General features: G+C 38.2%; 51 protein-coding genes and 5 pseudogenes (1 of these 56 cut by a window edge). 51 read left to right on the forward strand and 5 right to left on the reverse strand.

Annotated elements, in window-relative coordinates; genetic code table 11:
- The 31 genes from G9U52_RS39510 to G9U52_RS33665 all read left to right on the forward strand — a co-directional run.
- A protein-coding gene (locus tag G9U52_RS39510; protein ID WP_207953365.1) for an HNH endonuclease domain-containing protein crosses the window boundary here: on the forward strand, positions 1-26 show its end. Its footprint begins 307 nt before the window's first position; only the last 26 of its 333 coding nucleotides appear in the window; the start codon falls outside the window, past its left edge; it ends in the stop codon at positions 24-26.
- Entirely contained in the window at positions 23-181 is a 159-nt protein-coding gene (locus tag G9U52_RS39515) for a hypothetical protein (protein ID WP_207953366.1), read from the forward strand. The genes G9U52_RS39510 and G9U52_RS39515 overlap by 4 nt, the downstream gene beginning before the upstream one ends.
- Before the next feature lie 22 nt (positions 182-203).
- Entirely contained in the window at positions 204-524 is a 321-nt protein-coding gene (locus G9U52_RS33530; RefSeq protein ID WP_166156066.1) for a nucleoside triphosphate pyrophosphohydrolase, read from the forward strand.
- A 20-nt stretch (positions 525-544) separates the two neighbouring features.
- Positions 545-1,648, forward strand: coding sequence for an HNH endonuclease (locus G9U52_RS33535; RefSeq protein ID WP_166156069.1), 1,104 nt, complete (start codon positions 545-547; stop codon positions 1,646-1,648).
- Positions 1,649-1,729: 81 nt separating this feature from the next.
- Entirely contained in the window at positions 1,730-2,296 is a 567-nt protein-coding gene (locus G9U52_RS33540; RefSeq protein WP_207953367.1) for a hypothetical protein, read from the forward strand.
- Positions 2,297-2,428: 132 nt separating this feature from the next.
- Complete coding sequence (locus G9U52_RS33545) at positions 2,429-2,794, forward strand: toxin C-terminal domain-containing protein (RefSeq protein ID WP_207953368.1); 366 nt, start codon at positions 2,429-2,431, stop codon at positions 2,792-2,794.
- Positions 2,791-3,375 carry a hypothetical protein gene (locus G9U52_RS33550; protein WP_166156074.1) on the forward strand — a complete coding sequence of 195 codons (585 nt, stop codon included), beginning with the start codon at positions 2,791-2,793 and terminating at the stop codon, positions 3,373-3,375. Before G9U52_RS33545 ends, G9U52_RS33550 begins: the two co-directional genes overlap by 4 nt.
- 91 nt (positions 3,376-3,466) lie before the next feature.
- Positions 3,467-4,228, forward strand: a complete 762-nt coding sequence (locus tag G9U52_RS33555; RefSeq protein ID WP_166156077.1) for a DUF6710 family protein — start codon at positions 3,467-3,469, stop codon at positions 4,226-4,228.
- A gap of 63 nt (positions 4,229-4,291) precedes the next feature.
- On the forward strand, positions 4,292-4,585 hold the full coding sequence (locus tag G9U52_RS33560) for a hypothetical protein (protein WP_166156080.1): 294 nt from the start codon (positions 4,292-4,294) through the stop codon (positions 4,583-4,585).
- Positions 4,563-5,312 (forward strand): hypothetical protein, encoded by a 750-nt coding sequence (locus tag G9U52_RS33565; protein ID WP_166156083.1) that lies wholly within the window; start codon positions 4,563-4,565, stop codon positions 5,310-5,312. The genes G9U52_RS33560 and G9U52_RS33565 overlap by 23 nt, the downstream gene beginning before the upstream one ends.
- A 72-nt stretch (positions 5,313-5,384) precedes the next feature.
- Positions 5,385-6,053 (forward strand): DUF2971 domain-containing protein, encoded by a 669-nt coding sequence (locus G9U52_RS33570; protein ID WP_166156086.1) that lies wholly within the window; start codon positions 5,385-5,387, stop codon positions 6,051-6,053.
- Positions 6,054-6,655: 602 nt separating this feature from the next.
- Positions 6,656-10,183, forward strand: a complete 3,528-nt coding sequence (locus G9U52_RS33575; RefSeq protein ID WP_166156089.1) for a hypothetical protein — start codon at positions 6,656-6,658, stop codon at positions 10,181-10,183.
- A gap of 89 nt (positions 10,184-10,272) precedes the next feature.
- Positions 10,273-10,461, forward strand: a complete 189-nt coding sequence (locus G9U52_RS33580; protein WP_166156092.1) for a hypothetical protein — start codon at positions 10,273-10,275, stop codon at positions 10,459-10,461.
- 22 nt (positions 10,462-10,483) lie between these two features.
- On the forward strand, positions 10,484-12,622 hold the full coding sequence (locus G9U52_RS33585; RefSeq protein ID WP_166156095.1) for a hypothetical protein: 2,139 nt from the start codon (positions 10,484-10,486) through the stop codon (positions 12,620-12,622).
- A 665-nt stretch (positions 12,623-13,287) separates the two neighbouring features.
- Positions 13,288-14,556, forward strand: coding sequence for a site-specific DNA-methyltransferase (locus G9U52_RS33590; protein WP_166156098.1), 1,269 nt, complete (start codon positions 13,288-13,290; stop codon positions 14,554-14,556).
- 245 nt (positions 14,557-14,801) lie between these two features.
- Entirely contained in the window at positions 14,802-15,131 is a 330-nt protein-coding gene (locus G9U52_RS33595; RefSeq protein WP_166156101.1) for a P-loop NTPase fold protein, read from the forward strand.
- Positions 15,132-15,133: 2 nt separating this feature from the next.
- Entirely contained in the window at positions 15,134-16,420 is a 1,287-nt protein-coding gene (locus G9U52_RS33600) for a hypothetical protein (protein WP_166156104.1), read from the forward strand.
- A gap of 95 nt (positions 16,421-16,515) precedes the next feature.
- Entirely contained in the window at positions 16,516-17,250 is a 735-nt protein-coding gene (locus tag G9U52_RS33605) for a transposase (protein WP_166156107.1), read from the forward strand.
- A 100-nt stretch (positions 17,251-17,350) separates the two neighbouring features.
- A complete protein-coding gene (locus tag G9U52_RS33610; RefSeq protein ID WP_243767709.1) occupies positions 17,351-18,262 on the forward strand; it encodes a tyrosine-type recombinase/integrase in 912 nt (303 codons plus the stop codon).
- 327 nt (positions 18,263-18,589) lie between these two features.
- On the forward strand, positions 18,590-20,032 hold the full coding sequence (locus G9U52_RS33615) for an SIR2 family protein (protein ID WP_166156113.1): 1,443 nt from the start codon (positions 18,590-18,592) through the stop codon (positions 20,030-20,032).
- A gap of 138 nt (positions 20,033-20,170) precedes the next feature.
- Positions 20,171-21,721, forward strand: a complete 1,551-nt coding sequence (gene terL, locus G9U52_RS33620; protein ID WP_166156116.1) for a phage terminase large subunit — start codon at positions 20,171-20,173, stop codon at positions 21,719-21,721.
- A gap of 254 nt (positions 21,722-21,975) precedes the next feature.
- On the forward strand, positions 21,976-22,560 hold the full coding sequence (locus G9U52_RS33625) for a hypothetical protein (RefSeq protein WP_166156119.1): 585 nt from the start codon (positions 21,976-21,978) through the stop codon (positions 22,558-22,560).
- Positions 22,561-22,767: 207 nt separating this feature from the next.
- Positions 22,768-24,075 carry a phage portal protein gene (locus G9U52_RS33630; protein ID WP_166156122.1) on the forward strand — a complete coding sequence of 436 codons (1,308 nt, stop codon included), beginning with the start codon at positions 22,768-22,770 and terminating at the stop codon, positions 24,073-24,075.
- On the forward strand, positions 24,065-24,445 hold the full coding sequence (locus G9U52_RS33635) for a hypothetical protein (RefSeq protein ID WP_166156125.1): 381 nt from the start codon (positions 24,065-24,067) through the stop codon (positions 24,443-24,445). The genes G9U52_RS33630 and G9U52_RS33635 overlap by 11 nt, the downstream gene beginning before the upstream one ends.
- A 214-nt stretch (positions 24,446-24,659) precedes the next feature.
- Complete coding sequence (locus G9U52_RS33640) at positions 24,660-25,274, forward strand: DUF4355 domain-containing protein (protein ID WP_166156128.1); 615 nt, start codon at positions 24,660-24,662, stop codon at positions 25,272-25,274.
- 30 nt (positions 25,275-25,304) lie between these two features.
- The gene (locus G9U52_RS33645; RefSeq protein ID WP_166156131.1) at positions 25,305-26,135 is read left to right on the forward strand and encodes a phage major capsid protein; all 831 of its coding nucleotides are present in this window, start codon (positions 25,305-25,307) and stop codon (positions 26,133-26,135) included.
- Positions 26,136-26,213: 78 nt separating this feature from the next.
- Positions 26,214-26,393 (forward strand): hypothetical protein, encoded by a 180-nt coding sequence (locus G9U52_RS33650; protein ID WP_166155877.1) that lies wholly within the window; start codon positions 26,214-26,216, stop codon positions 26,391-26,393.
- A complete protein-coding gene (locus tag G9U52_RS33655) occupies positions 26,390-26,698 on the forward strand; it encodes a phage head-tail connector protein (protein ID WP_166156134.1) in 309 nt (102 codons plus the stop codon). Before G9U52_RS33650 ends, G9U52_RS33655 begins: the two co-directional genes overlap by 4 nt.
- 290 nt (positions 26,699-26,988) lie before the next feature.
- Positions 26,989-28,140, forward strand: coding sequence for an Ig-like domain-containing protein (locus G9U52_RS33660; RefSeq protein ID WP_166156137.1), 1,152 nt, complete (start codon positions 26,989-26,991; stop codon positions 28,138-28,140).
- Between the two features lie 69 nt (positions 28,141-28,209).
- The gene (locus G9U52_RS41120; RefSeq protein WP_279538789.1) at positions 28,210-28,338 is read left to right on the forward strand and encodes an SHOCT domain-containing protein; all 129 of its coding nucleotides are present in this window, start codon (positions 28,210-28,212) and stop codon (positions 28,336-28,338) included.
- An 82-nt stretch (positions 28,339-28,420) separates the two neighbouring features.
- Positions 28,421-30,037, forward strand: a complete 1,617-nt coding sequence (locus G9U52_RS33665) for a recombinase family protein (RefSeq protein ID WP_166156139.1) — start codon at positions 28,421-28,423, stop codon at positions 30,035-30,037.
- A 65-nt stretch (positions 30,038-30,102) separates the two neighbouring features.
- Here the strand turns inward: G9U52_RS33665 and G9U52_RS33670 are convergent, their stop codons facing one another.
- Complete coding sequence (locus tag G9U52_RS33670; RefSeq protein ID WP_166156142.1) at positions 30,103-30,402, reverse strand: hypothetical protein; 300 nt, start codon at positions 30,400-30,402, stop codon at positions 30,103-30,105.
- A 305-nt stretch (positions 30,403-30,707) separates the two neighbouring features.
- Between G9U52_RS33670 and G9U52_RS33675 the strand changes: the two genes are divergently transcribed.
- From G9U52_RS33675 to G9U52_RS33705, 6 genes and pseudogenes are all read left to right on the forward strand, one after another.
- The gene (locus tag G9U52_RS33675; protein ID WP_166156145.1) at positions 30,708-32,345 is read left to right on the forward strand and encodes a hypothetical protein; all 1,638 of its coding nucleotides are present in this window, start codon (positions 30,708-30,710) and stop codon (positions 32,343-32,345) included.
- 125 nt (positions 32,346-32,470) lie between these two features.
- Positions 32,471-32,770, forward strand: a complete 300-nt coding sequence (locus G9U52_RS33680) for a hypothetical protein (protein ID WP_166156148.1) — start codon at positions 32,471-32,473, stop codon at positions 32,768-32,770.
- Between the two features lie 1,689 nt (positions 32,771-34,459).
- A pseudogene (locus G9U52_RS33685) lies at positions 34,460-34,846 on the forward strand (DNA-binding transcriptional regulator); the annotation flags it as partial.
- A gap of 113 nt (positions 34,847-34,959) precedes the next feature.
- Positions 34,960-35,586 (forward strand): type 1 glutamine amidotransferase family protein, encoded by a 627-nt coding sequence (locus G9U52_RS33690; protein ID WP_166156151.1) that lies wholly within the window; start codon positions 34,960-34,962, stop codon positions 35,584-35,586.
- Between the two features lie 513 nt (positions 35,587-36,099).
- Positions 36,100-37,044 (forward strand): helix-turn-helix transcriptional regulator, encoded by a 945-nt coding sequence (locus G9U52_RS33700; protein WP_207953369.1) that lies wholly within the window; start codon positions 36,100-36,102, stop codon positions 37,042-37,044.
- Positions 37,045-37,146: 102 nt separating this feature from the next.
- Positions 37,147-37,665, forward strand: a complete 519-nt coding sequence (locus G9U52_RS33705) for a DinB family protein (protein ID WP_166156154.1) — start codon at positions 37,147-37,149, stop codon at positions 37,663-37,665.
- 428 nt (positions 37,666-38,093) lie between these two features.
- Here the strand turns inward: G9U52_RS33705 and G9U52_RS33710 are convergent, their stop codons facing one another.
- Positions 38,094-39,296: an IS110 family RNA-guided transposase gene (locus G9U52_RS33710; protein ID WP_166156157.1), complete on the reverse strand. Its 1,203-nt coding sequence runs from the start codon at positions 39,294-39,296 to the stop codon at positions 38,094-38,096.
- A 359-nt stretch (positions 39,297-39,655) separates the two neighbouring features.
- Between G9U52_RS33710 and G9U52_RS33715 the strand changes: the two genes are divergently transcribed.
- The 5 genes from G9U52_RS33715 to G9U52_RS33735 all read left to right on the forward strand — a co-directional run bounded on the left by G9U52_RS33715 (position 39,656) and on the right by G9U52_RS33735 (position 42,642).
- The gene (locus G9U52_RS33715; RefSeq protein WP_166156160.1) at positions 39,656-40,090 is read left to right on the forward strand and encodes a DUF6526 family protein; all 435 of its coding nucleotides are present in this window, start codon (positions 39,656-39,658) and stop codon (positions 40,088-40,090) included.
- Between the two features lie 300 nt (positions 40,091-40,390).
- The gene (locus tag G9U52_RS41945; protein ID WP_166156163.1) at positions 40,391-40,531 is read left to right on the forward strand and encodes a pentapeptide repeat-containing protein; all 141 of its coding nucleotides are present in this window, start codon (positions 40,391-40,393) and stop codon (positions 40,529-40,531) included.
- Positions 40,532-40,536: 5 nt separating this feature from the next.
- Positions 40,537-40,788, forward strand: a complete 252-nt coding sequence (locus tag G9U52_RS33725; RefSeq protein ID WP_166156166.1) for a pentapeptide repeat-containing protein — start codon at positions 40,537-40,539, stop codon at positions 40,786-40,788.
- 165 nt (positions 40,789-40,953) lie between these two features.
- Positions 40,954-41,862, forward strand: a complete 909-nt coding sequence (gene murB, locus G9U52_RS33730; RefSeq protein WP_166156169.1) for a UDP-N-acetylmuramate dehydrogenase — start codon at positions 40,954-40,956, stop codon at positions 41,860-41,862.
- A 141-nt stretch (positions 41,863-42,003) separates the two neighbouring features.
- On the forward strand, positions 42,004-42,642 hold the full coding sequence (locus tag G9U52_RS33735) for a hypothetical protein (protein ID WP_166156172.1): 639 nt from the start codon (positions 42,004-42,006) through the stop codon (positions 42,640-42,642).
- A 479-nt stretch (positions 42,643-43,121) separates the two neighbouring features.
- Here G9U52_RS33735 and G9U52_RS33745 read toward each other — a convergent pair.
- Positions 43,122-44,339 (reverse strand): annotated as a pseudogene (locus tag G9U52_RS33745) (IS110 family RNA-guided transposase).
- A gap of 442 nt (positions 44,340-44,781) precedes the next feature.
- Here G9U52_RS33745 and G9U52_RS33750 point away from each other — a divergent pair.
- The 6 genes from G9U52_RS33750 (at position 44,782) to G9U52_RS33775 (ending at position 48,737) form a co-directional block, all read left to right on the forward strand.
- Complete coding sequence (locus G9U52_RS33750; protein ID WP_166156175.1) at positions 44,782-45,243, forward strand: hypothetical protein; 462 nt, start codon at positions 44,782-44,784, stop codon at positions 45,241-45,243.
- Positions 45,244-45,445: 202 nt separating this feature from the next.
- On the forward strand, positions 45,446-45,655 hold the full coding sequence (locus G9U52_RS33755; RefSeq protein WP_166155880.1) for a hypothetical protein: 210 nt from the start codon (positions 45,446-45,448) through the stop codon (positions 45,653-45,655).
- Between the two features lie 10 nt (positions 45,656-45,665).
- On the forward strand, positions 45,666-45,848 hold the full coding sequence (locus G9U52_RS33760; protein ID WP_243767717.1) for a hypothetical protein: 183 nt from the start codon (positions 45,666-45,668) through the stop codon (positions 45,846-45,848).
- 168 nt (positions 45,849-46,016) lie between these two features.
- The gene (locus G9U52_RS33765) at positions 46,017-46,571 is read left to right on the forward strand and encodes a hypothetical protein (RefSeq protein WP_166156178.1); all 555 of its coding nucleotides are present in this window, start codon (positions 46,017-46,019) and stop codon (positions 46,569-46,571) included.
- Positions 46,572-46,892: 321 nt separating this feature from the next.
- Entirely contained in the window at positions 46,893-47,783 is an 891-nt protein-coding gene (locus tag G9U52_RS33770; RefSeq protein WP_166156181.1) for a phosphotransferase enzyme family protein, read from the forward strand.
- A 417-nt stretch (positions 47,784-48,200) separates the two neighbouring features.
- The gene (locus G9U52_RS33775; RefSeq protein ID WP_166156184.1) at positions 48,201-48,737 is read left to right on the forward strand and encodes a dihydrofolate reductase family protein; all 537 of its coding nucleotides are present in this window, start codon (positions 48,201-48,203) and stop codon (positions 48,735-48,737) included.
- 349 nt (positions 48,738-49,086) lie between these two features.
- Here the strand turns inward: G9U52_RS33775 and G9U52_RS33780 are convergent, their stop codons facing one another.
- A complete protein-coding gene (locus G9U52_RS33780) occupies positions 49,087-50,166 on the reverse strand; it encodes a lactonase family protein (RefSeq protein WP_166156187.1) in 1,080 nt (359 codons plus the stop codon).
- Between the two features lie 590 nt (positions 50,167-50,756).
- On the opposite strand from G9U52_RS33780, the pseudogene G9U52_RS42140 reads away from it, so the two are divergent.
- The 3 genes and pseudogenes from G9U52_RS42140 to msrA (G9U52_RS33795) form a co-directional block, all read left to right on the forward strand.
- Positions 50,757-50,980 (forward strand): annotated as a pseudogene (locus G9U52_RS42140) (peptide-methionine (R)-S-oxide reductase); the annotation flags it as partial.
- Between the two features lie 39 nt (positions 50,981-51,019).
- Positions 51,020-51,514, forward strand: coding sequence for a peptide-methionine (S)-S-oxide reductase MsrA (msrA, locus tag G9U52_RS33790; RefSeq protein ID WP_166156190.1), 495 nt, complete (start codon positions 51,020-51,022; stop codon positions 51,512-51,514).
- Positions 51,515-52,071: 557 nt separating this feature from the next.
- Positions 52,072-52,453: pseudogene (gene msrA, locus G9U52_RS33795) on the forward strand (peptide-methionine (S)-S-oxide reductase MsrA); the annotation flags it as partial.
- Here msrA (G9U52_RS33795) and G9U52_RS33800 read toward each other — a convergent pair.
- Positions 52,453-52,548, reverse strand: a pseudogene (locus tag G9U52_RS33800) (IS66 family transposase); the annotation flags it as partial. The pseudogenes msrA (G9U52_RS33795) and G9U52_RS33800 sit on opposite strands and share 1 nt — an antisense overlap.
- Positions 52,549-53,229 lie beyond the last annotated feature (681 nt).

Here is a 53,229-nt window from a genome sequence, read left to right on the forward strand (position 1 = left end):
ATTACATAAACGGAACAGTTTTATGATTGACAGCCATCATCCTCTAAGAGAAACGTTGATTAATCAAACTGGAAAAACTGAAGTAGAACGAGCGAAATTTTTAGGTGATGTTGATAGACAAGTCATAAACAAAATGATACATCGTTGGCAGCCAGGATATGAATTTGAAGCAGTATTCTAAATATAATTAAGGGGGAAATCAAGTGATAGTCTACAACAAGCTTATTCGAGATAAAATCCCGCAAATAATTGAATCTAAAGGGAAGAAAGCGGAAGTTCGAGTTATGGATTCTGATGAATATACAAAAATGCTTAATGTAAAGCTTCAAGAGGAATTGGATGAGTATAAAGAAGCAAACGATGAAAGTGATCAAATTGCGGAATTAGCTGATTTGGTGGAAGTTGTTTATGCAATTTTGGACAATAAAGGCCTTAGTATTGAGGAGTTTGAGAAGGTCAGATTAGCTAAACAGGCAGAGCGTGGTGGATTTAAGGATAAATTGTTACTGGTTAAGGTTGAATAAAAAACTGAGGTGCACGGTAAATGAATAACATCAAACCCTTTCCTGATCTTAAACCTGAAGATAGAGACAGAGAATATAGAAGATACTCAGAAGAGCTTAGAGATAAGGTCATATTTGAATTTTTATTTAATGGAAAGTCAAATAGATGGATTGATGAAGACATCTTGCTGGAAGATCCGGAATATTCTCGTGGTTGGTTTTCGATGGGGATATTGCATCATTTAGGTTTAAGGGATGCTCATAAAGGTTTTTTCAAGGAAATCAGCATTGAAGATGCCATTAATTATTTATCGGGATTAGGAAAAGACAAGTACAATTCATTTATTGTTGCTTTAAAAAGATACTCAGCAGGATCGTATGACTTATACAGTGAAAATAGTATTGAGATGTTTGTTGCGAATGAAAAATACAAAAGGTTAATAAAACAAGTTGGTAAGTCACAATATACAGACGGTGTTAGAATAGATAAAGAATTTCATGAAATATTCAATCCAATTGGTAGCGATTTCTTTGTGCCAAGGGGAAAAGCTCGAAAACTCAAGGTGCTATTTAACAATAAGATTTTTACGGCTGAATATAGATTTGAAGACCAAGAAGACAAAAATATCGTATTGCAAAGTATAAGATTTAGAAAGGAATTAAAAAGGGAATTTGCTAAGGTGTTTCCAACTCCTGTAGGTGAGTTCACTATTGAAGTTGGTTCGGATTTAAACCATTTCATTTTTAGTCATATTGCGTTAAGTATCGAAGATGATCATGATCTTGAAAACGATATGGAATATGCAGAAGGTAAAGAATATTATCGTCTACATAGGATGCGTGAACGAAAGCCAGGTGTTGTTAAGCAAGCTAAAAAGCTGTTTATAAAGAAGCATGGAAGGTTGTTTTGTGAAGCTTGCAACCTAGACTTTACAATAGCTTATGGTGAAAGAGGTAAAGATTTCATCGAAGGACATCATCGAAAACTTATATCTGAAATGAAGGAGGGAGATAAGACTAAAGCAGAGGATATAGCTATGCTCTGTAGCAATTGCCATAAGATGATACATAAGAAACCGATAATATCCGTTGAAGACTTGGCGTTGATCGTTAATGGGCATAAGCAGTTATTGACACAAATATAGCATTAATTTAGTTTAGAAAAAACATTATTTACGTGGGGTAACAAATTGAAATATATAGGACGATTTTTTAGTTTATGTTGGATGGTTATTGTGAAAGTCTATTTTTCAAGGCAGTTTTACTTTATCTTTGTGGAACTTTGCGTTGGTTATATGCTTTTGATCGGGAGCTTGTTCAGTTCTTCTTCCTTTATACAATATTGCTTATTACTTTATTGTTGTATCACAACTTACTATTTCATTGATATCATTATGTTACAAAAGAAAATAAGAAGAGAATATAATATCTCAGGGTTTAAACGGTGGGATAATACACTTGAAATTCATATAGCTAATAGATTCAATAATGCAATCGAATTTCAAAAGAATTTAATTAACACCATTGAATATTGTAAACAAAATAATTTAAAAATTGAATTTGTAACTGGTCTTTTTTCATTTGGTAGAATGGTAAGACTTTTTGGGGATTCTCTACTCCTAATAAAACCATTGGGCTTTTTTAGTCAATTGCTAATAGGTGTATCTGTCAAATCATTTGAAAAAAAGCCTAATTTCAATTCAGACCACTTACATAAAGTCGTTTTAAATCCCCAATCCATAAAAATTAAGGAGAACCAAAGAAATGGCAAGAAATATTTCAAGTTGAAATAAAGCTTAATTTGAGTTGTATGTGGAATTGCCGATCCAAGTAAGTAGTTAACTTTTACGTGTAAGGCTGAAGAAGTGTTTTGTTGAAATGTTCGAATTTTAACTTTATATAATCATATAAAGAGGTGGTATTACTTGATCTTATTTGTACAAAAATCGAGGATTCTCAACTATCCAATATTGCAAGAGTTATACATTAATTTTAAAAAAGCACTTTCCATATTTAATTTCACATCTTTTCTAAAAGCACAGTTAAAGAGCAACAACATTCCATTAAAAAATTCACAATTAGATGACTTGGCAAAATATTTAGGTTATACAATCACTAGACAGTGCGTTAAAGGAAAACCAGTTTACACAAAAGGAAGATTATGTATAGTACAAGATGTCTCATCTCATATAGGCGGAACTTGGAAAATGGCTGATTCAATAAGTAACCTACAAAGTAAATCGTCACGCATAGGTACATTTGATCCACTACTTAATTACATGGGGAAGTGATTATTATTGTTTATTCATGGAGAATTACAAAGTATGATCCTGATCAACGTGACGAGGATGGACATTATCTTCATGATGAGTGGACATCATTCTCGGATATAGGGAAGGAATTTAATGGTGAAAAGCTTGATTACTATAGTTACTTTCGTGTTGAAATGCAATATGTTAATGTAATTTTAGCATTTAAAGAATATCTTGGATTATCCCACTTGAAGGTTAAAGAATTAGAATTATATGAAGAACACTATAATTTAAAAAATCTACCTAGCCCAACGAATGAAGTTAATATTGATTATTCTTTTGCGGTTCATCCAATATATTTGAGATATTATCAGAAATTACCAACTTATATCGAAGAAGGTTTTTTGCTGAAGAGTCATACAGAGATTATGGCTGCCTGTAGTTTGATACTACGAGATGTTTTTTGGTGTAAATTAGTTGCCGATACTAAATTACAAGTACATTTTGGTTTTGATTTTTACATGTATGTTGTTAGTAGTGAAAATTGTAATCCAGTCATTGAAAAGTTTAAGGAAAGTAAAATCCTGTTTGTTGAGGAATACGAATCACCATATCTTTAAAGAGAATTAATCGATGAATCTGAAAATAGCTTAAGTGAATTGTTTGCTTATTTAATGAAATGGCTATTTTAAACGATTAGAGGTGGTTAATTTGGTATTAGGTTGGTTCAAAAAGAAGGATATAATTAGAACCAATGATGATCAGAACAAGCAACTGGACAAGTCTAATACACAAAAGAAACAATTTGACAGAATGATTGGCTTATCTGAATCAATATTTAAAAAGGCGAAAGAGCACAAAATTAATGAGGGTTATAAACATCCTATTTTGAATTATATTAAATTACTTGGGTTGAATCTACAAACGAGTTATATAACCAATCTTTTATATGAAGATGATCACGGAGCGGAAAAGAATTTCCCTGATATAACACCATGGCTTGTGTTTTTTGACTTATCAGCAAACCTTACTTCTGATGGTCGAAAAATGTTTGATTTGTTAATCAAAAAAGACAGAGATGTTGTAGTCGATTTAGTGGAGGATCTGGTTCTGCCTTGGGCATGGCATGTGGGAAGGTACGTGGATTCAATCTCTTCAATTGGTTTGTCTAGACCATGGGGAGAATGGATAGAAGATACTTCCAATCATTCTCTGAACATAGTATTGCCTATGGGAGTATGTTTTGTCGAAGGTGGGAATCATTCAATTACTTCTGGCATCTTGAACGGAAAGGGAAAATTGAAAGTAGAAAATGCTTATGACATGAGTATCATTTATGAATATGTTTATACTGATGGATTACATTACAAAAGGAAAGAAGACGATTCAATTATCTCAGAAGTTAAGTATGTAGAGTTTGCAGCAATTTTTGAAATTGGCAGAAAAATGATGAAATTAGGAATATCAAGATAAAAGGCATGTTTTAATGGTTGGCTATTCCTAATTTTATTAATAAGAGCAAATAAGGTGGAAGTCATGAATAAATCTCTTTCGATATTTGATAAATATACAGGAAAAGAAAACAATGTTACCAAATCATTGGTTGATCTGTTTCGATTTTCCGATAAAGCTTTAACAAAACTGTTTGTAATAGAGTTTCTAAAAATCGATTGTGATGACATGTATACGAAGTTAATAACAAGTTATGATGTTCAAGTAGGAGAAAAATTAATACAAAAGTTTGGGCAGGGCTATGTAATTGGAATTTCAACTAAGAAGAACAACAGATTACACGATAAGCAAAGGAATGAAAAAAAAATCAATTCCTGATGCAATGATAAGTTTTAATAGCACTGTGTTACTCATTGAAGCTAAAATAGACAATGGTAGGTTTGATCCTCAACAAATAAAAGATCATGAGAAGAAATTCGCTGATGGGGAGAATATTCAGTGTCCAAAGTATTATTATTGGGAAGATATTCACAGCTACTTTGTTGAAATAAATCAATCAGATACTTTTAGTGGCGTAACTAATTTTCTTTTAGCACAGTTTATATTACTTCTCGAAAATATGGGACTATCAAAGTCTAAAACTGTTAACTTTATTCTTGCTCATTTCATAAATCAACCTGATATTTATGAGGTAGTTGTAAAGGCGCGCTCATATCTAGAATCACTTCCTTATGTAAAACCTAATCCAGACATAAAAGATTGCTTTGGTTTTATGTTATTTAAACCGAATTCTGTTCCCACACGTAAATTTTTTTCGATATCTAAAAAAGGAATATACATATTGCATATGATGAATAGTAAACATGCTGAGGAACAGCAAATGAAAGCTAATAAACAATTTAGTGGTAACAAAAAAAAATATGTTCAAGGAGAAAAGGAAGCTCATATAAACATCAATTTAGTTTCTACTTTTGAAGAATTAAAGCCATACATTGATGTTGCCTATCAAGATAGAAAAGATGCACACTATAAAGAAAATAATCCACTTCATTATAATGATTTTAGTGTTTCCAATAAGATGACTATGAAATACTTTGGTAGATGAACAAAAAAAATTCTGGTAACAGTATTGATCTAATAAAATGCAAGATTTATTGAGTTTGCGGAGGGGGAAATCATGGGAATTAATTTCGAAGATTGGTCTACTAGAATATCCAGTCGAAGTGATTTAACTGGGAGGCTGACTCATTTAACAAAGCCTATTGATGGTGTGGACATTAAAGAAAAAACATTCGACCAAATTAATGAACTCGCAGTAGATAATCTTATTAAAATTCTCACTGAGCAAAAATTAATTGGAAGCAGCAGGAAAGGTTTCATAGTTGGAAATAATAAGGCTGTATGCTTTCAAGAAACACCGTTATACGGTTTAATTCAAAACGTTGAACATGAAAAGGCGAGAAGATTAAGAAATCCAACAGAGAAACTACGCTACTGTGGAGTAGGCTTGTCCTTCATTAAACCAATTGTGTATCACAAATATAATGGGAGACCCGTCATATATGAGAAAACTGAGGAAGCAAAAAGATTTTTACCACAAGAGCAATGGTGGCGGATTGTTGATATTGAATATGGATTTAATGAGCCTTGGAGTTGGAATATAACTGATTGGACACATGAACGTGAGTGGAGAGTTAAAGGAGATATGAGTATCGACATTGAGACAGACTATATTCATATCATTTTGTACAATCCTAATACAGTAAAATATTTTTTGGAAAAATGCCCTCCTAAATTTATTCCCCACTTAAATGGAATTACAACTTTAACAAGTATTCTAATGTGATGGTGTTAAGTAGAAGCTTCGAGAAAGGCTTTTAAGATAACTCCTAATATTTTAAACTGATAAACTATCGCTGTTACAAGCACCATAACCATGAAAGAATCGTTAATCTATAAGAAAAAGAACCGAGAGCAAATAGCCTTCGGTTTTTCTTTGTACTCAAAAATAAAAGTCTATAAAACGAAAATAAACCTATTGAAGTATAGGTTTCCATTATGATATGTTTAGTTAGTGTGACTAAAAACTGATATACCTTTATAATCCTATTTCCATTTGAGGAGGTATATTTTGTATCCATTAACCTTGTATTCCGTAGGGTTTTTACTTTTAAAGTACAAAAACTGAAAAGGAACGTAATCATATGCATAATTTACTTTTTAAATTTATCACGATTCGCGTTAAAACACAAGCGAAAATCAGCAAGTTTTGTATTTTTTATTTTTATGAAATTGGTAGATAACTAGTGTGATGTAGCAATAATCCCTTGTTCTATAAGGGTTTTGGGATAATCGTGCTTAAAAAGGTGGATATTTTTCCGAAAGTAACAAATCAAATTATATAGTGATTTATTATATTTTACTTATAATATCGGAGGTCATAACAAATTGATTACAAAACGTCAGTACCACATCTGGCAATACGATATCGATGATCTTAAAGAGCAGGATGAAAGCCTTTCACTGGAATATAATTTAGAAGCTGCTGCTCTCGCAACGGAAACTCTAATGTATTACATCCTGAACGAGAAAATCATGAAACGTCAGTATGAGTCAGCAATCGAGTATAAGAAAAATGAAGATGGCGCGCTTACGAAATCGAAAAGTGGAGCTTCAATAAAAATAAAGAAGAATGTCCTTCCCATTATGACTATTGAAACTGGTCGAGGCAGATCAAGTGAGACCAATGAAAAATTAGCAAAGCTGTTGAACGAAGGTTTTATCGCCAAATATTATTCAGAATCAGGGAAACTCACCAATACTCATAAATTTGTATTCCTGGATAATGTTCTATCAGGAAGCCAAAACAAAGAATGCCGTCAACTATTTGTTCTCGATAAATATTACGAGGAATTGAAACGTCATGTTTCCCTTGGCACGGAGCCAACAAAATGTACAGTATCTAAAAATCTGACTCGTAATGCGCTAACGACGACAGATGTATACCTATTTCCTGTTGATATGGAGAAATTAACGATTTGTATTATTCCTGATAAAGAAATACCTGTCGTTGAAGATGTGGAGATGATTCAGCCATATAGTCGTACTCCAGAGGAAGAAGCATTATATGCTGATCTCCAACAGTATCTACAATCAGAGACAACATTTAATAAAGAACGCCAGAAAATTTTAGAGAAAGTCAAAGAAAATAAGCTGGAGCTTAAGATTGCACCTGAAGACAGGGAAAAATACAAAACTGTCGGTCGCTGGGAGCAAGACGGAAGAAGAGTAAGTTTAAAAGCACTCACAGAACCAGTTTGGAAGATAATCAAGAAAGATGGTACTCATGTTCCAGTATGGACTATCGACCAAACGGAGCTATATGAGAGAAGAGATGTCCCGATTACCGAGTGGTCAACTGGATTACAGCTTACTCAAGTGAAGGCTCACCCAGTTATGGAGAACGTGTTCGATGGCATGGGCTTAGTTTCCAAAGAACTTGGTCAGAGTATGAAGGAATTCTTACAAACTGGCTTTCCTATAACTGGATATCAATTGCGATTGCCAGCCATAAAGGGATTCTTTCCATGTGTGGATTTTCGAGGTTATTTCTTTAAGCATAAAATCAGAAAAATCAAAGATATTTTTGGAGCATGGCATGATACGGACAAGATTGATATTTTAACCACGGAGTCCACTTTTAAAGCTAAATTAGAAGTTGTGGGGCTGAAGCCAGATGGTTCGGAAGATAAGCAATGGTTATTCCCTTCTATTGCCGACTACAAATCCAAACTGATTGAATATGGTTACGATGCTATTGGCATATCAAACATTGCTAAACCTATCCATGAAGACTATCGGAAATCATCGTATCAATTATTGTTGGCTCTCGATCTACATCCATGTGATGTTTTTTGTTTGTCCAATACCCTTGGTGATATGATCCACAGAACGTTAAGCATCTATCGCAAAGATGAAATTGACTGGGATGATATCCAGTATCTCGAAGCATTTCTAAACTTGGTTTATAAAGAAAATTCGGAAAATGGGATCGGTAAAAATTGCAGTGATGCGATTAAAGCGATTCACCTCAACAAAAAAATGATCTTCGAACACAAGGTGATGCAAACCATCAAGGATGTCATTGACCACAAAATCGATGAAATGTGCTTAGGGAAATTTTATCTGGAAGCCAAATACATGTACGTTACTCAAGACATATTGGCATTCTTATCCTACGCCGCGGCAGTGAATAAAGGTACTTGGGATTATAAAGGCAAAGGGTTTCTTAATTCAAAACAATGCTATAGTGGTGGAAAGAATATGGGGAAGCAATTATTTGCTAGAAATCCGATTATGTCTTTCAGCGAGATTACTAGAACTAATTTCATAGATTACAGGGGCGAAGATTCTAAATTCATTCGTCATATAGATAATATTGTACAACTCCCTCTTGGAACGGAGCCAGATCGTCTCGGGGGTGCAGACAGAGATGGCGATGAATTGCTTGTACTCTCAACGGAGAGGAATTTTGCAGATACCAGAATCGAATATCTTGAGCAATATAATTTTGTGTTGAATAACGAAAAAAGTGAGAAGCACGGCAAAAATCTACTCGCAGAATTGAATGCAAATATCCAGAAGCATTTCAAAGAACGATTTTCCTTGCAATCCAAAGTAACCCTTCAGGATTATATTGTTGACTCTGCTGTTCAAGTTAATGATGCCGATAAAGCTACTGCTGAATCGGAGGTATGGACGAAACAAAATATAATCGACTTTATTATCCGTTCCGAAGATAAAACAGGCAAAATAACGGATATGAATACGACCATCGAAAATATAGCCAATGCTGAAAGGAACTTAAAAAAATATAAACTGCCGATCACGATCATGAAGTATTTACAGGGACTCTGTATTGATGCATCTAAATCTGGCTTGTTCGATCAAGTGGTTATCCCAGATGTGATTGAGTATCAATTTGGCAAATGGAAACCGCAGTTCATGAAATTTAAGGATGGTGTTGAGTACAACAAGGATAAGAAACATACTTCTGCATTGGACGATTTTTCTATCGTGATGGAAAGATTCAAGGTGTATGTAAATCGAATCATGATTGAAAAAACGGATAGTAAGATCCAGAAGCATAAGTTCCAAAATATTTATCAGTACTACCAAAATCCCAACCTGGATACGGCTATTATCGAACATACTATCGCAGCCCTAAAGGGCACCTATTCTACTTTCCTGCAAAAGAATAGAATTCTAACAAAGCAAAAGCTGAGCCTAAATAGGTATTCCTCGGATGATAGGTATAAGCGATTGCGGAAAGAAATGGATGAGAAATTCGCAGAGTTGTTTAAGGAAACAAAGGAGCAAGCAGAGGGAATCTGTAATTGTCCTTCTCTACTCGCTTCAGCTACCGTCAGAATGACTTACGTGGATTCAAAAGCGAAAAATGATAACACAAATTACTCTTTTTGTTGGGTTGTAGCTAGCGAAGGCATATTGCAAAATATCCAACTCAATTATGAAGATCGGGATAAAGTATACATCCAGTTAACAGATATTGCTGATCATAAAGCTTTTGAATGGCTCGGTGAGCATTACACTTCTGTAACTAAACACGAAGCCTATACGCTTGAATTTCCAGAAGGTAAAGATATGAGCATACCTGAAGAGTATCTTAAGAAATCGGATGCCCTATTGAAAAATCTGATTGATTACGAAGTTACATTGCTTAATGGCGATAAGAAAACTACTTGGAGTCCTGATGAAGTGAAGGAGATCATATTGGGGCAGACGTACACGCTGTTTGATGACCGTGGTTGGCTGGGAGTCGCAGAAGGACTCAGCATAGCGCGAAAAGAAGGGGATGACATGCTGGATAACTATATGGGAAAGGAAATAACCATTAAGAAAATAGTGAAGACGACTAAAGGTTCCATTAAATGTCTGGTCGATATTAAAGGTTAATTGGATTGGCCTTGTCAGGCAGTAGAGCGGAATGTGGCAGGTTGTAGTATACTTTCGCATTCTGATAACTTTTAATATTGGAGGTCAAAATGGAAAATAAAACAATTGTCATTACTCAATCTCGGATGGCAGGATGGTTGATGTTTAATGGATTCGGAAAAGTAAATGAACGCTTAGATTTGAAAGATCAGAATCGTGTCATTTATATATTTAATGAATCCACTCAATTACGAGAAACAATGGGCAAATATAACCAGTTCAAAGCGAACTTGGTTTAGATATGGACGGTGATCACAACGTATGGAGCAACCAATAAAAAAGAAGGTTTATAACAATATCGTATATGGAAATGGTTATACAGATGGACGGTATTCAGAATCTCTGTTTAATTTGGATATCGATTCTTACAAAATAGATGATCTGATTCACGAAGATGATAGAACAGCTCGATTGGCGTCAGATATCTCAACTCACTTCGTTTCCACATTTCAAAATATGTACCAGAAAGAAGTGTCGGACAAACAACAGCAGTTTTCCCTAGATTGTGCGAGGCTCATTTTCAGCGATTTGAAATTTCCTAATCAGACAGTAGTTATCCCTGCAAAAGCTGGATTTGGCAAGTCGACACTGATTCAATCCATCCTAGAAACGGTCATTGGAAAAATAGGTGCATTTCATGAAAACGAAAAAGAAATCGATATGGGTATGATTATTGTTAGTGACCGAATTGAAGATCTGAAAAAAATTCAATCGAAAATTCGAGAGGAATTTGGTTGCCACGATGATTTCAAACAAACGGATTGGGTTTATGTTATGGAAGGTTGGAACAAAGAAAATTGCTTAAATGGTGTTTCTGAGTATTATCAAGGATGCTGCACGACTCGTAACTGCCCTTTTTATCAAGATTGCTGGGTATTTAAGCAACGATTTGAGCAAAATGACAGCCCAATTGTAGCCATGAGTAATGAGCGCTTTTCATATTACCGAGCTGAAAGAATGAGTCAATTTTATACCTACAATGCATACAAGGGAGTACTTCCTCGAAAAGTAATTATTATTGATGAGAAGCCTGTCCTTGAGAAGCAGCTTAATGTTGATGAAACGTTGCTGTTGAAGCTCTCTCAAGCTGTTAATGAAATGCGTATAGCTGATCTCGCTGAAGAACGAGATAATAAAATGTATATGAAAGATGCTTTGCACCAAGTCGGTGGAAGAATTTTAGGTTTGCAAAAGCAATATAAAGATTATCGCAGCAGGATTGTATTTAATAATGAGGATATATTTGACGATAAATTTCTGCAACTATTTTCGCGCTACTTCAGATATCAATTTTCGGAGGAACTGGCTGCTATCCAGATTCTGTTTAAGTCTGGAGGATTATTCTGTAATACAACTAATTCTGTTTATTTTAAATCGATCTTTCCGAAAGAGGAATTTCGAATTGAGAATTTCAGAACGTACATCTTTGATGCTACAGGAGAAGGAGATCCCAGCTATACAGATGAATTTATCCATTTTAATATTGATGATTATAAAGAGTATACGAATCTGACGTTTTATATCGTGAGCGAAAACATGAGTAGAAATTCCATTGAAAAATCGAAGTCCAAATTGAAAGTTGCAGCAGATTGGATTCATAAAACTTTTAAAGAACTTACTTATGTTGTTTCATATAAAATGTGTGGAAAAATGAATGCTAATCAGCAACTTACCAGACTTTTAAAAAAGAATACATGTGTTGTGCTGGATAAAGATAAGAATGGAAAAAATATAGTGCCTTATTTCGGCAATACGAAAGGCAAAAATCTATTCCAGCATTGTCGAAAAATGGTTCAGGTTGGCTGGAATCGACTTCCATCGGATGAAACTGTAGCTGCATTTATGTATACATTTATAAAATTAGAAGAATTGCGTCAACTCAATGAATCGGATATGAAGAAAGTCCAAGGTTACATTCAATTCGATTGGATAAATAGTAAGTTCGGTCATGACAATATCAATATATTCGAACTGCGAAGGTTAATGGTCGATCTGGAGCAAGAAGTATTTCGTACAAAGGTTAGAGATTTTAGTTCTAACGAGCCAGTGAGTATTTATTTGTTCGGGGGAGATTATCGTTTAAAAGAAATGATTGCTCAAAGATTTAAGGGATGTAGGTTTGAAGTTGAGGCGATTCCAGAATTTGATTTGGAAAAGTATCATCAGAATGGTATCGATAAACAGGAAAAACTTTTATATAAATTTATTAGTGAAGATTGGGATGCTCAACCTGTTCCTATTAAACAAATTCGTGAGAAATTAGAAATAACGGAGTCATATTGGAGTAGGCTCATTAAAAAGGAAAATATTCAAAAATTAATTGGCGATAAACAAATAAAAATCTCCCGAATAAAGGGTAGAGGTGGGGACTCTTATATGTACTGTTTATTGGTCAATTAAAACAGGATCTCAACTTGCACACTTTCTTATAATAATATATATAGGGAACAGTGCAAGTTGAGAAAGTAATAAAATGAAACGAAAAGAGCCATAGGATACTTTCCTAAAGGCTCTTCTTTGTGGGTGCTTCCCAACAGATATAAATATATCACAAGGATTGTAATTTGTAAATAAAAGGGAGATTACTATGACGTGAAATATTGAACTGATTGATCATATCTGGATGGATTGGAGAATGTTCAAAAAACAATTGAACGAATAGTTGATAAACTGAATATCATTTCTGATTCTAATTCAAAGTAATAATCTTAATTATATGTGTTAATATGATCGGGCTTGTCAGCCCGTAGATAGGCAATTGTGTGATGAAAAAAAATTGTTTATTTAGATGTTGCCAATTTATAACTGTAATTATCGGAGCCGTGTCGTATGGTTCATTTAATTCGTAACATAGTAAAGGGTAATTAACAGCCAAATGAAATTATGGGAGTTGAGAATAAATGCAATGGTACACCGACTTGAAGTTTTGGGCTTTTCGGATGCAATATGAGCAAGTTGAATGGCGATTCAAATTGCCTAAATTTTAAATAGCTTAGTAATCTATACGAGAACTCTGGCTACAAGCTAGGGTTCTTTTTGTCTTATACAGAAAAGGGGAATGTAAATTGGAATTTATAAAATTGAAAATTGATCAACTGGTTCATGCTGAATATAATCCGAGGAAGGATTTGAAAGCTGGCGATCCAGAGTTTGAGAAAATTAAGAATAGTATCAATGAGTTTGGATATGTTGAACCCATTATTTGCAATAGTGATTACACTATCGTTGGAGGTCATCAGAGAGCAAAAGTATTGAAGGCACTTGGATACGATGAAGTAGATTGTGTGATTATCGATGTGGATAAAACGAAAGAGAAGGCTTTGAACATTGCGTTAAATAAAATTACAGGTGAATGGGATTTTGATGCGTTGGCTGGATTATTGGAGGAGTTGAAAGCAGACGATTACAATATCGAGTTAACTGGATTCGATTTCTCGGAAGCGGAGAAGTTGTTTGATGAGTTACATAAAGATAATGAGCCGGATGAGGATGAATTCGATGTTGACCAAGCACTGTCGGAGAATCCAATTACTCAAAAAGGTGATATTTGGTTATTAGGTAAGCACAGGTTGATGTGTGGGGATAGTTGTGATGAGAAGAATATGGCAACGTTAATGTTTGGTAAAAAAGCCAGGTTAATTGTCACCGATCCCCCCTACAATGTAGCTTACGTTGGAAAGACAAAGGATGCTTTAACTATTCAAAATGATAAGATGGATGATGAGCAATTTTATGAATTTCTGTTGGCTGCCTATACTCGAATGTATGAAGTGGCAGATGATGGAGCCAGCATATATGTGTTCCACGCGGATAGTGAAGGTTTGAATTTTAGGAAGGCTCATAAGGAATCAGGCTTTAAGTTATCACAATGTTGTATATGGGCTAAGCAAGCAATGGTTATGGGAAGGCAGGATTATCATTGGCAGCATGAACCGATATTGGTGGGTTGGAAGCCGACTGCAGGACACTATTGGAATAGTGATCGGAAGCAAACAACACTATGGCAATTTGATCGACCATTTCGGAATGAATTGCATCCGACTATGAAAGCTATTCCGCTTATAAGTTACCCAATTAAAAACTCGAGTAAGATTGGTGAAATAGTATTGGATTCGTTTGGAGGTTCAGGTAGTACATTGATTGCTTGCGAAGAAACGGATCGGATTTGCTATACGATGGAGTTGGATGAGAAATATGCAGATGTAATTGTCAATCGATATATTGAGCGTGTTGGTAGCGATGATGGAGTGTATTTGATACGGGATGGGAAGATGATTATGTATCAAGATATAGTTGCTGAGTCGGATAGGTCAGAGGTATCATGTGCTGACTAAACCAAAAGGATGATAAGCAAGAGGACAAATAGTTATGGAAGTAAAATAGGACTGAGTAACCAACCTTTTCTGGGTTTTGTGCAGGAAATATCTACCTTTATGTTGAATATATATAAATTAGTTTACTCAACGAATCTCGAACCATTATTCAACAGACAGTATAGTTGTAGTTGAATCAAACCGAATTATACTCTAAATAAAATTAATTGCCGTACATAACACAATTAATAAAGGGGGTCATTATTATGACGCAAAATGAAATACTACAAATCCTCATTTCTAAAGTGCTATCAAAACATGCAAATAGAAGGATTCACATTAATGGTGCATGGGGCATCGGCAAGTCATTTTTATGGGAACAATTTGAAAAGAAAGCAAGACAAAAAAAATATAAAACGATATATATATCTTTATTTGGCGCTGACTCAACTGAAATTTTATTACAAAAGATAAAAACCGAATATATACTTACAGAATCTATAGCGGATTCTTCAATTTTGAAAAAAACTGTAAATGGTATTTTTGATAATAAAGCGTTAAAACAATCGCATCCGCCTTGTCTACGAAGTACATAGGTATGTCTTTTGATCCAATTTCAATGATACCTCTTAGATTAGGCGTAGATTATATTGTATGTTTTGATGATTTAGAAAGAATTTCAAAGAAATTAGAAATGGAAGAAATTCTCGGATTAATAGAAAGTATTGCATTAAAATCAAATGTTTTGATTATAGCTAATGATGAACATATAAGAGAAAATGAAAAGTTTCGTACCTTTAAAGAAAAAGTAATTGATCTTTCTTATACATTAAGTGATATTGACATGGAAACAGTCTCAAATATAGTTGAAAGCAATCTTAATCAGCCAAGTCTTAGAAATTCCGTAATTCAATTTTTCATGTCGCAACAAGCAACAAATCTCAGAACGCTAACAAAGATGATAAACTTCGTTAACGAGGTATCTACTGTAATCGATATAGATGAGAGAATCAGTAATTTATGTTGTGCGATTGCAGCAGAAGATGTGCTTGGAACTAACTTGGAGGAACTTTCTAAGTTTTCTTTCGGGGATAAGAATTCGATTTATTTCAAATATACTTTAAGTTATGAACTTCAAAGTGTCATAACGGAAATAATCTATTTTTATAAATTTAATAAAATGGATAAGAAAATAATTAAGAGTTTTCTTTCACCAGAATTGCGGGAAAACCAAATACTTCTCCATGACTTACAGAAAGCTTGGTTATTTAATGAAGACTTTATTAAGGATTCTTTCAATAATGTAAAGAAACAATTAGGAATAAAAAACTACATATTTTTCGAGACTTGTGAAATTTTGATTCAAATTGTCTTCTATTTAAGATTTTATAACGAAAAATTATCTTTAAATTTAGGATTTCAAGAAATAGAGGAATCAGCAAAAAACGCGATATCTTATCTGGTTGATGTCGATAGGGATATAGATAAGTTGTTAACGCTGGAGATATTTAGAATTCACTTCGCTGAGCACCCTAATTATGCGGAAAATTTATTAGAACACTATAAACAATCAATTATTCATCAGAAGTCTAAAACTGACATTGAAAAATTCTTTGATTTATATAATCAAAAAAAGTACAAAGAATGTCAGCAAGTAATTAAATCGAATCCAATAATAATATCACACATAATATCATCTTTAGAAGCAATAATACATTCTAATTGTGACTATGATTATTTATTTCTAGTAACCGCTGTAATTACGTATTCCAAATTGGATCAAAATACAAAGGATATAGTAAAGGATAAAATGAATGAATTAAAAAATTTGGTCACCGACAAATTAATCCAATCAAGAATAGAGATGATAATGAAAAATTCATAATTCCCTAGAAACAAGTAAATGTGAAATAGTGAAACCATAAAACGTCTGTGCTTTTTTTCTGCATAGGCTTATTTGTGTTGGAGGTGATGTAATATATGAGTAAGAACGATGAAAAGCTTAAGAAAAACAAGCCAAAGATACTAACCAAATATGATCAATTCGTTGTCCCTCGACTTAGAGATATTCCAGTATGGGTACGTGAAGGATTAACAGATGATGAGATTGCTAAACGATTAAATATTCATATTTGGACGTTAGGCGATTATCGGCGTAAACATCCGAAATTTGCTGAAGCCTTAGAACGACCAACCAAATGGGAAACGCATGTATATCCACGTTTGGCTGAAATTCAGCAGTGGTTCCAAGAAGGTGTAGACAGTGGTGTAATTGTTAAGAATCTCGGTATAGCTCCTGCTACTTGGTATGAGTATATTGATAAGCATCCGATGCTCGCTGAATTAGTTAAATGGAGCAAGTCTGTTATTATATCTCACGTGGAAACTTCACTTTTGAAAGCTGCTACTGGTTATGAATATGAAGAAATCAAAACTATCATCGAAGAGGACAAAAATGGAAAAAAGAAAACTAGAATCGAAAAGGTTAAACGCCATCAACCGCCTAATCCAACAGCGATGATATTCTATTTAAAGAATCGTGCTCCAAACGAATGGAATGACCGCCGCGAGATCATAATCGATACGAAAGCTGCTGAATTGGAACGTAAGCAATTATTTCTACAAATGATAGATGCAGATGCAATAGAAGCGGAATATGAGGCTATCGAGGAGTCCAACTATACTGAGGAAGGCTTTGAAGAGCCGGATGCATAATGTTATGTCGTCAGTTATTCGATAGATAAACGCCTCATTTCGCGCTAATATTGGCTAAAATCGGCTATAAATCAGGCATTAATCCAACATAAGAAATGTTATGGATTCAGTTTACTTTCTCCCCCACCAACGGTATGATGTGACACAAGCGAAGGGTGGGGGCAATATGCCGTATTTACAGGGGTTTGAGGCGCATTTACGCAGTAAGGACAGAAGCGAGAACACGATTTCCTGCTACTTGAGGGATACGATAGCCTTCATAGCTTGGTATCGGGATAAGACGGATTATGGGTTGGATAAGCTGATCGAACTGGATGGTGTAGAGTACAAGAAAATCCTTCAACGAAGCGATCAAGCGATACTAACGATCAACCGAAAGATAGCCAGCATGAACGTATTCTGCCGCTGGATGCTCAAACAAGGCTATATCAAGGAAGAGATACACGTTGAAGCGGTCAGGAATAAGGATGTCCGGCAATATAGAGGCTTAGAGGATACGGATTTGTGGAAGCTACGGAATGAGATTCACCGACACGGCAACCGAATGCACATTTGTATGATCGAACTGTTGATCGGAACAGGCATCAGGGTAAGCGAATTAGTAGGAATCAGGCTAAAAGATATAGACATGAGCGAACGTAAAGGGTTATTACGGATACTAGGTAAAGGGAATGCCCAACGAACGCTTCCTATTAATAAGGATGTACGCAAAGCACTCACTCGATACTTGGAAAATAGGCTGAAAAGCGAGTCAGAATATTTATTTATAGGACAAAGAGGGGCATTTGAACGGAATGCGGTCAACTTGATATTGAATAAGTATGGTGATCGGGTAAATGTGAAAGTGACTCCCCATATGCTCCGGCACACGCTGGGATACAGGCTGGTCAAAACGACTCCGCTAACGACTATACAGCAAATACTCGGACACGATCACGTATCGACTACGAATATATACACATTGACAACCGAGAAGGATATGGAAATGGCATTGGCGAATATAGAGTGGTGAGCAACCACTCTTTTTGTTGTGTATAGGAGGGGTTCTTCTATTGTGGAAAGATGGAGCCGCCAGCAAGCGGAGCGGAAATTTTTGTGATGATTTTACGGTGAAGTAATTCAACTAACGGGCAGTTATCTTGCAACGCTGAGGACTCCTACGTATTTGGATAAATATTCAATTGGGATTCACAATTGTTTGAGATTTTGAATCATCACGGCCGATATAATTAGGTGATCATAACACTATATTCTAATCTTTCTTTTCATACTAATTAATCTTCTTGTCAAATTTTTGCAGTTTAGTTAAAATGAAATTACGTATGAACGGAGGTCAAACATGTCACAATATGAAATTTATTTAGAGGAATCTCTAGCAAGATTGAAGGATTTTGTTAAAGAAATGAATAGTAGACCGATTTTGTTTGTCGGTTCTGGTTTTTCACGGCGATACATAAACGCTCCAAGTTGGTCGGAACTATTAGAAATACTTATTAAGAATAATCCTGAAATTAAAAAGCCTCTTTTATATTTCATTCAAGAACATACTGGCGATTATGCCAAAATTGCTTCAGATCTTGTGGAGTATTATCGTGACTACGCATGGGATAACAGTGAAAACACAGATTTATTCCCACCATTTCTCTTCAATTCTCCCACCAAGAGCATATATTTAAAATATAAAATTACTGAAATAATTCAACAGTTCATGACATCATTTAATATTGAAACAAATGAAAAAAGAGATGAACTTGAATTATTAAGTAGATTGAATCCACAGGCATTCATTACCACAAACTACGATAATTTGTTAGAGGTACTATTCCCAAAATATACGCCTATCGTTGGACAACAAATAATTTACCAAAAAAAATCAACAGATATTGGTCATATATTAAAAATTCACGGTACAGTGGAGGAACCGAATAGTATCGTAATTGAGAAACAAGACTATGATAACTTTTTCAACGATCAGATATACTTAATTGCAAAACTCCTAACTTACTTCATAGAACATCCAATCGTTTTTATTGGATATAGTTTAAGTGACGAAAACGTTAAATCAATTCTCCTCAACGTTAAAAAAATATTAAATGCTGAATCTGAAGCTTTCATTCCGAATATGTGGTTTATTTCCTGGAATAAAGATATTGATCCAACTTCATCACCTCAACTTGATAAATCGATCTCTGTCGGAAATGGAGAATCTGTAAGGGTAAATTACATTGAAGTGAGTTCATATGAAAAAATATATGAAGCATTGTACCAAGATTCAGTGGATATTGAATTATTAAAGCAATTTGAAGAGACTGTATATAATGTTGTTAAAAGTGACACGATAACCAATCTAGAGGTTGATATCGCTAGCTTACGAGGATTAGCTGATCGAACACAGTTCATACGTGAGTTTATTCATTCAGCACAACCTATTGAGAAGCCTGTTGGAAGAACATTGATCACTCTTGCTCATATTACAGATCCCAACCAATTGGCGACTCAGTGGCCCATGACACCTACTGATCTTAGTCAACGATTGAGGCCGATAGAGCGAGGATACCGTAGACAGCAAGCTTGGTACTATGGGTTTTCTCTAATTCAACAAGTCAAGAGGCAAACTGGCATTGATATGAAAGCCACCAATAATGATTATCATGTGAGTATGAATGGAGTTCCTAGATATTCATTGAAAATGGTGGAGTTATTAACAGATGTCATGAACAATAATCCTTATACAATTTCTATTAATGGAAAAGAATATTCATATCCAAAGGCCGAGAATTAATATTTCGGATTTTCTTCACTGAACTAATGGGACACGATAGTTAAGGATTATGATACATAGAAATATTAGAAAGGAGCCAGTACAATTGAAACCATAAACCAAGATCAACAACGCCAAACTGAACTACTCAAGCAATACATGGAGAAGCACTTCAAACCACCTAAAATGAAGCAACTAATCGAAACCTTTTCCTTCTCAGAGCTTCGCAAACTAATCGGAGAAATGGATATCGAATTCTTTGCTCTCTGCTATTTTCCTAAATACTTTGACCGACAATTCGGTCAATTCCATCGTCAACTATTCGCAGAGTTAAAACATATGCTGTCCAATACAGGACTGATTACAGCTTTCGGACTCCCTCGGGAACACGGAAAGTCAACAATCAGTTCTTTTTTATTTCCGTTGTATGCGACTCTTTATGATAAATCTCAGTTTACACTCATTATATCGGCAACAGAAATTATTGCCTTGCCATTTTTAGATATGATCAAGGATGAGCTTGAGACGAACACGATGCTGATTGAAGATTTCGGCATTCGCAAAGGTAGCAGATGGAACAATAATGAAATTCATCTCAAGAGTAAAAGTGGATTGGATTCCTGCATTATGATTCGTGGAGTTGACGGTTCCCTTCGAGGCATCCACTATAAACATCATCGCCCAACACTGGTTCTACTCGATGACTTGCTCAAGGATGATACAGCCAAATCTGAAACCAAACGTGATCAGATTAAAAGTACCTTCACGGATGTAGTTTTGCCAATTGGAACGCGAGATACGAATATTCTCATCTGCGGTACAATTTTAAATGAAGAAGATATCATGGCTGATTTACTTAAAGGTAAAATACCAGGAGTCAGAAGTATAAGGAAGGCAGCAGTCATTCATTTTTCGGATCGAGATGAATTATGGGCAGATTGGGAAATCCAATATAATAATTTGCAGGACGAGGACAGGATCAACACAGCCTTGTCTTTTTTTTGTGCCCATAAAGATGAGATGCTAGAAGGAACAGAAATATTGTGGAGTGAATATTTAGATTACTATTATCTCATGTGTAAGAAGCAAGCGATGGGTGAGAAGTCATTTTATAAGGAGCTTCAGAATGATCCACGCTCAACTGATGATTACATATTCCAGAACATCATGTATTGGGATCGATTGCCTGAGTTTGAAGAGATGGAAATCGCCATGTATATTGATCCAGCAATTAAAGCTGGGAAGAAGAATGACTACTCCGCTATTTCAATTATTGGTCAGCATCGTAAAACGAAACAGCTTTATGTGATTGACGGAAATATATATAAATTGCTGCCTGATGATTTGTTCCAAGTGGCTGTTGAAAAGTTGACCACCTATCCCGTTGATAAGATTGGATTTGAAACCGTTCAAGCACAAAGTTATATGAAACAGAAGTTTGAGGAGGAATTATGGAAGGCTAGGAAGTTTACTCCTGTTGAAAGTATTAATAGTCGAGGGCAGAAACATGAACGGATCATTAGTTTGGAGCCGGATGTAAAGAAAGGACATATTCTGTTCAATTCAGCAAATATCAGATACAATAACCAAATAAAGGATTATAATCGAAACTGTAAATATGATGATGCTCCCGATAGTTTATATGGTGCTGTTCAATTGATTCAGTCTGTTAAGAGTCTCAAGTTTTATGATCGCAGTTTGTTATTTTAAAGGTACAGTTAAAACTCAATGTTTATTTTATCCCATTTGATTAAGCTAACGGGAGTTTAATTCCATAAGAAGGAATATTATTGTTCTATATAGAATTAAGAAAAAAGGATAATGAGTTTAGGGGAAGTAGTGTGTTTAAAGACTTTAATAACAAGCGTTATTGGATATTTTTATTTCCATTTTTCGAAGGATTGAGCTGCGGATATTAAAAGTCGGTAGTTGAACCGGCAAGATAGATAAAAGGAGTTGTTAGAATGGAAATTGTTCAAATATCCTTTAACATACCTGATGAAATTATGACGAAGATTTCTACAGGAGAGAATAAAATATTTGGTGTCGAGGTTCGTAATAACAAATCGCAAGTTGTAAAAGTTCTTAGACCTGTCAGCAAGTTAGAGACTACTTTATACTATGGCTGGAAGTATAGGGATACCCTATTTATGGTGAGCAAATTAGGTATGGCAGGTGTAAAAAGTTATATTAAATCTAAGAAAAAACAAGAGCCTGATGTTGCTGTAAAATTTAGAGAAGCTCTAAAGGTCTACCTAAACGCTGTGCGCAAGGGTGTTCTTACAATGGAGATAATTTCAGATGTGATGGAACATTTGGGTGAACTGAAAATGCAACCTAATTTTAAAAAAATAAACATTGCACTTTCAATGGAGGAGTTGGATGTGCTTTTAAATCGAATGTTTGAATATACAAAAGAACTTGCAGCAAATAATGCGATTGAACTGACCAGTCTAGAGAAAGAAACACCTTCGCAATCTGTGAATCCAGTTATTAATCTGCAACGTTGTCTTGAAACACAAAAACGCATTTTTGAACTGGCTTCTTAGATAATTGCAAGATTTAGGATGCCACCTTATGGAACAATTATGACTATAGTTACTTTAATTAATGAATTGGGATATTTGAGTTTATTGTTTTATTTTGAAGTTATTCAACTAACGGATACGAATAAGCAACTGCCTTTTTAAGGGCAGTTTTTTTTGTGCAAAAATCAACGAAACAATAACAAAGTCATTTTGAAAGGAAGAGATGGTATGCAAATTAACGAACTAATTACTATTGAATGTCTAAAGGAACTCGATCAAGCAGCATTAACCAAGCAAATATACTCCAACTATTACAATGGAGATCACGCCATTCTCAAGGATTATGCCATGCAAGAGAGCCGAAGCAATCGAAAACTGATATTCAATTTTCCGCGTAAGTTTGTAGATAATGAGGTGGGCTACATACTCGGCAAGCCAGTAAATTACGTTTCTAAATCGGATAATGATGAAGTCGTACATAAGCTTGATCTAAACATGAGCCATTGGGAAAAGGAACACAATATTAATCTTCGGAAGCAGAGTGAAATTTTCGGTGAGAGTTATGAACTGAATTATCTGGATTCAGATGGACAATTCGCTTCAACCGTATTAACTCCGCTTAATGCTTATGTGTTGGAGGATGGTACAGCAGATCGAAATGTACTGATAGCCATCCACAAGTATACAAGGAGATTTGATGATAAGGTGTATCTGGATGTTTATACCGACAATGAAATCCTGCATTATGAATTAATAGGCGATAAAAAGAACAGTCAGAGTAAACAGAGTAAATCCCCTGATCTCCAATATATCGGTAAACACGATCACATCTTTGGAAGAGTCCCTGTCATTTCTTGCCCAGCTAATACGGAGCGGAAATGCGGCTTCCAAGATGTGATTTCTTTGTTTGATGCTTATAATGCACTCAACTCAGATTTGGTTAATGAAATTGCCGATCATCGTAATTCTTATCTGGTCATTGAGAACGCCAAGTTAGAAGAAGAGGATTTACTTAAAATGAAGAAGATGGGCATTATCCAAGTTCCAGTTGGCGGTAAAGTAACATGGCTGATCAAGGAGATCAACGATTCGTTTGTGAAAAATGAACTGGATAATCTCGAACATAAAATTTATGACATGATGGATCAGGTCAATTTCAATCAAAATTGGGCATCGAATACATCCTCGTTAGCGTTGAGAAATAAACTGTTGAATTTAGAAAATAGAGTCGCTATCCGGGAAGCCATGATGGAGAAAGTCATCAAGGACAGGCTTCGGAATTTCTTTATCTATCTTCAGAAAAAAGAAGGTGTTCAATATGATTATAGGGATATCGCTGTTAAATTCACGAGAAATTTGCCGACAGATTTGGTGGGATTGGCTGATGTCATCGTGAAGCTGAAGGATATTGTTTCGCATGAATCATTGCTTGCCTTATTGCCGTTTGTTGAAAATCCGAAGCTTGAACATAATAAGTTTCATACTGAAAGACAACGATTTATGGAATCGACTGGAGCTTCGACACATGCAGAATAAAAACAAAATCAAACAACTCGTCAAAAACAATTGTGCTTCTTATCTCGGTGATAGGCATGGCATCTCGAATTATTGTTGCTGGAAAGATGGTTTATGTGTATTTTTTGATCAGGACAATCCTCTCCCAAGCTGTCGGTATTTTGAAAATGGAGTTTTGCCATCAGATGAGAAGCTGGAGCGTGATTATAAGCTGGAACGTAATATGCATGTCGATAGACAGATAGCGAAGCCAAAAGTAAATTGTAAGAAATGTGGAACTACATTCGAGGCGAATTCTAATAGGCAATCTTATTGTGAAAAATGTACTGAAAAGAATAAGAAGGAAAGGGCAAAATTACGGATGCGGAAGATGAGACTAAAACAGGCTTAATGTTACGCCTTAGAGGGTTTAAAATGCTATATAAATCAAAGGTTTATAGTAGGCAAAAATGAGGGGGTCTTGTGATAAGTCGTTTACCCCATTTTTTTGTTTTAAGCAGCGTAACATCATTGTCCTGAGCAAGACATTAAACTGCTACAAAAATACATAGAAATGCGTGTTCGGTTCAGACGAGTCGAATGGGCATCAAAGGAGATTAATGAATATGGATTTGGAACAATTGAAACAATTTATCGAAGCAAATGGCACGAAAGAGGAAGTGAAAGCATATCTTCAGGGCTTGAATCCAATCAACGTTGAAGGTATGGAGCAATTCATTCAATCCGACAAGGAAGCCAAGAGTTGGTTCGATAGCACAGTAGATAAACGAACCACTAAATCGCTAGAGACTTGGAAAGCCAATCAACTTGAAGGATTGCTGGAAGCTGAAATTAAGAAACGTTTCCCAGCGAAGGATGAGAAAGAAACCGAGATGGAGAAGCTTCGTGCCGAAGTGGAGAATATGAAACTGGAGAAGCAGCGCGAACGATTAACCAGCCAAGCCATCAAAATAGCCAGTGAAAAGAAACTTCCACTACAGTTAGTGGATTTTTTTATTGGTGCAGATGAGTCTACAACGACAGCCAATCTGAATGCGTTTGAACAGTCGCTTCAATTGGCGGTTCAGCAGCAAGTCGAGCAGCGTCTTAAAGGGAATGGCTATACTCCCCCTGCTGATTCTACAGGTAAAACTTTCACGCTGGATGCGATTAAAGGCATGTCGTCCGATGAAATCAACAAGAATTGGGATCAAGTCAAACTGGTATTACAAAACAAATAATAAAAAATGAAAAGGACAAGGTGAATAATTATGGCAGTAACAAATTTTATTCCTGCAATATGGAGCGCACGTTTAAATGAGAGTTTTAAGAAGAATCTGGTTTATGGGAATGTGGTCAATACCGATTATGAAGGTGAAATTAAAGGGCAAGGATCAACGGTGAAGATTAACTCCATAGGCGCAGTAACCATTGGTACATATGATAAGGCAGCAGGAATCGGCAATCCACAGGAATTGGATTCTGCACAGAAGACGCTAACCATCGACCAAGCGAAGTTTTATAACTTTACCGTTGATGATGTCGATGTAGCGCAAGCCAATGTAGATTTGCTTAGTGGAGGCATCGTGGAAGCATCTTATGGTTTGGCTAATGTGGTGGATCAATATATTGCTGGCTTTTATACCGAAGTGAAAGCAGAAAATGTGATTGGTACGGCTGCAACACCTGTTGTTCCAACTTCTTCTACAGCCTATGATTACCTTGTAGATTTGGGTGTCATTTTGGATGAAAATGATGTGCCTGAAGGGGATCGTTTTGTTGTTGTCCCAGCTTGGTACTACGGTTTGTTGGTGAAAGATCCACGTTATACGAAGGATGCGAATGTGATGCGGACAGGTTTTGTTGGCAGTATCGATAACATGTCGGTATACAAGTCGAATAACGTGCCAAATACAGCCGGAGCCAAATATAAAATTATTGCTGGTCACAAAAGCGCGATCTCCTTTGCTGGTCAAGTGGACTCAGTGGAAGCTTATCGTCCAGAGAAGCAATTCTCCGATGCGATTAAAGGGCTTCAAGTATTCGGAGCCAAGTGTATTAAACCAGAAGGTTTGGCGGTTATGACAGCGAATAAATCGTAATCATCATTAATATAGAAGAAACGCAACAAGGGTGTCTCTTAACGGGGATGCCCTATTACAATTTGGAGGTGTATAGGCATGTGGTTTTTGAATAAAGAAACAGGATTAACATGGGATGTATCCGAACCAGGACTCATTAAGCGATTGGAGAAAAATGAACATTACGAACAAGTGACTGAACCCATCAAGGTACAAATTGAACAACCGGTTTTGGAGAATAAGAATACAAAACGCAGCGGAAAAGAGGTAACCCAATGAGCGCCACATTGGATTTATTCAAGCAGCTGATCGGTGTCGATGTAACAGATACTTCTAAGGATGATATCCTGAATCATTACCTGAAAAAAGCTAGGAGCAATATCATCGGTTATTGTAACATAGAGAGTCTTCCTATTGATTACGATGAGGTTATTGTTGATTATGCGGTTTATCTCTTCAAAAATAAAGACTCGGTGGGTTTGATGCAAAAGCAAGAAGGCGAACGTTCAGCCAGCTATGAACCAGGTATCCCACAAAGTATTCGGCTGGCTCTTCCACTGCCAAGAATCAAAGTAGGGAATTAGTCATGTTCAATGATACGAAATTGGAGATTTTAGACTCTGTTAATTTGACGATTATAAAATCGATATATGCTGATGTTCAGCCATACATAAAAAACTATACATATGAAGATGATATTTCGCTGGAAGTTACGCATCGAGCATTTTGTGATCAATACTCTGGGCTGGAACTATGCCGATATTTACGGATTGACCATCAAATTTACATCATCTTGGATTTGAAGGAATGGAGCGACCATATAGAGCTATATCTGTATCGTTGTAAGCCGGATTTTGCATAGGAGGGAGCGATAATGGTACGAAGTATAGAAACGATGATGGACTTCTTCCTTCGGGAGAAGGGTGAACTTATACATATAAACGGTGTGCAACAGCTTGCACTTATTCGGGATGCTGTTAATAAAATTCAAGCAGTAGATGAAAAGATAATTCGCGCAGCAACTCCCATACAAACAGGCGACTGTGTTGATTACCGAGATGAACATTATCTGATTACAAGTGAAATTGACCATAACGGACAATCGTATCGCAGCAGAATACGAAAGTGCAACTTCAATATTGCCTTTAACTGGAACGGAAATGTGAAATGGTTTGATGCGATTGTAGAGGGTAAAAGCTTTTCTATTGATACAGGTAGTGTAATCTCATTTCCCGATGGCAAAATTCAAATGTATCTCCAAGACAATGCGGATACGAGAGCGATTATGCTGAGCCAACGGTTCTATAATACCCACCAGCCATTTAAAGTAGAGGGCATTGACCGAACCATTAATGGAATCATCAAATTGAGCTGTGCTTTAGTTTTCATCTCGACCTCTGATGATGATGTGGAAAACAACATTGCTGACCGTTGGAAATATGAAGTCGTTCATACATACGCATTAACCATAGATAATGGAACTGAAGCCAATGTGATGTCTCATGATATTTTACAATTGAACTGTACAGTTACGGATGATGGCGATCCTATATCCAATCCATCCATGACTTTTTCATCAAGCGACCCAAATATTGTTAGCGTAGATAACCAAGGTAAGGTGATGGGGATTGAAGCTGGAGAAGCCACAATTACCGCGAAGCTAACCTATCATCCCAATGTTCAGGGTGCTATTGAGATTAAAACTGTTGAAACGATGACTCATACATACACCATATCCTTAACAGGCAATCCAACTATTAAAATTGGACAAAGTTCATCTTACACCAGCCACATTTATGATAATGGAACTGAAGTATTCGACCAGTCTGTTCAATGGAGTTTGCGAAACCAAGATAACTCGACTCCGATTATGGGAAGCATCACAGCCAGTACAGGAAACAGTGCAACGGTGAAGGGTGGCAGCAGTAGTGGATATATCAACAAATACATCGTATTGACTGCCGTGCTTACGAGCGATCCTACGATTACATTAGAGAAGACGATTCAGCTCAAAAGTCTATTTTAACATTCATACATATCGGCTTGCCCACTCGGGTAGGCCATTTTTTATTTTAATTAAAAGGAGCCTATACATATGAAGAAATCTATCGACTACTTGCTCAGCGTGAGCCTATTAAAGCAACTGAAATCACAAAATTTAATCACCGATGAAGAGTTTGCTGAGATCGATTTGTTAAATAAAAAGTCCTTCAAAAGCCTGTAAAATGTGCAGAAATGGACTTGATGATGTGCAGAAGTAATCGTAACATGTGACAGTAAAAGGAATATATCTGAGGGGGAATTATATGAGTAAAGTATTTAAGAAGGTTGTAGTTGTACCAGTAAAATCGCTAGAGTTAGTCGATGGCATTCAGCAGATACAGAAGAAACGTGTGGCTGCTTATTGTCGGGTAAGCACGGAGCAATTGGAGCAAAAAGAGAGTTACGAGAACCAACTTCAACATTATACAAGGTACATTCAAAGTAATACGGATTGGGACTATGTAGATATCTACGCGGACGAGGGAATTTCGGGAACGGGAACCAAGCATCGAACTGATTTTAACCGCATGATACATGATGCACGAAACGGCAGGATGGATTTGATCCTTGTGAAAAGTATATCTCGATTCGCGAGAAACACATTGGACTTACTGAAATATGTAAGGGAACTGAGGAGCCTTGGAATTGCAGTATTATTCGAAAAAGAGAACATCAACACGCTCGAATCCTCTGGTGAAGTATTCCTAACCATCTTCAGCTCAATTGCCCAAGATGAAAGCAGGAATATATCCGAGAACTCTAAATGGGGCATTCAAAAAGGATTTGCAAACGGAAAAGTACATTGTAATACAACACGCTTTCTTGGCTACGATAAGGATAAGGAAGGTGAACTGGTCATCAACGAAAAGGAAGCCGAATTAGTACGCCGGATTTATGAGGAGTATCTGGAGGGTAAAAGTTATCAGGCGATTGCTATTGGATTAATGAAGGACGAGATCCAAACTGTAACAGGAAATGTGAAATGGTGGGATTCAACCATTACTATCATACTAACAAATGAGAAATACTACGGAGCCTTACTTCAGCAAAAGACCATCACCGTTGATTTTCTAAGCCATAAGCGAGTTAAGAACCATGGTCAGGAACAGAAATACTTGATTGAGGATAACCATGAGCCGATCATACCCAAAGAGATGTTCGAACTGGTTCAAAAGGAAAAAGAGCGCCGCGCATACCTCAAGGGGAACATCATGGGAGATCGAAAGAAATACTCCAGTAAATATCCATTCAGTGGCAAAGTATTCTGTGGTTGTTGTAAAGCTAATTTTAAACGCCGGACATGGAACAGCAATAATCTATCCAAGAAAGTCGTATGGCAATGCCGTACATATGTTAATGAAGGGAAAGAGGCTTGCGATGCCAAAGCAGTCGATGAATATGTGTTGCAGGATGCCTTTGTACGAGTATTCAATAGGATGCATGAAAACAAGGATGGATTTATTCAAACATTGAATATGAATATTGAGGTTATACTCTCCAAGCGAGAAGGACATGAGACTCTGATAAAAGTCGAGCAAAACATTGAACAATTAAAAGCGGATCTCAAGGGATTGGTCAATCTGAAGCTTCGGGACAACATTCACGAGACCGTGTACAATGAGGAAAACGCCAGAATCTCCTCCGAGTTGGATAAGCTCCGGCAGAAGAAAATAATGCTTGAGAAAGATATGGATCAAAAAGCTCAAATCAAGAGCCGAGTAAAGGAAATTATACAAGTCATGAATTCGCGGCAGGATTTACTTGAACAATTTGACGATGAACTATTTAACGCGTTGGTAGAGAAGATAACCATTCTCTCGCCAACGCGTTATTTATTTACCTTGAAAAGTGGGCTGGAGATTGAAGAGTTCGAGGAGTAAATTCTAGCCTGTATTAAAAATAGATGATTAGGCAGATGGCATGGTAAGTCCATGCTGTTTGATCGTTAACACTCCAGCCGATTCTCCTTCAAAAAGAGCTTGATCTCATTGACCATCCCCATACCATCCTTAACCCCACGTAGATATAACCATTCCTTTTCAGCTGATTGCTGATAGTGAACCGCATCTTCCCATTCCAATAAAATCCCTTGAGCAGACTCATCCACCTGGCTTTTCAAATCCGTTAATAACTTTGATGATTTCTCGATCCATGGAGCAATGTGTTCTTGCTGTTCGACAGTGAGAGATAACTCATCGAACCTCTTATGCAAACCTTCCACTAGCCATTCTGGCCAATCTTCCATAGTGCTAATCCCCTTCCCGTTGTTTGAGTGTGTGTATGTTAACTCTGATGGGAAGGGATGGCAAGTTGTGTTGTTCCCACATATCTAACGTTTTTGAAGGTTAAAATGTAGAACTGGATGATTAAATATTACCAGAACATTAACATATCGACTTTTGAAAACAATAAATCGTATCTTTTATTACATTATTCAGCAAAGACAGATGTAAAGAAAGACTATACACCAAAAAGAAAAAAACAATATGAGAGTACTGTAATTTTGTGGTAAACTAGATTATTATATCTGATTCTTGGAGGTTAATGTAGATGAATCAAGTAGAATTGTGTGAAATCCTAAAAGACAAATACCAATCAAATAAGGAAAACACTAGAATATTCTTGAATGGAGAGTGGGGAATAGGTAAATCACATACTTGGAAACTATTCACGGATTATCAAGAAAGCTTAGGTGATAATAAATTAAAACTAATATATATTTCCCTATTTGGAATTGACACTATTGATCACTTAAACAGAAAATTAAAAATTTCTTATCTTTCTGCACTGGATAGCAAAGCATCTAATTTTACCTGGCTAGAAAATACAAAATCGGGTAAAATCTTAAGCCAATTTTCGAGTAATTTATTGAAAAAATATACTGGTGGGACAGTAGATATTATATCAGTACTTGAACCAGAATGGAACAATACATTTGTCGTTTGTTTTGATGATTTAGAAAGAAAATCAGATAAGATAAAATTAAATGATCTTATGGGAACTATCGAACAGATAGGAATTCACGCAAATATCTTATTAATCGGCTGTGAAGAAAAACTTGGAATTGATGAAAGAAGTAAATTTAAAAACGAGAAAGAAAAAATAATAGATTATGAATATCATCTTAATAAGATATCTGAACAAACGAAAAAGGATCAAGTTTCTGTTCTAGATAAACTATCTATTGAAGAGCAGCAAGTCTTAATCGATTTTTTTGATAAACATGGCGGAAATAACTTAAGAACACTTAAAAAAATTATTAGACTTATAGGTGAACTGCTTCATAAAACTAAACTAAATAAAGATTTAATTGAATTATGTGCGGCAGTTGTTGTTAGTAATTACAAATCAAGCCATGAAGAAAAAGAAACTAAAAAAACCTCCGATGATCCAAGTTATGTGCATTTACTGAAGAGCAATTTATATAACCTACCTTTTGGGGTGTCATCTCTTTGGATACAAATCGAACAATATTTAAAATATAATAACATTAATATCAATTTAATTGAGTCTTATATGAACCCAATCTATGAACCATCAAAATTACTGATGGATGGTATTATACATTATGATTTTTATGATGTCCCAACTTTAGAAGCAAACATAGAAAAACTAATGAACAAATTAATTAGGAACGAAGTAAACTATTTTCTGTCAGTAGAACAGGTTATAGGTTTTGTAGCTTGGGTAAAATTTTTGTCTCTTGAATTTAATCTTTCTATAAATATTGATGGAATAGATGGGTATGCGCATGAAATTATTTCCCAATTAATTCACAAAGAAGATAAAATGCTGATGTTTAGGTTAAAACATGATGGTTTTTATGTGAGAAGTGAATTCAAATTATTAATATCTGACTTAATAAATAAAACCAATATATTAATTAACAAAAACAATGCAGATCTAGAAAACTTAAAATTTAAAGATTCATTTGTAAGCGGTTCTTATGACTCTTGTTTGAAGATACTCTCTATATACCCTCATTTTGCAATAGATAATGCATATATCTTCGATGATCTTATTGATAATTGCAATATTTACTATTACTCGTTTCTGGATGAACTAATACGAAATATTTCTAATCTACGTTTGAAAAGGCGGGTAAAGGTTATATTACTGAAAATGCATAAAAATGAAATGGATTCTATTAAGAAAAGGCGAATAAAAAATCTGATAAATTTAACTTAATCTAATCAAGAATGGTACGCCTATGAATCATTAAAATAATTGTTTTATTTTGAAATTGTTTAGTAATTCAGCTTACAATTGTATACAATAGTTAGTATTATATGGATACGTCGGAGGCAGCAATAATGAATTCTTTTCAAAAATTTTTCGGGATAATAATAGTTATATTTATGGTGTTATCATACATTAATGTGCCTAGCCAATCCGATTATGTAACTTGGCTCAAAGGAGAGTTTAATAACAAATCAGGAAATAATATATTTGTAGCTTTAGGTTTAAATTTATTTGAAAAACAGATTAATGAACGAACAGTTTGTACAAATTACATATTATTAATGTATTGTAAGACGAACATGGGAAGTGGAAAATCCGTTTCGGCTGTTGGATATATGAAAAAGTTTTACTATGATGATTCAATGAAGTAATAATAAATTTTTGGATTTTGGAGTGGATTTATTGGGATCTGTTATACTAAAACAAACAACTTCATGTCAGAAATTTATATTTATATTTTTTTCTTATTGTCACACAAGTTTTGATTCCAAAAACTATATAAGAGGTATTGGTGGATTTAATAATTTCTTTTTATTGAATCTAAAACAGGATTTTGATACATGGATATATTTACTTACGATATAAGATTCTGTTAAATGGTAGTATAGTATCATGTGAAGAAAAATGTTCGTTTCCCCAATGTTATTACAATACAGCAAAGATAACCTCCCATATAATAGCCCTAACCATGTAGCAGAGTTAAAGCTAGATGGTTTTCGTTCTATAGTCTCCAATATTGGATAGCACGGAAAGCCTAACTTTGATCGATGATGGCAAGATCCCATATATCCTTTTCACCGTCTCCACACATGTGGAGTGCTTAATATTGATGATTCGTAATCACTAGATGAAATGTGAGAGTATTCGCTCAATAGTATTGTTTATGCTAACTGCCCCTTAGCTCAGTTGGTAGTCCGTGGTTGGGTATTTAACAACACCAAAAGAATTGAATACCAGGGGATCAGAACTATCACGGGGAATTAGCTTAGGTTTTGAGTGAGTGAATAGAGGAGTTGGGGACGAAATGGGGACGTGAGCTATTCACGTCCCTATTTTAATCGTGATTGAGGCTTGCCGGATACATCTCCATCCGAAATCAGGCTTTTTTATTTTAATGTAGGCAAATTAATGTCATGCTAAAATGCACTAATCTACCTACATTATTGGATTTTGACATAAAGTCACCTACATTGTGGCGGTACTTTCGCTAATTGATCCTAACGTCTTCAATTCAGTGATTTTTCAAACAGAGAAATAATATAACTAAGTCAAATCATGACAGGGCAGTGGTCCATACAGTACGCGTATCAAAACAAATCATTTGGGCAGATCGCATAAGAATAAAATTGATAATTTCAATTATAATCCCGCTTTTTAAGTAATTATCTTTACTGACACTTTCATTACCCTATTATTATAGGGTATTTTCATTGTTTATTGTCAGGGATCTTCTCTAATCTGTATTTTTATGACAGGACACCGAATTGAACATTATTTTGATTATTCATCTTTCAGTCAATACCAGCTAAATGTTGGATTTGCAACAATTCGATAATATTGATGGTTTGTTTAGTTGATAAATCGTTTTATACTAACTTTAACAACAGTTGTTGTAATCTTAGAAGAATAGAGGAGATTATTATTAATAAGGTATTATTTATTACAGCAAATGGGGTTGCAATGGCATGTGTAGAGGGGAAAGAAAGAAAGAAACTTTGCATACGGCAGTAAACCGTTTGACAAATATCATTTTAGGCTAGTGTATAGCGACACAAATGTTCCTACATAACTTTAGCAAAAAAGCTTGATAAATCAGGCTTTTATTTTTTTTATGTAGGAACATTTGTGTCGTGGCAAAACGCACAAAAGTTCCTACATTGTCGTTAAACGACACAAAAGCTCCTACATTCTGATTGAGTCACTAAAGACATCAAATAAACTCGCAGACTACATTGACTATAGACCCTGTAAGTCTTCCTGCTAGATCGGCTATTCCCGGGCATCACAGAGGCAGCTCGGATGCCACGATTGCGATACCGCTTATCGAATTCCGCTGCGAAGAGAGTAGTGGCTTTCGGGCAGAACGAATTCTACAAATCAAGCGTACTCAAATAACATTTAAGCGACCCGAAGCTTTTTCGGCCTGTGAATTATTTATGCAAAATCTATTGCCTGATTTAGTAGGCAAGGACGGGTTAATTTCTTTAATTATCGGAGGTAGGCCAGAGGCATTGGATGACTTATGCCTGCATTGGTTTTTGGGGCATCATCTGAAAGAGCGGACAGCAAACCAAGCAATCTTTTTACTTGAGGAAAAATCAATTCATATATATGTCCCTTATTTTCTCCTATCCTACGGGAAATCCATTCAAGTAATCGAACCACAGAGTTTGAAGGAAAAACTTGTTGCTGTTGCGTCGGAGTTAATGGAATATTATCAACTTTAATTGCTTCGCTGACAGTAGATGTCAGTGAAGTTGTTTTATAATGATGATAATTATTGATTACCGATGGATAGTTGGTATCACTTGATGAATTGTAAAATAAGGAGAACTTGCAAATGAATAATACGGTATATCTTTATGTGTTTGACACAATGGCAGACTGGGAAATAGGTTACTTAACTGCCGAACTGAACTCGGGAAGATATTATAAAAAGGGGCTGGCCCCATCAAAAATAGTTACCGTGGGAATTGAAAAGACTCCTGTAACTACAATGGGCGGATTGAAAATACTGCCTGACATTAAACTGGATGAGTGCAGCATTGAAAGCACAGATACATTGATTTTACCCGGTGGAGATACATGGACAGAAACAATTCACCAACCCATCTTAAAAATCGCCCAGAGGTGTTTAAAGGAAGGTATATTGGTTGCAGCGATTTGTGGTGCTACAATGGGACTTGCCCAGACAGGATTGCTGAATTCACGCCCGCATACAAGCAATGATCTGGAATACCTTAAAATGATCTGTCCCACTTACACGGGTAAAGAGTATTACAAAATGGAGTCTGTTGTAACTGATGGAAAATTGATCACTGCATCTGGAATAGCTCCGTTGGAATTTTCTGTACACGTCTTGAAAGCTCTGGGCGTGTTTTCTTCACAAACATTAGATGCCTGGTATAGTCTTAATAAGACTCAAGAATCCAAATATTTCTATGAGTTGATGAATTCAATCCAATAAAGGTATAAACATAAAATATATGGGAGTGTCAGGTAAATATACAAAGAATGGAACACCCAACGGCTGTACATCTATTACCGTATTTATAACAGTGAAGAATCCTTCTGAATGACTAGGATTGAGGATTTGTCAGAAGTGGAAAGTAGTCGGAGGGTTACTGAATGGGCCAAAAGCTTTGGTGGAGAATAAGTATAAAAAGTGACAATTTGCTGAAGTGATGTAATAGAAATGCTGGTGCCAAATAGTTGACGAAAATAGAAACTTCAAAATTTTGAGGTTGAAAAAGCAATCTTTCGAAAATATACCCTGCCGCCAAGGGGCTACAGGTTCTAGCGGCATACTTATCACAGCCACAAGGCATGTGGAGTGCTGTGTGTTGGTTGTGAGAAAGTAGAATTATGGAGCCGCATTCACCTGAGTGTAATATCTATTTTTCACATAATTACGCAAAGCTCAAATCAGTTTCATTTTCTTGAGAAAAAGAGGGTGCTTCCGATAGCGAAATGGGATAACATGCTTTCGATGCTTAGAACCGGAAGGAAGCTCACCGCCACGCAGATCGCGGACAGTTTGGAGATCAGCGTTCGCACCGTGTACCGATATATCGACGCATTATGCGCCAGTGGTGTGCCGGTCGTCGCGGAATCGGGCCATGACGGTGGCATTCGTATTCTGGAAAGCTTCAAGGAGACGCCATTGTTCTTCAACTCCGTAGAGGTGAAGGCGCTTGTGGATGCGTTTAAATTTGCGCAAGGCGCTGGCTATCCGTATACAGAGGAGCTGGAAAGCGCGCTGAAGAAGGTGGAGAACGGGCTGCACGAAGAGCAGCGCCACGATTTGTCCTGTCAGTCGAATGGCTTGGATGTGATTTCTCCGTCGCGTCTACCTTCCGTCGTTCCGTTGTTACGTGACCTAGAGCAGGCGGCGAAGGACGGGCTAACGGTTCACATCACCTATCGCAAAACGAATGCGGAGCAGGACGACGGACGAGAAGTTGATCCGTACGGGTTGGCTTATGACCGAAACGAATGGTACGCTGTCGCGTTCTGCCATCGGTCGCAGGCGGTGCGGACGTTCCGCGTGGACCGCATCGCGCGGCTGGAGCCGACTGAAGCGCGGTTCGAAAAGCCGGAGCGTTTCTCCGCGTCCGTCTATTTCCGCGACCAGTCCGAGCGGGAACGGGAGGCAGACGGACCGCTGACGGTCATCCGCATCGAGGGAGAGCCCGACACGCTGAACGCGGTTTGCCGCCACTGGCATATGCGCCACTATTTGACGGAACGGACCGATCGGGAGGTGCGGTTTCTGCTCGACGTCCCGACGATGAACAAGCACCTTTCGATGTATCTAATGACGTTCGGCACAGCCATTCGCATTCGGGAGCCGCTGGAGCTGAAGCGTCGGATCCAGGAAGTGGCATATGGAATCGCAAAACATTACGACGAAGATTCCGATTGAACTTCACTGACAACGGTTGTCAGCGAACCTGGTATACGATAGAGACAAGGCTGCGGCAGTGGTAGCCAAACGACGACGAATAAAGGAGAGGTGGATTCTTCCATGCTTCAACACCCGCATCAATTGTACGAATATCATGTTTGGGCAAACGACCGATTATTCGCTCACCTAGAGCAGCTTCCAGAGGATGTGTTCCATGCGGAAGTGACGAGCGTGTTCCCGTCCGTATCACAAACGTTTGGGCACATGTACTTGTTCGAACAGCTCTATATGTCTGTGCTAGCGGAAGTTCCGAACAAGGACATTTTTCCGAAGATGCCGGGCTGGACGGAGGAAGCGCAGGGCAGAACCGTTGACGAGATGCGCCGATTTTTCTCAGGCGTCGCCGAACAGTTCCGTGATTTGCTGGGGCGTACGCCTGACCCGGACAAGGCAATGACGATTGAGCATCCGAAGTACGGCCGTCTTGATACGCATTTCTCCGACATCCTGCGACATGTGGTCAACCACGGGACGTATCACAGGGGCAATGTGACCGCGATGCTGAGGCAGCAAGGATATGCCGGGGTCCCGACCGATTATATATTTTATTTGATGGAACGGCAGGTAGGTCAGCGGTAAATATTGAATATTCTAAGGCAGTGAAAGGCACCCAACTCGGGTGCCTTTCGATTTCGCTCTATAGATGATACGGTGAACCATATTACAAATAGTAGTAAGGCAGAGAATCGAGTTGAAGGTTGAGGCTGTGATACTAAATCTGCAGATGGTGGCTGGGCTTAAATAGCACTCTGCACATGTGGAGTGCGTGGTAAGGATATATCAACACTCTTTACTGCATTTCTCACTAGTCACTGTAAAACCTTTTGAATTAGGTCTTCAGCATTATGCAAATGATTTAATATGAAATAATACGATTCCGCTAATAGCTTGTCAATATTTAATTATTAATGGCGGATTCATGAGGTGGTAAACTTAAAAAAGTGCATGGGAAAGAGCCGTCCCACATAGCACGGAAATGTATTCCATATACTTCCATTTTATGCTGTTTACTCTAAACGGAACGCTTCCTTAGTAGTCAAGATGGCAAAAATCCAGTGGATGAGTTTATTCACACAAGCAATTATCGCTACTTTGAACAGCTTTCCTTCAGCGCGCTTCTTATCATAATAAGCTCTTAGTTTTTTATTTCTATTACTACGAATACCACATCGAACAGCTTGATATAAGGCAGTACGAAGCCTCCGGGAACCGTGCTTAGTTATTTTATTTATGGTTGCTGTAAACTTGCCTGAAGAAAAAACACTTGGATCTATACCAGCAAAAGCAACAAGTTTCTTTGCGTGATTGAACCGATCGATTTCCCCGATCTCAGCTAAAATTGTTGCAGCAATTTTAGTGCCAATTCCGGGTATCGATTGGATTAAATCATATTCAAGTAACGCTTCAGCTAGGGCCTCTATCGATTTATTAAGGTCTGCTAGATGGTCCTGGTATTGAAGAAGCAATTTGATGAGCAGCTGCATGGAGATCAAATGACTTGGAAAAGCCGTCTCCTTAAAGGGATTTCGCTTTGCTGCTGCTACTAAGATTTGAGCGCGCTCTAGACACCATAAAGCCGATTTGCCACGTCCTGTAAGGCGTTGGATTGTTGCTGAAATCTCCTTCTCATCCAGTTCCAGAACCTCTCTAGACGTCGGGTGTAAGGCCAGAACTCGAAGGGAAACCTTTGAATAAAGGTCACCAAACACGCCATGATATTCAGGAAAAACTTGATCCAGAATAGCCTGAAACTGTAGTTTTACTTGGACATACATACCCGTTAAAGATTCATGTTGGCGTGTCAGATAGCGTAAGTTCATGAGATGCTGACCCCGTTTTTTGTAGGGTTCAAACTCTTCTTTATAAAACAACGCTCCTAAAAGATGGGCATCAGCGGCATCCGTCTTCAATCGTCGCAAATTGGTTTTCTTGGCGTTATGTGAGATTAAAGGATTAATGACGATATTCAGATACTGATGCTCATCTAGAAACTGAACAACTGGGCTATGATAGTGGCCTGTTGCTTCCATCACAATGGAGGGACGCATTCCTGCAGCTGATTCCACCCCTCTCATGTAATTCAGAAAAGACGCTAATCCTTCAAGATCATGCTTAAACCTAAAGATTTTTCCATAAGGTACTCCACGATCTAAAAATGCTTGTGCATGGCTTTCTCCCTTGGATACATCCAAACCAATAACTGGATTCATGACATCACTCCTGTAGTATTTTCACCAGCAACCTCTAACCTTCTTGTCTTCCACACTATCGCATGTGATACGGGATTCATGTCCCAACCAGCCTAACCATGGTTGAACAAGTAGGGGGGATGAACTGAATAGCTCTCGGGATCCAAGTCCCACGGGCAGAAACGTTCGATCCCCGGCTACCGCTATCTTACGACCTTACAAAAAAGAGGTCGACCAGAAAGATCTGGTGACCTCATAATACGATCGGGCAGCATAGCGTAACAGCATTTAGGTTTAGAAAAATACAATAATTAAGAAATCGCTTATGTTATAATGTCTATGAAAGTTAAAAATCATATTATCTGTATGGAGGATATGGGATGAATAACAAGGAAAGAAGCGGATTTCGGCGACTGGACTGGCCCTACCACTATGTGGCGGCGCCGCTGGCGATTGTTGTTCTCGTATTCTCGGTCATAGAGCTGTTCCGAGGTCTGGGACAGGAGGAGCTATCGCGACTGGACTGGCTGCTTTTCATTCTAGCAGTATGTCTCGCATTCGCCGTTGCGCGCATCCGCCTATACGCAACGAAGACACAGGACCGCATCGTCCGGATGGAGGAGAACTTCCGTCATTACCGGCTGACAGGGCGAACGCTGGATCCGCGCATTACGGTATCCCAGATTATCTCCTTGCGTTACGCCGGCGACGATGAATTTCCGTCCTTATGCGACCGAGCTGTGACCGAGCGAATGAGCCGTAAAGCGATCCGTTCGGCGATTAAGGACTGGCGCCCCGACATGATGCGGATTTAATGACAAAAGTATCTATAGTGACAGATTATTGATTTTGTTAAGTTAATGGGTAACGAGAGTTGAGTAATTGTTACATGATTGAAATCTTATTTTCATCTGGCATTAATCATTTAAGATTATGATAAAAGTCGACCCCCTTTAAAATATAAACTTAGACCCTCAGCCCGTTGCTGTAGGTCTCTTTTTGCTATTAAACTAAATGGGCAAGATTGTGGAACAAAATGGAAGGATTTCTCTATATATTGTCTAATACTTAGTAGATATGGGTATTAATTCCAAGTGGAAAAGAGGAAGATCTGAATGAAATTTGAAAATCAGAATCTCAGCAATTCAAACTTCAATTGTTGCGATCTTAGTGGAACGGAAATTCAATGTTGCAATGTTAGTGGGTTGAAAATGAATGATGTAAATTTGGACTCAAAATCTCCAATGCTAATTTAAGCGAATTGAGCATTGATGGAGCTCAATGGGGAGGGGCACATTTTCAATACATTGGATACGGTAATCAAAGCCAACCTGATGTAGAACATAACAAAGAGTCTGTGCGGTTTTCAAACTGTAATTTTCAAAATGGTCTGATTACAGGTTGTAATTTATCTAATGCTAATTTGGAAAACTGCGACATTTCAGGACTGGTCATAAACGGAATCAACATCGAGAACTTAATTAAGCAATATCAACCTATCGAACAAAAATAACAAGTCTACTTGTTGAACTATCGGAGACGATAACGACATGACAGCAGGCTGCCGATGATGTCGGCAGTTTGTTAAACTATCGGGCAGGAGAGTTGAGAAAATTAAAGGAAGGAAGTGAAGAATATGGAATATCATAGATAGATAAAATGCGATTGGGGGACAAACATGCAAGAAGTTATCTCGGCAATTAAGAAGTCAGGTGTTCCATTTACACCAAATACACCATTACATACTTATACAACATGGAAAATCGGTGGTCCTTTTGACTTAGTGGTCCTTCCCCGTTCTGTAGAAGAAATTTCAGCATGTACCCGCATTTTTAATTCAGCAGGAATACCATCGATGATAATCGGCAAAGGATCCAATATGTTGGTTTCTGATGAAGGATTTCATGGGGCGGTTTTACGTCTTTCAGGAGCATTTGATACCGTTTCCTTTCGAGATGATGGTGTTATTGCTGGGGCAGGTTTTTCACTAATAACATTGTCACTTCAGGCAGTCGAATACGGTTTTACAGGGTTAGAATTTGCTGGAGGAATCCCTGGGACTGTTGGCGGCGCGGTTTGTATGAATGCTGGGGCTCATGGCTCCGACATTTCCCAGACATTGTCACGAGTGCTGATAATGAATGAGACAGGGGGACTCAAAACGTTAGAGGCTAAAGACCTTATCTTTGGCTACCGCAATTCGGTGATACAACATAAACCATGGGTTTTATTGGAGGCTACATTTTCCCTTTTACAAGGTGACCGCAACGCTATTGTGGAAAGGACAAAGTTGTTTAAAGAAAAGCGTATGCGGACCCAGCCTCTTAAACAACCCTCATGCGGTAGTGTGTTTCGAAATCCGTTACCTTTATTTGCTGCTGAGGTGATTGAATCTTGTGGATTAAAGAGTATCGGCGGGGCGAAATTTTCTGAAATACATTCAAACTTCATTGTGAATACAGGAGAGGCTACCGCCAAAGACGTATTGGCGCTAATTGAACTTGCTGAAGAACGCGCAAAGCAAGAACATAGTGTTACCCTTGTGAGGGAAGTTCAGTTTGTGGGATTCAACGAACGGGTACTATAGTTGAACAAACCATAAAAGGCTGCCACGTGGTTTTTAGTTAACGGGCAGATAGTTAAAAGTCTTAATACTGAAAAAGGATCTATTCATAAATGTCGCGAATTGTATTATTTTGGTATTATACAATAGGAAAAGAGTGGTTGAATGGGCTCTCGTATGATGCACTTGTTGATTGCCGATCGCGTTTCAACGAACAGAGGTCGTATGTTATTAGGTTCTATTGCTCCAGATGGTGATGAAATTAAGGGGGAAACGCACTTTAAGGGGACTAGGTATACGTTATCCGACGGCGCTCCATCTGAGTATGGACGATTTATTGCAAAATACCATGAGAAGTTCACTGATCCATATTATATTGGATACTTAACACATTTGGTTGCAGATGATATGTGGGCAACATTTATGTATTATAGCGGATTGAAGGATAGATTAAGAAATGAACCGAATTTTTATAAAGAATTGCACAAAGATTTTTATTTATGTAATGCAAAATTAGCAGAGAAATACGTTTCCGATGGTCTTTATGAAGCTTTGAACTTAAGTGATGACGTACCCAAATTAACGGAGATTGATAAAGAATCAGTTATGCGAATAAAACATCAAGCGTTAGGAGATTTCAAGTATCCTTCAGAAAATATTAGTGAACCTTTAACTATTGTTACTGTGGATGGTATTTGTGCTTACATTGAACGAGCTGCACGGAGGTCATTAGATGTTTGTTATCCTTGGTTAAAAACAATTTCTAATGTTAAGTCCGTCATTCTGATCCCAGTTTATTTCTAATCCTAATGCGATTGCGTTATTCCAAGTCATTGGAAAATAAGTTATATCTTCATAAAGAAACAACGGATATTGGTTGTGGACATTATCAAGAGGGGAGCCTTTACTGTGATAGGAAAAGCCGGAGAGGTAATTCCGTAACGGAGATTAGAGATTCTTGTCCTCCGACATATTTGTCGGACGACACAAACTTTATCCCATAAAACTCCTTATTTTAGGGAGTTTTTTTAGTTATCGGATCAAGTTTATGTCGTTACCCCGCGACGCAAACCTGATCCGATTCTCGGTTGGCGACACAAACATTGTCCCATTACCGACTAATCAATCAGGAACGACAACCCGAAGTAAGAGTTTTAACGGCGTGGTGCTAAGCTACCATGAAAATTAACTTCCGGTTACATCGTAAAAAGACAATACTGAAGAAGACGCGGCTCATTCATTTTTTTAAAATGTGAAGCGCCTAGGATATTGAGATCGGTAGATCAGGATACTTCTGAAATGCTTACGTTATAACCTAAGCTTTCTAGTCTTCGAACTGAATTTCGCACAATCGATGCTTGTTTTTGTTTATCAAAAAAGTCTTCCCCTAAATCTACATACATCTCTTTTCGTGTTAAAAGATAATAAGCAATTCTTAGCATGGCGTGCGCGACGACGATACCCGCTCTTTTTTTACCCTTTCGTGCCGCTGTACGTCTATACATGGCTCCCAGATAATTTTTAGAGGCACCTACGGAATATGCGGCTTCCGTTAAGGCAGATTTTAAATATTTGTTTCCTTTTTTCCCTTTTGAAGATTTCCGTTTGCCTGCACTTTCATTATGCCCTGGCACGAGTGCTGCCCAAGAACATAATCGAGCTGCACTTTGAAACTGATTACCCACATCGGTTCCGATTTCAGCTAAGATTTGTTCAGCCATACGAGTGGCAATCCCCGGTATAGAATCTAATCGTTCAATATCTTCTTGATCCGAGCTGACTCTCTGGGCAACCTCTTGGTCGAGAGCTTCAATTTGTTCGGTTAGAAAGTCAATGTGTAGTAGAATGGTTTTGAGCATCATGCGTTGATGGGGATTGACATAGCCTCTAAGAGCGAGCTCAAGTTGTTCCTTCTTCTTTTTCATGGATCGCCGAGCGAAGTTTGCTAAGGTCTGTGGATCATCTTCACCGTCTGCGATGGCGTGAAGCATATCCTTAGAGGAGACACCCATAATATCTGAAACGACAGAGCTGAGCTTGATGTTGGCTCCTTCTAAAACCTTTTGAATCCGGTTATGTTGTCGGGCTCGCTCTTCAATGATACTACGGCGGTACCGAACAAGTTCCCGTAGTTCCCGTTGATTTCGGTTTGGAATGAAACTTGCTTTCAAAAGTCCATGACGAAGAAGTTGGCAAATCCATTCCGCATCTTTGACATCGGTTTTACGTCATGGGAGAGCCTTCATATGCTGGGCATTCACCACTAAAAATTCAATATCTTCAGCTTCAAGCAGGTTAACAATAGGTTTCCAAAATACCCCTGTACTTTCCATCGCTACGTGGGTACATCCCTGCTGTTTAATCCAGTCGATTAACTGTAAGAGAAAGACCGTTTTCGTGGAAAACGTTTGAATCTCCTTTCCATTAGGTGTCAGTATACACGCAGTAATGGATTTCTTATGAATATCCATGCCACATGCGCGTTCAATGAGAATATCCATTGAAAAAGTTCCTTTCTATGGCTATTAGTAGTGGAGGCTGGTGCAAAGACCAAAATAGGATTAATCTACCATGAGTGCTTCCCAAAAGGGAGCGACAGTCTGTGATGCACCGTGGTCGTCGGAGTCAGACTAACGGATGGGCTCTACTGGCACCATAGCTCATCGACCTTCCTCACCCAGCCATAGTTTCAGTATAGGACAGTTTGTATCCATTTTCATCCTCTGTGGTGCAGCGCATCTTGCGCTGCATGAATGGCTAACGGGCAGTTTTGCATAATATTAGGATGTGAGTTTTCAAATGATCAGACATGAGCTACTACTACGTTTCCTTTGATCAACATTTAAAAATGTAAATTAATTTAAACTTGTCCAAATTGTACTTTAAACGAAACATCTAATAAAGTAAATGTATTAATAGATGGGTTCAAGGGAGGGTTGGATTTTGAAGATTCAACAAAAAGTAGTCGTTTCCGTGCTCCTGCTGTGGGTCATTTTTCTCCTCACATACTATGGCAATGTCTTACTGAATCAGAATGAAGTAGAGAAGAATACCGCCTCATTTTTGAAAGCCGTACAGGCACGAAACATTAGTGTAGCCCCAGATTTTTTCGGGAGTTCTTTAGATATTGAAAATGTAAGAAAGTCCCTTAGGGAAGATGGCTTCCGACTGCTATCAAATGACTACGTTAAAGCGGATTATGACGATGGTTGCGTCTGTACTGGACATGTAGATTTGACTTTTGAAGTGGACGGGAAACCCTTGAAGGTATCAGCAATTTTTACAGTTGGACCAGGAAACAAGCCGTACCAAATCTGTGTCCTTACACCGTCAGGCATCGAGAGGGGGTCTATTTCTGAGTTATCAAAATGGAATCTCCACGCATGTGTGGGCGGCGACTTTTAATCTATGAATCAGAAATCCACAGTCGGACATTAAACTAACGAAAATATCGTTCAATATAAGGGGCTACCGCATGGCAGACATTTACTCTGCTAACGGCAGTGAGGTAGGTTAAATAATATGGTTTGGTAGAGTAGAACTTTATATTGGATTTTTCGTCTAAAGTTAAGAACTTAACCCATCCAAAGAGTTATTGGAGGAATTAATGAAATCTTATTACCGTATTCTGTTAGCCTTAATCGTGGCTGTATTTATGTTTTTATCTGCATGTGAAAGAAACAATGATTTGAATTCAAATGGGGGTATAAATGATAGTAAGCCCAGTATCGTGGTAATCGGATCGGAAATTGAAGGAATTTACCTTGCCAGTACAGCGATGGATGAAGGGGGATATACTTTTGGGTATAGCATATAGGTTAGGATACGTGGCTATGGTGGTGTGGTTATTCTATGTGCTTTATGCCATACAACACGTGGACGCATGGAATGATGACGGTCGGGCTGCAATCGGTATTTTTATTGGTTTTGTCGGATTGATTTTATTCCCCGTCTATTTTGTTCTTGTTTATCTTTTTGGAAAAGTAGTACGGGCGGGGAAACATCGCTAAGCTAACGGCTACGATAGTGGAGGAGCTTGCTTCGGGCAGATCCTTTTTTTGGCTATTAAAGTAACTGGGCAGAATAAAGTAACAAAGGCGTTGTAACCATCCAGTTCTGTTATCCCATTATTACGGTAAAATAGGTGTAATCCCCAATAATGAACGGAGTGATATCTATTGTTTGAAATTAAATATGAGATCTTTGAAGATCATATTTCCAGACTTCGCGTAATAGACATCCAGACTTTTAATAAAGATTATGATCAAATTTACGGTTGTTTTACCCTAATTGTTAATGGAATCGAATATCTTCAGTTCCCATCTCCCGAGATGAGGCTGGAGACAAAACATATTTTTTCGGAAGTAATACTCACACACTTTGAATTTCTAATTGAAGCTTACTTCGAGCTAATTATTGGCGATTACATAGCTTTAAAATATATAGAGAATCCATGGACATGGCTAGAGTTTATTCGGAATGGCAATAGTCTAATTGTAAATGAGTATCATCACGATAAGTTTTGTCAACAAGCACTGATAACTGACCGTGAGTTTCTTGTTAATGCAGACAATAGGGGCATTGTTAATCAGACAATAACGTGGGATGAATTCGAGAACGAATTAGTACGAAAAACTAAAGAACTGCTGAGCGTAATCGAACAAACCAATCATAATATCATTCAAGCCCCCTGTTTCAGTAAAATTAAAGATTTTAGTAATCGGTTGAGCTAACGGCTACAAGAGTTGAGGACCCTGCGTTCATCTATTTGCTTGCTAAAGTAACGGGGCAGATTAAGTCGTTGTGCTGCGGGACACTTTAGCTTAAAGAAATAACTTGTTATTATTTTAAAATGGGTATGAAATATACATACTCCGGAACCAAGCTGATAGTAATAGTAATATGGATAGTTTTCGTATAATACGTTAGCTCAATATGAAATAAAGTATTATTTATTTGGAGGAGATTCATATAGAAAGTTCTATTAAAGACAAATTTACAAAAGAAATTTTTTTAGAGGCAGCAGGTCGGTTTGGCATTAACTTTGCAGATACGTGTTTTTAGGGAAACGTGATTCTATAGAAGTAATATTAAGAATTGCTCATAGCTCACATAGGGGTAAGGATATGACTCTTGCTGAGATCGAGTTTATTTCATATCTAGCGGATTCCGGAATGACGGTATCGAAAGCTTTACTTTCTAATCAAGGTGAATATGTTGAAGTTATTGAACATGATGAAAACTCTTTTGTAGTGACTGCCTTTGAATTCGCTCCAGGCAGAAGGGCTGAAATCTGCGTCGAAAGTGATATCTTTTATGAACGAATTGGGAGGTTTACTGGGAAGATGCATAAGCTATCAAAACAGTTTTCTCCTATTCAAAAAAGGTATGATTGGAATGACAATCCAGCTATTACAGAATTTCAAAAATATGTACCATACGAGATGCTTCAAAAGAAACTTGAATTATATTTAAGTCAAATTCAATCATTGTCAAGAGACAGTGATTTGTTTGGGCTTATTCATGGAGACATTAGTCCTGGGAATTACCTGAATCATGAAGATCACCCGAGCATCATTGACTTTGATCAATGCGAGTATAGTTGGTTCGCTTCTGAAATTGCAACATCAATATTTCATGAAACTCCAATTCCATTTATTATTGCAGATGTAAATACTAGAAAGGCAATAGCAAAACGTTTTTTTTCAAACTTTTTTCAAGGATACACCAAGGAAAACACATTAAGCCGTAGTTCACTAGAAACTATTCCATTATTTATTAATTTAAGGCAAGCTATCGTTATTGGTCTTAAATACCGTAGTCTTGATATGGGTAACTTTGTTAATTGGAATGATTATAGTAAAGAAGCATTGACGTTTAATATCAACAATTTAATCAATGATATTCCGTTTATTGGACTTGGATTTCACAAGTCTTTGATGTAAATATGAAGAACATGTAATATCAGTGAGAATGTTAAGAATGCAAAAGGATCTCTAGTCCAGCAATAGTAATTTGCCACATCCTTGTCTAACTAACGCTGTGCGATAATAGTTTACAACTTACTTCAATAGGCTTAACGCTCGCTCAACGAACGGGACACTAGAGCTCAATAAGTAACCGGGACGAGGCTGCCGACACTAACGGCAGCCTTCGCTCACCTAACGGGCAGAATTGTTTAATTTACCATCCTTCGTTAAATTAAATTTGTATTCGGTCAGGCCAGGACTGTGCACATTAGCAATCCATGAGAAACCGGACATGCTGTTGGATGATAAAATGTAGACATAAAGGAGGCTGCATATGGAACGTGTAATCTTGATGATGAATGTGCGAGAAAACCAGGGAGGAGAGTCAGTCGCATGGCAAAGATCGTTTTCGCATTGAACCAGTCTCTGGACGGATTCGTCGACCACGACCACACGGCATTTCAGCCCGACCCCGTGCTATTCCGTCATTTCATCGACGACGTGCGCGGCCTGGCGGGCAGCCTGTACGGGCGCCGCATGTACGAGACCATGCGGTATTGGGACGGAGACCATTTTGAATGGGATGCGCCGGAACGGAAATACGCAGCGGCGTGGCAAAGCAAACCGAAGTGGGTGGTGTCGAGGACGTTAAAGTCCGTCGGTCCGAACGCTTCTCTGATCGAGGGCGACCTCGCAGCGGCCATACGTGGGCTGAAGGCTCAGCATGAAGGGGAGATTGAAGTTGCCGGGCCGGAGTTGGCCCACAGTCTAACGGAGCTCGGTCTCGTTGATGAGTATCGACTCTATCTCCATCCAGTCGTGCTGGGTCACGGCAAGCCGTTCTTCGCCGGTCCGCGGCCGCCGCTGCGCCTCGTGGCAAGCGATCGAATTGGCGAGAAGGTGATCAGGTTGACCTACGTTCCAGCTTAGTTGTGCGGTTGACCCAGCGGCCTAAAGGGCACGTTACTTTAATAGGGATTCTCCAGAAGCATAAGAAAGGCTCTACAAGCCATTTTCTTTTTCTTGGTCGAAGATTACTTCGCAAGAAAGGGGAAAGGTGGTAAAATAGGGTCTTTCCTGTTTGTTTGATGTCGGGTGACAGGAGTGGGGTCTGTAAAATAGAAAGTGGAACCTTTGAAACGGATATAAATGGGACATACTAAGTTCAATAGAACATCCTGCTGGTGCACTCAAGACTTAACTAAAGAATAAGAATAAAAGACGTATATCCACCTGATCGGCTGACTCAGGGCAAATTACAGAAGATGCAGCAAATGTATTAAAGCACAACTAAACCTTGTGATCCGAAATAAGGGAAAAAGGTCCACGCAGCAACCTGCAAGTGGGTAAGACTGCCATCATCATTAATTTGAAAGACCGATACTGTACCCTGATTCCCGTTAAGTGTATAAAGATATCGTCCATCTTTACTTACTTCTATATTCATCGGTAGACCGGTTGGTATTCCTGCCGGAGTGCTGGTAACATGTCCAATTGCTGTTAACGCTCCGCTGCTATTAATTCGATAGATAGTTATGGTCCCACTTAAGGTATTGGTCGCATAAGCAAAACGTTCATTCTTCGTTGTCGTCACCCAGCAAGTGGCCTTTTGGCCGGTTGGTACAGAGCCACTAATTACATGAAGGATCCCGTTGTCACTTAAAGTATAGGAAGAAAGCGCATTAGAGTCCAATTCTGTAACTAAAAGCAGCCCTGTCGAAAGGAAATAAGAGCCAAACGGCATCTTACCATAGGACTCATTAATCATTGGCCCTGTAACTGTGCCATTTCTATTAACGTTGTATACACTAAGATGGCTTGTCGTAAGCTCAGGTATAACCATTCTACTGCCATCTGGAGTAAATAGGACTTGCGCGGGTTGAGCATTAATGGTGCTGAGAGAATGGATAGATCCAGGAATAGGGGTAAGATGTCCGTTACCTTCTATACGAAAACCAGAAATATTCGAATGAGATTGATTGGCGGGATACCCCACATTGGAGACGTAAAGAAGGTTACCAAATACACCTACGCTATTGGGTTGAAAGCCTCCCGAGGGTTTTACATCCACAAGAATAAGATGCCCATTTTCAGTTACCATAAAGCTGCTTATACTATGGCTGCCTGTATTAACCGCAAAAAGGAACCGACCATCAAGGGACAAAGTGAGAGAGCCTTCCGAATGAAGAGGATCGATTCCATCGTTTGGTGTTGCAGTTGAGACTTCCTTTGTCCCCGTACCCTTTCCGCTGGTTGGATAAGACGCCATAAAGGTGAGCAATCCATTCATACCCCGGTAAAACGCAACAACCTGATTCATTTCACTCATATTGGTCATCATATATATCATGCTCGGCATGTATCGGTACTCCCCCTACTCTTTTACCGGATTTTTTATCGAGTTATGATCGAAGGTTTTCAGTTTATTATATTGTTCTATTTTACATTTGAGACCAAACCATGACTCATCGACTAAGCCCAAACCAGCGTCAAAAATTCTCGATTCTGGTCTCGAAGCTTGAAATACCGAATCCTCATTTTTTATTTCCAGGCACCGGGTGGACAAGTATTCCAACTCGTCGAAAAAAACAGCTACTTTAAATACGAGGCATCAGTGCCAGCGTCTTACTGTTTTCTCGGTGAGATCGGTTTCATCTATCCATAACCTCGTATCTAGGTCTTGCTCGTTTTTTTGCAGTACGTTGGCTCCCGCAAAATCCGGACAAGGTATCCAGTTGCTCTCTGATCTGGTAAGTCAGGACGCGGCAAATGTACTGCTTAGTTCAACAGTAAAAAACAACAGGTTTGAGTCACGCATACCGCGGGTATAATGGTTGAGGATCTCACGAAGCTCTAAGTTAGTTGGAAAAACATTGCCTTTCCAATGCGGATATGGGACATCCTAGACATGGAGCTTCGAGAGATCACCGATATGCAGCTTGGGTCTAGTCCTCCTTTGGGTGGCCAAGTTTCACGAAGCCGACCGTTTCCGCAAACATCAACGAGTTGCGGGACAACTCCCATGGGATGATAAGGACCGAGGTAGATCCACTCACGGCGACAGCCATCTCGGTCACGTCTTCCCGGATGGCCCGGCTTATCGCAGTGGCCTACGCTACTGCATCAATTCCTCGTCGCTCCGATTCATCCATCGCGACGACATGGAGAGCGAGGCTACGGCAAATATCTCGATCAGATTGAGGAGGTTTAACATGCATCAGCGCGCTGTACTCGCTGGGGGATGCTTCTGGGGAATGCAGGACTTGATCCGCAAGCTTCCCGGCGTCGTCTCGACTCGCGTCGGCTATACTGGCGGTGACACTCCGAACGCGACCTATCTCAACCATGGCACTCATGCGGAGGGGATCGAAATCGTCTTCGATACAGCGGAGACGAGCTACCGGCGCATCCTGGAGTATTTCTTTCAAATCCACGATCCTACGACGCGGAATCGTCAGGGCAACGATATCGGCAGAAGCTACCGTTCGGCGATCTACTATGCGAGCGACGAGCAGAGAAAGGTGGCGGAAGAGACGATCGCAGACGTGAACGCGTCGGATCTGTGGCCGGGCAAGGTCGTCACCGAAGTGACGCCTGTCGGCGACTTCTGGGAAGCAGAGCCGGAGCACCAGGACTATCTGGAGCGATTACCGAGCGGCTACACCTGCCACTTCCCGCGCCCCAACTGGGTCCTTCCCAGGCGATAGGCCGGTCGGCCCGTCGAGTAGACAACAATGAAATAAGAGCACTAAGCAGCCTTAGTTCGGTACTCCATTGGACTAAGATTGTTTAAGGTTTGTCGTCTGATGGATATCACGAGGCTTCGAGATCATGGGTAAACGGTGCACCTGCCCGGTTAGACCCCCATGCCGCTGCGCGGCGCCATCAGATAATGAAATAAAGTTATTTCAGGATCCGGATTTGCTATTGCAAATAGCCAAATAAATAAAGGCCCCAATCGGGGCCTTTATTTATTTGGCTATGTTAAATCCTAATGTTGATAATGACCAAATGAAAACCGCCTTTGTAAAAATGCGGTGAGGGAGTTGATAAAATCACGGGAATTGGGGATTCCACAAAAATAGTTACCCAGGAGAGACTCAGTAAATTTAATTGACCGGCAAGCTGTTGATCATTGTAATAAAGCATGTTTTTGCTTAAATCTTGGTCATCTTGAATATTGAAGAATGAGGTGTTAAAAATTAGCGGCATAAACAATAAACATTACGAATTGGCTACGTTCGCTGGAGGGTGCTTCTGGTGTATGGTATCGCCGTTTGAGGAAATGCCGGGCATCATCAAGGTCGTTTCCGGCTATACAGGCGGTCACAAGGAGAATCCTACGTATGAGGAGGTTTGCTCCGAGACTACGGGATATAGGGAAGCGGTGCAAATTACGTTTGACCCGGAGGTTTTTCCCTATGACAAGTTGCTGGACATTATTGGTCGCAAATCGACCCTACCGATCCGGGTGGGCAGTTTCACGACAGAGGAGAATCCTTGCGGACAGCTATTTATTCCATAATGAGGAACAGAAGAACAAGGTGGAAGCATCGAAGCGAAAAATTGCCGAGAGCAGTCAGTTCAACAAACCGATTGTGACGGATATTTTACCGGCACAATCGTTCTATCCTGCAGAGGATTATTTCAGTGCTTCGTCATATTTACGTCGCGCATGTGCCCAGCATACCACAAGAGTCACACTAGCGACCTTATGATAGCCCGCGTAACCATCGACATGCGTCCTGTTATTCAACCATCCCGTACTTTTTTCAAGGGCAAACATTGTCCCATAAATTTCGTGTTATTTATTAGTTTTTTCATTTATGAGATCAAGTTTGTGTCGTCAGCTCGCGACACAAACTTGATCCGATTTTCGCTTTGCGACACAAACATTGTCCGATTACCGCGAATCTTAAACTGCCATTGACCTACAGTGTAAACTAGATAATAGCCGATGCAGGAACCTTCAAGAGATGACGGGAGCTCCCGTTATAAGCCGATTATTTTAAAGAGATTTTCGAAGCTGTACAGAAGGAAAAAGAGCGCAAGGCATACCTTAAAATTAATTAATCGGAGATCGGAAGAAATACTTCAACTACTTCAACTAATATGCGCTTAGTAGTTATTGATTTGGTGGAAAAGCTATCGTCCCCGCATACGACACATGTGGAGTGCTTAATATTGATGATTCGTAATCAGTAGATGAGATGTGAGAGTATTCGCTCAATAGTATTGTTTATGCTAACTGCCCCTTAGCTCAGTTGGTAGTCCGTGGTTGGGTATTTAACAACCCCAAAAGAATTGAATACCAGGGGATCAGAACTATCACGGGGAATTAGCTTAGGTTTTGAGTGAGTGAATAGAGGAGTTGGGGACGAAATGGGGACGTGAGCTATTCACGTCCCTATTTTAATCGTGA

Origin of the sequence: Paenibacillus agricola (assembly GCF_011440305.1) — a bacterium.
Lineage (GTDB): Bacteria > Bacillota > Bacilli > Paenibacillales > NBRC-103111 > Paenibacillus_S > Paenibacillus_S agricola.

What these genes read in the sequence shown, in the direction of transcription:
- G9U52_RS39515 (WP_207953366.1), top strand. Translation starts at nt 23, where the DNA reads ATGATTGACAGCCATCATCCTCTAAGAGAAACGTTGATTAATCAAACT.
- G9U52_RS33535 (WP_166156069.1), top strand. Translation starts at nt 545, where the DNA reads ATGAATAACATCAAACCCTTTCCTGATCTTAAACCTGAAGATAGAGAC.
- G9U52_RS33540 (WP_207953367.1), top strand. Translation starts at nt 1,730, where the DNA reads ATGGTTATTGTGAAAGTCTATTTTTCAAGGCAGTTTTACTTTATCTTT.
- G9U52_RS33560 (WP_166156080.1), top strand. Translation starts at nt 4,292, where the DNA reads ATGAATAAATCTCTTTCGATATTTGATAAATATACAGGAAAAGAAAAC.
- G9U52_RS33565 (WP_166156083.1), top strand. Translation starts at nt 4,563, where the DNA reads ATGAAAAAAAAATCAATTCCTGATGCAATGATAAGTTTTAATAGCACT.
- G9U52_RS33570 (WP_166156086.1), top strand. Translation starts at nt 5,385, where the DNA reads ATGGGAATTAATTTCGAAGATTGGTCTACTAGAATATCCAGTCGAAGT.
- G9U52_RS33580 (WP_166156092.1), top strand. Translation starts at nt 10,273, where the DNA reads ATGGAAAATAAAACAATTGTCATTACTCAATCTCGGATGGCAGGATGG.
- G9U52_RS33585 (WP_166156095.1), top strand. Translation starts at nt 10,484, where the DNA reads ATGGAGCAACCAATAAAAAAGAAGGTTTATAACAATATCGTATATGGA.
- G9U52_RS33595 (WP_166156101.1), top strand. Translation starts at nt 14,802, where the DNA reads ATGACGCAAAATGAAATACTACAAATCCTCATTTCTAAAGTGCTATCA.
- G9U52_RS33600 (WP_166156104.1), top strand. Translation starts at nt 15,134, where the DNA reads ATGTCTTTTGATCCAATTTCAATGATACCTCTTAGATTAGGCGTAGAT.
- G9U52_RS33605 (WP_166156107.1), top strand. Translation starts at nt 16,516, where the DNA reads ATGAGTAAGAACGATGAAAAGCTTAAGAAAAACAAGCCAAAGATACTA.
- G9U52_RS33610 (WP_243767709.1), top strand. Translation starts at nt 17,351, where the DNA reads ATGGATTCAGTTTACTTTCTCCCCCACCAACGGTATGATGTGACACAA.
- G9U52_RS33615 (WP_166156113.1), top strand. Translation starts at nt 18,590, where the DNA reads ATGTCACAATATGAAATTTATTTAGAGGAATCTCTAGCAAGATTGAAG.
- terL (WP_166156116.1), top strand. Translation starts at nt 20,171, where the DNA reads ATGGAGAAGCACTTCAAACCACCTAAAATGAAGCAACTAATCGAAACC.
- G9U52_RS33625 (WP_166156119.1), top strand. Translation starts at nt 21,976, where the DNA reads ATGGAAATTGTTCAAATATCCTTTAACATACCTGATGAAATTATGACG.
- G9U52_RS33630 (WP_166156122.1), top strand. Translation starts at nt 22,768, where the DNA reads ATGCAAATTAACGAACTAATTACTATTGAATGTCTAAAGGAACTCGAT.
- G9U52_RS33635 (WP_166156125.1), top strand. Translation starts at nt 24,065, where the DNA reads ATGCAGAATAAAAACAAAATCAAACAACTCGTCAAAAACAATTGTGCT.
- G9U52_RS33640 (WP_166156128.1), top strand. Translation starts at nt 24,660, where the DNA reads ATGGATTTGGAACAATTGAAACAATTTATCGAAGCAAATGGCACGAAA.
- G9U52_RS33645 (WP_166156131.1), top strand. Translation starts at nt 25,305, where the DNA reads ATGGCAGTAACAAATTTTATTCCTGCAATATGGAGCGCACGTTTAAAT.
- G9U52_RS33650 (WP_166155877.1), top strand. Translation starts at nt 26,214, where the DNA reads ATGTGGTTTTTGAATAAAGAAACAGGATTAACATGGGATGTATCCGAA.
- G9U52_RS33655 (WP_166156134.1), top strand. Translation starts at nt 26,390, where the DNA reads ATGAGCGCCACATTGGATTTATTCAAGCAGCTGATCGGTGTCGATGTA.
- G9U52_RS33660 (WP_166156137.1), top strand. Translation starts at nt 26,989, where the DNA reads ATGGTACGAAGTATAGAAACGATGATGGACTTCTTCCTTCGGGAGAAG.
- G9U52_RS41120 (WP_279538789.1), top strand. Translation starts at nt 28,210, where the DNA reads ATGAAGAAATCTATCGACTACTTGCTCAGCGTGAGCCTATTAAAGCAA.
- G9U52_RS33665 (WP_166156139.1), top strand. Translation starts at nt 28,421, where the DNA reads ATGAGTAAAGTATTTAAGAAGGTTGTAGTTGTACCAGTAAAATCGCTA.
- G9U52_RS33670 (WP_166156142.1), bottom strand. Translation starts at nt 30,402, where the DNA reads ATGGAAGATTGGCCAGAATGGCTAGTGGAAGGTTTGCATAAGAGGTTC.
- G9U52_RS33675 (WP_166156145.1), top strand. Translation starts at nt 30,708, where the DNA reads ATGAATCAAGTAGAATTGTGTGAAATCCTAAAAGACAAATACCAATCA.
- G9U52_RS33680 (WP_166156148.1), top strand. Translation starts at nt 32,471, where the DNA reads ATGAATTCTTTTCAAAAATTTTTCGGGATAATAATAGTTATATTTATG.
- G9U52_RS33690 (WP_166156151.1), top strand. Translation starts at nt 34,960, where the DNA reads ATGAATAATACGGTATATCTTTATGTGTTTGACACAATGGCAGACTGG.
- G9U52_RS33700 (WP_207953369.1), top strand. Translation starts at nt 36,100, where the DNA reads ATGCTTTCGATGCTTAGAACCGGAAGGAAGCTCACCGCCACGCAGATC.
- G9U52_RS33705 (WP_166156154.1), top strand. Translation starts at nt 37,147, where the DNA reads ATGCTTCAACACCCGCATCAATTGTACGAATATCATGTTTGGGCAAAC.
- G9U52_RS33710 (WP_166156157.1), bottom strand. Translation starts at nt 39,296, where the DNA reads ATGAATCCAGTTATTGGTTTGGATGTATCCAAGGGAGAAAGCCATGCA.
- G9U52_RS33715 (WP_166156160.1), top strand. Translation starts at nt 39,656, where the DNA reads ATGAATAACAAGGAAAGAAGCGGATTTCGGCGACTGGACTGGCCCTAC.
- G9U52_RS41945 (WP_166156163.1), top strand. Translation starts at nt 40,391, where the DNA reads ATGAAATTTGAAAATCAGAATCTCAGCAATTCAAACTTCAATTGTTGC.
- murB (WP_166156169.1), top strand. Translation starts at nt 40,954, where the DNA reads ATGCAAGAAGTTATCTCGGCAATTAAGAAGTCAGGTGTTCCATTTACA.
- G9U52_RS33735 (WP_166156172.1), top strand. Translation starts at nt 42,004, where the DNA reads ATGGGCTCTCGTATGATGCACTTGTTGATTGCCGATCGCGTTTCAACG.
- G9U52_RS33755 (WP_166155880.1), top strand. Translation starts at nt 45,446, where the DNA reads ATGAAATCTTATTACCGTATTCTGTTAGCCTTAATCGTGGCTGTATTT.
- G9U52_RS33775 (WP_166156184.1), top strand. Translation starts at nt 48,201, where the DNA reads ATGGCAAAGATCGTTTTCGCATTGAACCAGTCTCTGGACGGATTCGTC.
- G9U52_RS33780 (WP_166156187.1), bottom strand. Translation starts at nt 50,166, where the DNA reads ATGCCGAGCATGATATATATGATGACCAATATGAGTGAAATGAATCAG.
- msrA (WP_166156190.1), top strand. Translation starts at nt 51,020, where the DNA reads ATGCATCAGCGCGCTGTACTCGCTGGGGGATGCTTCTGGGGAATGCAG.